This window comes from Martelella mediterranea (assembly GCF_021021415.1).
Lineage (GTDB): Bacteria > Pseudomonadota > Alphaproteobacteria > Rhizobiales > Rhizobiaceae > Martelella > Martelella mediterranea_C.
Genome location: NZ_JAINWJ010000016.1, coordinates 54,865 through 109,051 on the forward strand (window position 1 = coordinate 54,865; position 54,187 = coordinate 109,051).

Here is a 54,187-nt window from a genome sequence, read left to right on the forward strand (position 1 = left end):
CCCGCTATGGCGCCAACACGCTGCTTTCCGACGACGAGTTCATCCCGCAGCTTGAAGAGGCCGAAAAAGAAGGCAAGAAGCCTGAAACCACCGAGTACCTGCTGAAGCGGATCGTCTTCGTGGTGCCGGAAAAGGAGCGCGGCTCGCTGCTGGCCAAGCGCAAGCGCGAAGCCGAAGCCGCGCGCAAGAAGTTCCCCGGCTGCGATCAGGCGATCCCGTTTGCCGCGTCCATGAACGATGTGACCGTGCTCGATCTCGGCCGCTTCCTTGAGCCGCAACTGCCGGCCCAGTGGAAGGATCCGGTGATCAAGTCCAGCGGCGACACCACCTCCGTCATCACCACGCCGGTGGGCGCGGAGTTCCTGGCCGTGTGCGAGCGCAAGACCGCCAGCGACGACTATGCCGCCCGGCTGGTGCTGAGCAACAAGGAGGATTCCGCCGAGATGGACACGGACGCCGAAAGCGAGAAGTATCTCGAGGAATTGCGGGACAAGGCGCAGATCGTCACCCCGGGCAAGTCGTAATCCTTGGCAACGGACACCGTAAAACCGCTGGCGCTGACACAGGGTGATCCTGCCGGCATCGGCCCCGAGATCGCCCTGAAGGCATGGCAGAGACGCGGCGAGAGCGGCCTGCCGCCCTTCATCTATCTCGGCGATCCGCGCATTCTTGCCGCACGCGCGGAAATGCTCGGCCTTGATATTCCGATCGAGATCACCGCGCCGGAGGCAGCGCTTGAGCGGTTCGGCGAGACTCTGCCCGTGTTCGCGATCGACACCGCGCTCACCGCCGCTCCCGGCAAACCCGATCCCGCGACCGGAGAAGGCACCATCGCGGCGATAGAGACGGCAGTGAAGCTCACCATACGCGGCAAGACGAGCGCCGTGGTCACCAATCCGATCGCCAAATCGGTACTCTACAGCGCCGGCTTCAAGCATCCGGGCCATACCGAGTTCCTCGCCGCCCTTGCCGGGCGCGAGACCGGAAAGGCCGTGCGCCCGGTGATGATGCTCGCCTGCCCGGCGTTGCGGGTGGTGCCGGTCACGATCCATATTCCGCTGAAGGACGTGCCGGCCGCGCTTGATGAGGCCATGATCGTCGATACGATCCGCATCACGGCGCAAGAGCTCAAATCCCGCTTCGGCCTTGCCGCGCCGCGCCTCGCCGTCGCCGGCCTCAATCCCCATGCCGGGGAGCAGGGCACGATCGGCCGCGAGGACGAGGAAATCGTGCGGCCCGCGCTTGAGCGCCTGCGCGCCGATGGCATCGATGTCGTCGGCCCCCTGCCCGCCGACACCATGTTCCACGCCGCCGCCCGCGCCCGCTACGATGCGGCAATCTGCATGTATCACGACCAGGCGCTGATACCGGTGAAGACGCTCGGCTTCGAGGCCGGCGTCAACGTGACGCTCGGCCTGCCCTTCGTGCGCACCTCGCCGAACCACGGCACGGCCTTCGATATCGCCGACAGGGGTATTGCCGATCCGACCAGCCTGGAGGAGGCGCTGAAGCTCGCGGCGCGGCTTTCGGTAAACGCCGCATGAGCCAGATCGACGACCTGCCGCCGCTGCGCGAAGTTCTTGCCGCCCATGATCTCGACGCGAAGAAATCCCTAGGCCAGAATTTTCTGCTCGATCTCAACCTCACCCAGAAGATTGCCCGCACCGCCGGCGATCTTGAAGGCGCCCATGTCATCGAGGTCGGCCCCGGCCCCGGCGGGCTGACGCGCGCCATCCTCTCGCTCGGCGCAGAGAAGCTCACCGTCATCGAACGCGACGAGCGCTGCCTGCCGGCGCTGGAGGAAATCGCCTCACACTATCCGGGTCGGCTGGAGATCATCAGCGGCGATGCGCTGAAGACGGATTTCGCGGCGCTTGCCGGTGAACGCCCGGTCAGGATCATCTCCAACCTGCCCTATAATGTCGGCACCCAGCTTCTGGTGAACTGGCTGCTGCCGCGCGCATGGCCGCCCTACTGGCAATCGCTGACGCTGATGTTCCAGAAGGAAGTCGCCCAGCGCATCGTCGCGAAAGCCGGCGACAATCACTATGGCAGGCTCGGCGTTCTGGCCGGATGGCGGACCGAGGCGCGGATCGCCTTCGACGTGCCGCCGCAGGCCTTCACCCCGCCGCCCAAGGTGACCTCCAGCGTGGTGCACCTCACGCCCCGCGCCGAACCGCTTCCTGTGGCAGCCTCGGCCCTTGCAAAGGTGACGCAAGCCGCATTCGGCCAGCGCCGCAAGATGCTGCGCCAGAGCCTCAAGAGCCTCGGCGGCGAAGCGCTGCTCGCCAAGGCCGGCATCGATCCGACGCGCCGCGCCGAGACGCTCAGCATCGCGGAATTCTGCGAGCTTGCCCGAAATCTTTAGCGAATCTGATGTTCGGTAGAGGCAGCGTCGAGCGCCTTAAGCGTGGCCTGGATGAAGCTTTCGCGCGCCGTGTCCGGCTTCAGGCCGCGCGGCTCGTAGACGTGGCGGTTCAGGAAAAATCCGGTCAGCCGGAAGCCGGCTTCCAGATCGGCCCGGTCGGCCGCTTCGTTCATGTCCGGTCGCAGAAACATCGGCAGCGCCAGCATGCGGTCGGCATAGGGTGTTCCGGCTGCGTTTGAGACCGCCCGGCCGGACTTGGGCGACACATAGGCAAGGTCCGTCGTCACCCCGCTCGCCGCGCATTGGGCGAGATCGAGGCCGAAGCCGAGTTCGTTGAGCAGCGCGAGTTCGAAGCGCACGAACAGCTCGCCGGCGGCGCTGGCGTCATCGAGATGGGCGATGATCACCTCCATCGCCGCGCAGAGATGACGGTGAGGATCACGCTCCGGCAACAGCCGCAGCAGTGAAGCCATCGCCTGGACGCCGTGCAGCGCCGGCGCCGAAAGCATCAGCAGCGCCGCCCTCTGCTCGATCGGTTCGACCCGGAATTCGCCGAGATGCTCGGACAGCCGCGCGCGCCAGTGGAGCGAAACCCGGTTGCCCGGCTGCAGCACCGGGCGCATGGTCCGTGACCGACCGCCGCGCACCATGCCGAGATGGCGGCCGTGATCCACTGTCATCACCTCGGCGATCACGCTGGTCTCGCCATGGCGGCGGCTTCCCAGAACAATGCCCTCATCCTGCCATTCCAAGGTGCTGCGTCTCCCGACGGATCAATCCGAGTAATCGAGCCCGATCTCGCGGTAGCGGGCCGGATCGTCGCCCCAGTTCTCCCGCACTTTCACGAACAGGAAAAGATGAACCGGCTGACCAAGAATTTCCGACAACTCCTTGCGCGCGCTCATGGAAATCGCCTTGATCGCCTCGCCGTTCTTGCCGAGCGCGATCTTCTTCTGACTGTCGCGCTCGACATAGATCACCTGCTCGATGCGCACCGAGCCATCCTTGCGTTCTTCCCATTTCTCGGTCTCGACATGGGAGGAATAGGGCAGTTCCTGATGCAGTCGCAGGAACAGTTTCTCGCGGGTGATTTCGGCGGCGAGCTGGCGCATCGGCAGGTCGGAAATCTGGTCCTCGGGATAATACCACGGTCCCTCGGGAAGCCGTTTCGCCAGATAGTCCATCAGGTCGTCGCAGCCTGAACCGTTCGTGGCGGAGATCATGAAGGTCTCCTCGAAATCGATCGCCTCATTGGCGGCCGAGGCGAGCTTCAACAGGTCTTCCGGGCGCACACGGTCGATCTTGTTCAGCACAAGTATCTTGGGATGGCGCACCTCTTTCAGGCCTTCGAGGATGGCCTCCGCATCGCCCTTGAGGCCGCGCTCGCTGTCAACCAGCAGCATGATCACGTCGGCATCGCGCGCGCCGCTCCAGGCGGCCATCACCATGGCGCGGTCCAGCCTGCGGCGCGGCTTGAAGATTCCGGGCGTATCCATGAACACGATCTGCGCATTGTCGTGGATGGCGATCCCGCGCAGCGTGGCGCGGGTGGTCTGCACCTTGTGGCTGACGATCGTCACCTTGGCGCCGACAAGGCGGTTCACCAGCGTGGATTTGCCGGCATTGGTCGGGCCGATCAGGGCGACAAAGCCGGAGCGGGTATCGACGCCCACCGGCATGGTTTCAGTCTCGGTCATGGCAACTCCTGCGGTTTTCCGCGTCTCGGCGGCCGCATTATAACAGGTTCAATAATGGCAGGCTCAGCTTTCGGCCGTCCAGACGCCTTCGCGCTCCAGAAGCCGTGTCGCGGCAACCTGTTCGGCGGCGCGCTTGGAGCGATCGATGCCGGTTTCCGGCGCAACGCCGCTGACGGTGACCGTCACCGTGAAGCGCGGCTCGTGATCGGGGCCGGAACGGTCCTCGACCTTGTAGACCGGGGTCTGGCCGAAGCGGGCATGCGCCCATTCCTGCAATTCGGTCTTGGCATCGCGGCGCAGCGTCACGCCATCGGCAAACAGCGGCTTCCACCAGGTCTCGATGAATTCGCGCGCGGGCTTCAGGCCGCCTTCCAGATAGAGCGCCGCGATCACGCTTTCCACCACATCGGCGCGGATCGAAAGCACGCGCTTGCCGGTGAGCTTCTTGACGTCCTGTCCGGTCTTGATGAACCGGTGGAGGCCGAGATCGTCGGCAACCCGCGCACAGGCTTCCGCGCTGACAAGCTGGTTCAGCCGCACCGAAAGCTCGCCCTCGCTTGCGCCCGGAAACAGCCGGAACAGGTTCTCGGCGATCACCAGCCCCAGCACCCGGTCGCCGAGAAATTCCAGCCGCTCGTAATTGTCGTCCTTGCCGCTGCGCGCGCTGGCATGCGTCAGCGCCAGCGCGAGGCGCTTGCGATCGGCGAAATCGAAGCCGATCAGCTTGGCAAATGCGTCGACATCAGCGCCGTGCCTTTCCGTCATTCAGCCACCGATAACCTTGAACATGCGGTCCCAGCGCATGTTGAACGGCCACTTCCATATCTGCGCGAAGGAGGTGTCGTTGCCGAGCGAGAAGAAGATCAGGCTGGCGCGGCCGATGAGGTTTTCGGCCGGCACGAAACCGACATCGAAACGGCTGTCGAGCGAGTTGTCGCGATTGTCGCCCATCATGAAATAATGGTCCTCGGGCACGATGAACTCACGGGTATTGTCGCCGGGGCCGTTGCGCAATTCGTCGAGCGTGTCGTAGCTGACGCCATCGGGCAGCGTTTCGCGGAAGACCGGAATATCGCGGCCCGGATCGCGGCGATAATCGGAGGTGAAGGTGCCATCGGCGGTGCGCGGCACGGGCTGGTCGTTCAGGTAGAGAATACCGTTCCTGACCTGAACCCGGTCGCCCGGCAGGCCGATCACGCGCTTGATGTAATCGATATCGGGATTGGGCGGATAGCGGAACACGACGACATCGCCGCGATCGGGATCGCTGCCGAAAATGCGGCCAGAAAACAGGTTCGGCGAGAACGGGAGGGAATAGCGCGAATAACCGTAGGAGAACTTGTTCACGAACAGATAGTCGCCCACCAGAAGCGTCGGCATCATCGATCCGGAGGGAATCGTGAACGGCTGAAACAGGAAGGTCTTGATGACCACTGCCAGAAGCAAGGCCTGGACGATGACCTTCACATTGCTCCACAGCGAGCTTTCCTGTTTTTCTTCTTTTTCAGACACGCAGTGCTTCCTTTTGCTCACCGGTTTCGCCATGAGCTTTAGCCCCTTAGCCAAAAACGGGCAATGTTTTTAAGAAGGTTTCGCGCTCTCCTCCACCGCCTCGATGATGACGAAGGCCTGCGCGAGCGGGTAATCATCGGTGATGGTGATGTGGATCCGCGCCTCGTGGCCTTCAGGAATTAGGCGCGCGAGCGCTATGCCGGCGCCGCCGGTAAGCTTCATGGTCGGCTTGCCGCCGGGCAGATTGACCACGCCCATGTCCTTCCAGAACACGCCCTGCGCGATGCCGGTGCCAAGCGCCTTTGAACAGGCCTCCTTGGCGGCGAAGCGCTTGGCGTAGGAGGCGGCGCGGTTTCGCCGCCGGTCGGACTTTGTGCGTTCGATATCGGTGAAGCAGCGCGCGGTGAACCGCTCGCCGAAGCGCTCGATGGTCTTTTCCACGCGCCTGATATCGATCAGGTCGCTGCCGAGGCCGACGATCATGGCATTCCTCCCGGTGGTCTCAATTCTTCGAACCGTTCATAGCCCCGTTCTGGAGCTCAGCCTGACGCGCCGCGATCATCGCCTGACGGCGGGTCTGGAAGGACTGCACCGCGTAATAGGTGGCGATGTAGAACAGACCGCCGCACACGAGCGCAGGAACGATCGAACCGACGATCATCGGTTCGAGCAACGGCTTCCAGAGATCGGACAGCTCGAACTTTTTAACGAGGTCGACAAGGTCGATATGTTCACGCCCTTCGGCGCTGCGTCCCAGCAGGAAGCTGCCCAATTTCCAGGTGGACAGCCATATGAAGGGAAAGGTCAGCGGATTGCCGAAGGCGGTGCCAAGGGCGGAAGCGAACAGATTGCCGCCAAGAACGAAGGCGATCGCAAAGGCGGAGACGAAATGCAGGCCGATGAACGGCGTCCATGAAACGAACACCCCTGCCGCGATGCCCATAGCGATCGCGTGCGGCGTGGCCCGCAGCCGCACGGTGCGGTGATAGATATAGACCGGGACGCGCCAGAAACCCTTTCTGGGCCAGACCGCGCCGCGCAATCGCTGCCAAAAACTTGCCGGAGAACGTCTCTTGAAAAGCATGGTCTAGTTTTGACAGCTGGGAGGATGAATGCAAGCGCGTTTTGGCCAAACTCAGTCCGGCTTCACGCGGCGGCGCACCTCTTCATCGTCGCTCTCCCGCAAATCTTCAGGTTTCGGACGGCCGGGATCGAAATTGTGATCGATGTTGTCCATCACGTGCTTCACGCCCTCGGCCTCGCTCTCGCTGACCTTGGGGTGCGTGAAGCGTTTGAAGAAGTCGCGTAAACCATCCCACATGGCGTTCCTGCCTTTCGTCGGTTGATGACTGTTAGACGCAAACTTGAACCATAATGTTCCATCGCGGCTGTGGACATCGCGTGTCATGGGGCGACGGAGCTGACAACCTTTCAGACGAATTCCCGCTTCACGGTCGCCACGCAATCGAGCGCCTTGAGCTGGTTGATCGTCTGCGTCAACTGACGCAGGTCCCAGACCTCCATGTCCATACCGACTTCAGCAAAATCCTCGGCGATGACGTCCATCCGGATCGAGCGGATATTGACATCGAGCGTGGCGATGGTGGAGGTGATGCGGGCGAGCGTGCCGGGCTCGTTCAGCACGTTGATGCCGATGCGCGCGCGGAACCGCTTGTCATTGGTGGAATCGATATCCCAGCGGATGTCGACCCAGCGGTCCGGCTGATCCTCGTATTGCTGAAGGCCCGGCGACTGGATCGGATAAACCGTGATGCTGCCGTCATCCTCGGTGATGCCGACGATGCGGTCGCCGGGGACTGCGCCCGACGGCGAAAACCGCACGATCGCCGCGCCGTTGAGACCGCGCAGCGGCACGCCCGCCTCGCTCTCGGCATCCGGCAGGCGAAACGCCATGCCCTCGCCCTTCGGCAGGCTCACCCAGCCATCCTCGACGCTGGGCTTGATGGTGACGCGCTCGTCCTTGTGATCCGGGAACACGGCCTTCAGCACATCGACGGAAGAGAGCTCGTTGCGGCCGACGGCGGCGATCACGTCCTCGACATCGCTCTGGCCTAGACGATGCAGAACCGAGGCCAGCACCTCGCGCGAGAAGGTCTTGCCGGAGCGGGCGAAGGTGCGCTCGAGGATCCGGTAGCCGAGGCCGCTATACTGCTTGCGGATCGCAGCGCGCGTGGCCCTGCGAATTGCCGCGCGCGCCTTGCCGGTGACGACGATGCCTTCCCAGGCCGGCGGCGGCACCTGCACGCCCGAGCGGATGATCTCCACCTCGTCGCCATTGTTGAGCCGGGTCACCAGCGGCATCATCCGCCCGTTCACCTTGGCGCCGACACAGGTATCGCCGATATTGGTGTGGACCGCATAGGCGAAATCGATTGGCGTCGCGTCCTTCGGCAGCGCGATGAGCTGGCCCTTGGGCGTGAAGCAGAACACCTGGTCCTGAAACAGTTCCAGCTTGGTGTGCTCGAGAAACTCCTCCGGACTGTCGCCTTCGGCCAGCGCCTCGATGGTCTTGCGGAACCAGGAGAAAACATTTGTTTCGTCGTGCGCCGCGCCGGCAACCTTGCCTTCCTTGTAGAGGGCATGGGCGGCAATGCCGTGTTCGGCGATGTCATGCATTGCGCGGGTGCGGATTTGCAGCTCGATGCGCTGCCTCAGCGGCCCGACGATGGTGGTGTGCAGCGACTGGTAGCCGTTCTGTTTCGGATTGGAGATGTAGTCCTTGAAACGCTCCGGCACCATGCGCCAGCGGGTATGCACGAAGCCGAGCGCCCGGTAGCAGCTTTCAAGCTCGTCGACGATGATCCGGAACCCGTAAAGGTCCGACATCTGCTCGAAGGACAACGATTTCGACTGCATCTTGTTGAAGATCGAAAACGGCTTCTTCAGCCGCCCCTTCACCTTGACATCGACGAGACCGTGCTCGGTCAACAGCGCCTTGAGCTCGTCCTCGATGCTCTTGACCATGGCCTGGTTCTGGCCGGCGAGGTCCTGCAGCTTGTCGCGGATGGTCTGGTAGGCTTCCGGGTTGATATACTGGAAGGACAGATCCTCCAGTTCCTCGCGCATGTCCTGCATGCCCATGCGGCCGGCGAGCGGCGCATAGATTTCCATCGTCTCCTCGGAAATCCGCCGGCGCTTGTCGGCGCGCATGTAATAAAGCGTGCGCATGTTGTGCAGCCGGTCGGCGAGCTTGACCAGCAGCACGCGCACATCATCGGCAACCGCAAGAAACAGCTTGCGCAGGTTTTCGGCCTGCTGCGCCTTGCGGGAGACGAGGTCGAGCCGCTTGATCTTGGTAAGCCCCTCCACCAGCGCGCCGATCTCATCGCCGAAGAACTGATCGATCTCGTCGCGCGTCGCGGTGGTGTCCTCGATCGTGTCGTGCAGCAGCGCGACCGCGATCGTCGACTCGTCCATGTGCAGGTCGGTCAGGATCGCGGCGACTTCAAGCGGATGGGAGATATAGGGGTCGCCGCTGGCGCGCTTCTGCCGCCCATGCTTTTGCATGGCGTAGACATAGGCCTTGTTGAGCAGCGCGATATCGGCGTCAGGCTTATATTTCTGTACCCGCTCAACGAGTTCGTATTGCCGCATCATGGCTCAGTGACCGGGCCCGTTACGGGCGCAATGCGGACCTCAAGTCCGCTGAAATGGTAAGCGGCCGCGGGGTGCGCCCGCAGCCGGCAATATCAGTAGTCGTCGCCTTTTTCCGGCGGAACCAGGCCTTCAATGCCGGAGCGAAGCTCTTCTTCCGACATCTGGTCGAAGGGGATGGCATCCGGCATGTCCGGGCGTTCCGCGGGCTCGGCGGCGTCCTCGTCGGCCGAAGCGCTGGCCGAGCTGTCGGCCTCAGGTTCGTCGACCTCGACATGGCGCTGAAGCGAATGGATCAGGTCTTCCTTCAGATCGTCGGGCGAAAGGGTTTCGTCGGCGATCTCGCGAAGGGCCACGACGGGGTTCTTATCATTGTCGCGGTCGACGGTGATCTGGGCGCCCTGGGAGATGAGACGCGCACGATGTCCTGCGAGCAGAACGAGATCGAACCGGTTGTCGACTTTGTCGATACAGTCTTCAACTGTGACACGAGCCATTGACTGTCCTTTTAGGAGATTTCTGTGGAAAGGCACCTCATAAAGGAGCCGCGCCCGGATTTCAAGGCACAATTCAACGCCTCGGAAGACCGCCAGCTGCCGCCTTGCGTGTTTTGGCTGCCGAGCCTGAAACTTGGTGTTGAATTCCTTTGAACAGATGCTTAAATCTCAAGCGAATTGTAAACTTTCTGGCACAATTTTGATCTCTTGTCGTTTACCCGTATATCGCCGATGCGATCATTTACGACCCGGCGGTAAAGTAAATTATATTTGAGGATATGTTTTATGTTTGATCCGCGCGAGAAAATTGCGCTCTTCATCGATGGCGCGAACCTTTACGCCGCCTCCAAGGGCCTCGGTTTCGATATTGATTATCGCAGACTGCTGAAGGTTTTTCAGGGCAAGGCCTACCTGCTGCGCGCCTATTATTATACGGCGCTCATCGAAGATCAGGAATATTCCTCGATCCGTCCGCTGATCGACTGGCTGGATTACAATGGCTACAAGGTCGTGACCAAGCCCGCCAAGGAATTCACCGATTCCATGGGACGGCGGAAGATCAAGGGCAATATGGACATCGAACTGGCGATCGACGCGATGGAGCAGTCGGCAACGGTCGATCATCTCGTGATCTTTTCCGGCGACGGCGACTTCACCACGCTTGTGGAAGCGCTGCAGCGCAAAGGCCGCAAGGTTTCGGTGGTCTCGACCATGGCAACCCAGCCGCCGATGATCGCCGACGATCTGCGCCGACAGGCCGACCATTTCATCGATCTGGTTTCGCTGAAGCAGGATATCGGACGCGAACCATCGGAACGACCCCAGCGCACGCCCGAAGTGGTGAGCTCCGACTTCGACGACTGAAGCGACGAGCCGCCCGAAGGCGGCAATCGTCGTTTTGGTCAGCCGAGGTTCTTGAGAAGCCTGCTCTTTTCGCGGTTCCAGTCGCGCTTCTTTGCCGTTTCGCGCTTGTCGTGCAGCTTCTTGCCCTTGCCGAGCGCAAGCTCAAGCTTGGCCCGGCCGCGATCGTTGAAATAGAGCTTCAGCGGGATCAGCGTCATGCCATCGCGGTTGACCGCGGAGCGCAGGCGATGAATCTCCCGCTTGCCCAAAAGCAGCTTGCGGCGGCGGCGCGGCTCGTGATTGAAGCGGTTGCCCTGAAGATATTCCGGCAGATAGGAATTGATCAGCCACATTTCGCCATCCTCATCGGAGGCGTAGGATTCGGCGATATTGGCCTTGCCCTCGCGAAGCGACTTGACCTCGGTTCCGGTCAGCACGAGGCCCGCCTCGAGCGTGTCGAGGATTTCATAATTGAACCGTGCCTTGCGGTTTTCGGCGACGATATTGAGCCGACCACCCTTGCTGCCCTTCGGAGCCATGAAAGTCTTCCAGTCTGCTATCTGCCGGACGCGCTCAGTTCAGCAATCCGGCATGTTTCAGCGCCGCGTCGATTTCGGCGGCGGTTCTGTCATCCACCGGCGTCAGCGGCAGACGGACCGCGCCGTCCATACGGCCGATCCTGTTAAGCGCGTATTTAGTGCCGCAAACGCCCGGTTCAAGAAACAGCGCCCGGTGGAGCGGCATCAGCCGATCCTGGTATTCCAGCGCCCCGGCGAAATCGCCGGCAAGCAGAGCGTTCTGGAATTCGGCGCAAAGCTTCGGCGCGACATTGGCGGTGACGGAGATTGCGCCGACGCCGCCCTGCGCGGCAAAGCCGAGCGCCGTGGCATCCTCGCCCGAAAGCTGGATGAAATCCTTGCCGCAGGTCATGCGCTGCTCGGAAACCCGGTCGAGCTTGGCCGTGGCATCCTTGACGCCGACGATATTGGAATGCGCCTTCACCAGTGCGCCCATCGTCTCCGGCAGAAGGTCGATGACCGAGCGCGGCGGAATGTTGTAGATGAAGATCGGCAGCTTTGTGGCCTCGGCGATCGCCGAGAAATGCGCGAACAGACCCTTCTGGGTCGGCTTGTTGTAATAGGGCGTCACGACGAGCAGCGCATCGGCGCCGGCCTTTTCCGCATGGAGCGCCAGTTCGATCGCCTCGCGGGTATTGTTGGAGCCTGCGCCGGCGATCACCGGAACCCGGCCCGCGACCACTTCCACGCAAAGGTCCACCACCCGTTTGTGCTCGGCGTGGCTCAGCGTCGGGCTTTCGCCGGTGGTGCCGACAGGCGACACGCCATGGCTGCCCTCACCGATCTGCCAGTCGACATGCGCGGCGAATGCCTGCTCGTCGACCGCGCCGTCGGCTGTAAAGGGCGTAACAAGGGCGGGTATGGACCCCTTGAACATGCAGATTCTCCTGACGGCCTTCGTTTTAAAGCCGCATTCTTGTTGTTAAATCGCGCGCACCATAATGCCGGACATCAGGTACTGCAAGCATTAGCATTCGAAGCAGCAAACCGCTCGATTGTGTGATAGCTTAAGGCCATATTAACCGCGATAAACGAGACTGACGGAGCCCGACTGAATTCGACCCCTGGATGATCGAATGAAGAAAACACTTTCCATGCTTTCGCTCGCCGCCGTGATGGCGGCAGCGGAGATGACTCCCGTTGCCGCGCAGGATTTCCCCTCGATGGCGCCGATTCCCTATGCCCGGCCGGACCGTTCCGCGCTGCCGCCCTCGCTTGAAGTGACGGGCGCGATCAGCCAGCCGATCGCCAATCCGGCTTCGAGCACGGTGCTGAAACAGGGTCTCGACGCGCTTAAGGACAGCAATGTCCCAGGCGCGATGCAGGCGCGGGCGCGCCTGCCCGACAACAGCCTGGATCATCAGATTCTGAGCTGGGCGATCGCCGTTTCCGGCGAACCCGGCGTCCCCTCCTCCGAAATTGCCGAAGCCCAGCAGGAGCTTCGCGGCTGGCCGGGGCTTTCCTCGCTGCGCGCCAATTCCGAACGGGCCTTCGCGCGCGAAAATCCCTCGCCCAACACCGTGCTGGCCGCCTTCGGCAACACGCTTCCGGAAACCTCGCAAGGCACGATCCTGCTCGCGCGCGCCTATCTGGCGACCGGGCAGAAGCAGAAGGCGCACGATATCATCAACCGCGCCTGGACCGGATGGGCGCTCGACACCAGTTCGGAAAACCAGATCCTCAACGAGTTCGGCTCTATTCTCAGCCAGACCGATCACAAGAACCGGATGATCTACCTGCTTTACCGCGACCGCGCGACCCAGGCCAAGCGGTTCTCCGAACTCGGCAATGCGCAGTCCTTCTACAATGCATGGGCCGCCGTCATTCGCCGGCAGGACAATGCCGGCAGCCTGATCAACGCCGTGCACTCGTCCTGGCGCAGTGATCCGGGCTTCCTCTACATCCAGATCCGCAATGCCCGTCAAACCAACCAGTTTGATACCGCGGCAGCGCTGCTGAAGAAGATGCCGCGCAATCAGGCAGCCCTCGTCAATCCCGACCAGTGGTGGGACGAAAGCCGCATCATCGGCCGCCATTACTACGAAGACGGAAAGCCGCGTCAGGCCTATCAGGTGGTCGCCGCGGCGATGCCGGAGGGTCGTCTCGACCGGCTGGATGCCGCCTTCCACGCCGGCTGGATCGCGCTGCGCGGCCTGAACGATGGCCGGACCGCATCGAAACATTTCGCCGACATCGTCGCGATCTCCTCCACTCCGATCTCGGCATCGCGCTCCTATTACTGGCAGGGCCGCGCTGCTGAAGCCGGCGGGCCGGGCAATGCACGTGACTTCTACCGCAAGGCCGGCGCCTACGAGACCACCTTCTACGGTCAGCTTGCGCTGCAGAAACTCGGACAGACGCGTTTGAACGTGCCCTATCCGAGCCCGACCGCCGCCGACCGCACGAATTACCAGCGTAATCCCGCGGTGCAGGCGATCGCCCGGCTTGAGGCCGTCGGCCATGGCTGGCGCGCCGATTCGCTCTATCGCGCGCTCGCCGAACAGCTCACAAGCCCCGGCGAACTTGCCCTTCTCGCCTATCAGGCGGAAAAGGACCGCAGCCACAGCCTGTCGCTTCAGGTCGGCAAGATCGCCTATGGCCGCGGGCTCGATGTCGCCGCTCTGGCCTTTCCGATCGGCGTGATCCCGACCAACGCCAATATTTCCGGCTCCGGCATGGCGCTCGCCTATGCGATCGCGCGGCAGGAAAGCGCCTTCAATCCGGGCGCGGTGTCGCCGGCCGATGCCCGCGGGCTGCTGCAGCTTCTGCCGACCACCGCGCAGCGCGTCGCAAGCCGCCACGGACTTTCCTATTCGGCAAGCCGGCTGACCGGCGATCCGGCCTATAACGCCACGCTCGGCGCGCATTATCTCGGCGAGCAGATCGACCGGTTCGGCGGCTCCTATATCCTCACCTTCGTCGCCTATAATGCGGGACCGGCGCGGGTGCCGCAGTGGATCGAGCGCTTTGGCGATCCGCGCGGCAAGAACCTCGATTTCGTGATCGACTGGATCGAATCGATTCCCTATCCGGAAACCCGCAACTATGTTCAGCGGATCATGGAGAACTACGAGATCTACAAGGCCCGCCTCAACCAGCCGACCGATATCGCCCGCGACCTGATCTACGGCCGGACCTGACGGCGGAGCGCCGGGCGAAAAGTCCATTGCCCCCCCCATGAGCGTCGGCCGGCCTTGCGCCGTGCCGGCGCTTTCGGCTATCTGACCGACCATCAGCGCCCGCCCGGCTCGGCCGGACGCCAAACTTCTGGAACCGCCCTCCGATGGACATGATTTCCGATTTCGACCTGACCGGCAGCAACACGTTTGGCCTGAAATCTTCCGCGCGCCGGGCCGTGATCGTCGATGATCCGGAAATGCTGCCGGAACTTGCCCGCGAAAGCGCCGCCTCCGGCCTGCCGCTGCGCATTCTCGGCGGCGGCAGCAATGTGGTGCTCAATGAGTGGCTCGAGGCCATCGTCGCGCTGATGCGGATCGGCGGCCGGCAGGTTGTGCGCCGGACGGAGAGCGAAACCATCGTGACCGCCGGGGCCGGCGAAAACTGGCACGATTTCGTGTCCTGGACCGTCGCGGAGGGCGTTCCGGGACTGGAAAACCTCGCGGGCATTCCCGGCACGGTCGGCGCCGCCCCGATCCAGAATATCGGCGCCTATGGCGCGCAACTCTCCGATTTCTTCCTGTCGCTCAACGCCTTCGATCTGCGGGACGGCGTTGTCCGCACCTTCGATGCCGAAGCCTGTCGCTTTGCCTATCGCCAGAGCCATTTCAAGGCCGAACCCGGTCGCCATGTCATCCTGTCGGTCACGCTCGCCCTGCCGACCGCGTGGCAGCCGAAACGCGATTACGCCGGCCTCGACCTGTTGCCCGAGCAGGCCTCGGCGCAAGAGGTACTCGATCACGTCGTCGCTCTCAGGGCCTCGAAGCTTCCGGACTGGCGGACGCTCGGCAATGCCGGCTCATTCTTCCACAATCCGGTGGTCAGCGCCGAAAAGGCCGCCGAAATCGCGGGCGCGCCGCGCTATCCCCAGCCCGACGGCACGGTGAAACTCTCCGCCGGCTGGCTGATCGAACAATGCGGCCTCAAGGGATTCCGCCTCGGCCCCGCCGGCACCTACGCCCGCCACGCCCTCGTCCTCGTCAACCACGGCGGCGCCACAAGCACGGACATCACCGCGCTGGCCAACCATATCCGCGGCAAGGTGCGGGAGCGGTTCGGCGTGGAACTGGTGCAGGAACCGATCGCGTTTTAAAGGGTGGAAGGAGAACGAGCTAGTACGTCGCTCGCGATACCCTATAGACTCACGCTTAATCCGGTCGATCGATAAAGTCATCCAGAAATCGGCGTACGAACCCGCATCTAACGATGTGTAGATGCTCCCTTCCAGCCCGCGTGATTATTCCCGCAAAGAACGCCTGTGCCTCCCCGTTCACGAATTGTAAAACGAAGGCACCACCACCACTTAGTCCGTCTGGATCGAAAGAAAGCGATTCTATAGGTCGAACTCTTAAAAGCGCCGCGTCCGAAGGCTGATCGGGTCCATCTGTATGGCAAATCAAAATTCGTATAGCTTGCTCCAAGCGTCTATCGTCAGCCAAGTCATAGTTTTGATCTGAGTAGGCATATCCTGCCACAATCAAACAAATGATCTGATCGCTAGGAACGTCCAGCGGAAACGCCCTTAGATCGAAAAATCTCTGTTTTAATGCTGGTCGCTCTAAACACGGCTCAGTGAAATCAAAAGCGACAATATCGTGATAGTCGCTTTCATTAAGGCTTGTAAAGTGACGGACGCCAGCCGAAGTAATCGCATATTTCCCGTCCCCTTCGAGCAAACCAAACGCTTCAGGCGTTCGCCCGAGGGCCCGCAACTGATGACGAGTACACAAGACGATATATCTGTCTCGGTAAAAGGCGGCAAAAGCGGAGCCCGCTAGTGAAAGCGGATACTCGTCGCTATCGTTTATTGCGATTAGCGACTGCGTATAACGTGCCACAGCGCTTTCAAGAGTATTAATAGGGAACAGAAGACCGTTAATTCGGACGCTTAGGTCGATTAAATTTTCAAGTGTCGTTCGTCTGCCACGTGCCATGTGCTCTCCGTTCGCGCGGCTACCGCTGGCAGCGTTTCAATCCCGATGAAAGGCCACAGTACCTGTTTTTCTACCTCCCATCGTCTGTCGACATGGCAAAAAGCGGTCATCACTCGCGACAAAAAAACTAAAGTAAGCAGGCCGCAGGGCACGATACTGACCTAGAACTATATGATTTTCCGGAAAATGGTCGGAGTGGAGAGATTCGAACTCGTATACCTCATTGAAAAACAAGGATAATTTCCGACAATTGTAACGGTGTGACGGCCTGCTTTCTGTTCTTAATTCGCGTATATCTACGCCTGCTTTACCCAAAAGAAAAGCCCGCCGAGTTTCTCAGCGGGCTTCTTGTAGTCAGCTATTTATTGCCTTTTTTTTCGTCCTGAGACAAAACCGATGCGGCCAGCTTTTTCACATCAGACGATGTAGCCTTTTTGCTGCCCGACAAAATCTTGCTAGCAAGACTGGAAGTCGAGGAAGACGATTGTTTCTTCGCCATCATACCCTCCTTTCCGGCGCAATATCGCCGAATTTTTTACCAGTCTTGATTTCGCTAACACGCCCCGGATTGATACCGAAACGCGCGGCGATATCGTGCTGCATCATATTTTGTTTCAAGAGCCGCTTGATATCTGCAGCCATTTCCGCCGTAACACGCGGCGAGCGTCGACTAGTTGACATAAATTCTCCTTTATGTCGTTCGCTTCGCCTTGTTCTAGACTCTTAGGTCATATACGTTCCCGACTGTAACGGTGGGAATCAAACCGCTAGAACATCCGCACGGCGAAGCTTGTTTTCGTGTGCGGTCACGCTTGTGCCCGGATCAATGCTGTTTTGGCGAACAGCTTGGCCGGGGTTCGCGAATCGAGAACGTTCCGCGAACACAATTATTACGGCCCAAGGGTGACCTGTGTCTAGTCTCGCGCCGGTTCTTGCTTTGATTTCGCCAGTTACCCCCAATATGCACAGCCTAATAAAAAGACCCGCCGAGTTTCCCCGGCGGGCCTGCTTGATCAGTATTTGACCGATACCGCCTTTACGCGGACGCGGGGCCTGTCCTTTTCCGGCCTGTTCTTATTAGCCGGGCGCGGCTCAAGTTTCGCCTGAGAGCCGCTTACGAGGGCCTTCAAAGCAGGTGACAGCGCCATTATGCGGTTTCCCGCGCCAGCTTCGAGGCGTCATAGTGACCGCTGGCAATCAGGTGAACGCTGCCAAAGTCGATTTCCTTGCGCTTGATGCCCGGCGCGGCATACTTCCAGAAGCGCGCCCGCGTCAGATTATCCATGGGGATACGGTAGCCTGTCATCGGCTTCGAGATTTCCGCCACCTTCGAAAGGTTTGCTTCGGTCGGGGCATTGCAGAAAGTGTTGATCGCCTTCCGCGTGGATTCCACGATGCCGCTTTCCTTGAAGCGACCGACGATAAGGACTTCAATGTTATGCGAAATGCCAAGCGCCATATCGCCCTTCTCTTCGAGCAACGCCAAAGCGTCACCTTCTGAAATGCCTTCATTGAGGAGGCCGTTAAGATAGCTTGCAGCGCCGTGCTGCAGTTCGATCAAATCGGCGACGCCGTCTTCGACACTGGCAGAGACGCCTTCGGCGAGGTCCGTCTTGAGATAATCGGCGAGCGTTGAATCCGGGGCGGATTTCGTGATATCCATGTTGTGTCCTTTGACTTCATTGTTAAGGGGTGTGCCAGAAAGCGGCGCGGTGCGGTCGCCAAACTCAACCGCGCTGCTTTCATTCATTTCATGCTTCGGCATATTCCGTTCTCCTAAATGCCTTTGAGTTGATATTCCGGGAAGGCGTGGCGCGTCTGCTTTTCGAGGCGTTCCAGCATCTTCTGAAGGCGCACAATATCCTTGAGCGCTTGTTTCCGGGTTCCGGGGTCCGTCAGGTCGGACGCTTCAATCTCTTTTATTCGTTCTGTGATCTGCTCCTTTTTGTATCTGTTGATGACACTGGCGAAACAGTGAGCCGCTCCAATGAGATCGTCGACAAGACGCTCAGCGCGACCGATGGAACCCTCATATCCGAGGTATAGATTGTCGGCGGGATTATCCTGCCAACCGCGTTCAAACTCCCCGTCAATAGAATGCGGCCCGCTGTCATCTTCGAATTCCGGCCTCACTAAAGCCGAAAGGTCGAAGTGCTGAAGCCCAGCTTCCCAATCGCCGCCGTCACGCTTTTCCCCGATCCATTCAAAGAACGGCTGCTTCAGGAAGGGATAGGAGCTATCAAGCAGAAGCTTCAATTCCTGCTCTCTGCGCCGACGCATTTCCCGGCTTCTTTCCGTCGCTGTCTTAGCCATAATGAACTCCCGTGTCTGTTGGCGTTGCATCTAATGCCACGGCAACAATCCGCGGTCAAGAGTCCAAAAGAGAAAAATCACGCGGCAAGCGAAATTCCTTCCTCGCGCACGGTGTCGGGCCAGACGTTCAGGGTCTCGCTGACAGCCTCAATAATCATGGACTGAAGGTCGTCGTGCGCGTCCGGCTCATAGTTCCGGGCGATCTTCTTCAGCCGGTCGATGGCCTCAAAATACAGGTGGGCCGGGACATAGGTTTCGGGCTGATTGTCGAGCATGCTTTCCTCATTGCGTTAGTGCTTCGTGACGCACAGAGACATGAATCATTTGGATTCATGGCGCAAGAGAAAATTTCACTAATTATCTGATTTTATTGCATAAAAATCAGTAAGCACTTACTTATCACGTTGCGATCGATGGTAGTCCAGCACGGCGCGCGCCGCTCTAAAACCGCCCTAGATTTGGGTCTTCCTTCTTCCGGGCGCGCTGCTCTTTACGCTTCCGGGCCTTATCGAGCCTGATGCGTTCCTGCTCTTCCGGCGACAGGGCAAGAAAATCGGCGCGCTGGCGTGCCCTGTATGCCCGCTTTGCCTTGAGTTTGGTCTGTGCCCGCTGCTCTTCTGAAATGAAGGTCCGGCGCGTCTGGTAGTCCCGGCCTTCCGCAAGGGCCTCCTGCTGTCGCTTCGTCCGGCGATTGGCGTTGTATAGCGCTTTACCGGAAAGGGTCTTGCGGTGTTCGTCTATCGCGTCGAATGCTTGCGCGGTGTGCCCGTGGGCCTTGTTCTTCGCGATCTCATCCGCCTGTGACTGTCGCCAAGCCTCGATAGCCGGGTTTCGCTTGGCCGGTTCGGGCGCATCTTCATTGACGAAATCGGCAAGCGCCTCATCCAAGGCTTGATTATCCGATGCGCGCCCGGCTTCCTGTTCCGCCTCATATCGCTCCAAATCGGCAAGCTGGTCGTCGGTCAGAACTTCAGCCGCAACTTCGGGCGGGGTCTTGGCAGTGACCGTATAGGCCGCGCGCGCCGCTTCGTCGATGACCGCAAGCACGTCGTCAATTCTGGCGTCCATGCCTGAACCATTTCCTAAAGAAACATCCTCATTTCCTTGACTTTTAGTCATTTTATTCGTATCGTCATCTTCGTTCAAGAAGAGCATACTTTGAACCTCGTCTAGGCCCCGGTGGTTGCTCACCGGGGCTTTTCTTATGCTACGGCCTGTTCGATCTGGTCGGCGATATCGAGCGCCAAATCACCGGACAGGCTGATACCTTCCCCGGGATCGGGCACGAAGAGCTTGAAGCCCCTACCGCGTGGTTCAATCGAGTAGCCGCAAGTCGGCCCTACTATCTTTCGTCCAAGTGCCACGCTGTCGCGAATTGCTTCGACAAGGTTCACCGCGCTCTTGACGCTCATCACCTTCACCGGGCCGTCATCAAGCTGAACGGATACACCCGCATCCGTGCGCTTGATGACGATGCCGGGAATGTTTGCCGGGATCGTGCCTTCAGCGATTTCCTTACGGATCATATGACCGATGGCGTCAGAGACAGAGGTGTTGCGGGCCGCCGCTATGGCCTTCAACTGGTCAATGCGGCGCGGCGAGACGTGAATGGTGTCGGTGGATTTCATGGGTGGTCCTGCGGTTCCAGTTAATACGATACCATTAACATTCTCCGGAATATAAGTCAATTCTTACGTTTATTGAGTCGGTGATTTCGGAAAAGTGTCGCGGGATACTTATGGCAAAATATATGCTAACCGCACATGTCGCGACCGCTTATTGCACGTATATACATATACACTCTAAATCAAATACAGATAATGGTAGGGATTTGCCTTAAGTATTCCGCGACACTTTTCATCAATCACGATGACACTCGGGCCTGCGGCCCTCCCTGCGCGGCCTTCGGCCTTGCCCGGTCGCTAGCGCGCCCGAACCATGAGCTGAACTTTTGGACCGAGGAAGGTCTCTGTCTCCGGCAAGCGAAGAAACGTGCCGGTTCCCTGAAACAATCCTCCGGTAGCGGAAGCGTCCCGTATCGTGACATAGAGGCTGTCCCGGCTCCGGTCGCTTCGCGCCCTACGCGGGACGTATCTAGGGCCGTATCGGGATCGTTCCGGCTTTCCGGCCATACAGACTCACACGCGGGCGTTCAGGGGTGCGGATAGGCAACCCACACCCGAAAACCCTAGAAACGCGTCAGTGAGTCCCTGTGAGTCAAACAGGGCCTATCTGGTCCGGCTATTGAGGTAGTTTCCGGGCCGTGACTGCTTTCGAAGCTCTGAAGCGACAAGCCCGCGAACATTCGTCTCCATCTGTCGGGCCATCTGTGCGGCAAGGTCGCGGTTCTGTTCCGGCGTCCCTGCCGAACCTTCGACCGTGATCGGCGCGTTAATCGTGATGGACTGTGCCGGGGTCTCGTTCTGGTTCGCGGCCATGCGGGCGCTAGGGGGTCGTGGCAGGCTTGACGCCGACACAAAGCCGCCCGACGCGTAGCCGCGCAAGGCATTGGACTGCATCGCTTCGAGATTGCGGACGCCAAGACGGCGCGTGGCCTCTTTGGTCATGACGAATTCGCCACGATGGACGATCCCGGCGGGTTCCAGCTTTCCCCCGTCGCCGGTATAGCCGCCCTTGTCGTAAAGGCCGGTCATCGCGCCTGCTGCGGCGGTTGCATTCGCAATGCCCAACTGCCGGGAACCGCCGAGGAAGCCCAAGAGCCCGCCGCCTGAAGTCCCGCCGAACAACCCGGCAAGCGGTCCCTTCCCTAGCAAAGCCGCCTGTGCGGTCGCCTGTATCAGGCTGTTAATCAGGCTATCGAGCGCCGCATTCCCGGTATTGATCGCCGGGACAAGCGCCATGAATCCGTCATAGGCGGTGTCTCTGAAGAATGCGGCTTGCTCTGCCGCCCGTGCCTGGGCTTCCTCTTCGGTGTGAATGGCGCTGGTCAGCTGCGCAATCTGGTCGCGTTCCCGTGCGGTCGCGGTCTCGCCTGCCCGCCGTAGGTTATGCACGATCCGCTTTTGCTCTTCGGTCATGCCGAGGGCGTCGTATTCGTCCTTCAGCGCCTGAATGAGCCGTTCAACGCCTTCGCGCTCGCGATCGATCGAAGACGAACGCCGACTGCCCCCGCCGCCGCCAGAACCGCCGTCTCCGTTCGTAACAACTTCGAACGACTCCAAATAGGTTGTGTCTGAATCGTCGTCTTTGGGCTTTAGGCGGTCGTTCAGTATCCGCGTGATTTCCTCATCCTGCTTGTTCTTCTCGTTCAGCTGGCGATTGAGGTTGTTCAGGGTGCGACGGCGCTGCTGGTCCGTCATTCTCGGATTGTTTTTCGTCTCAAGAATCTGATCTTCAAGAGAGCTCCGCTCGTGGGCAAGTTCCGCCTGCTTGAATTCAAGGCTTGCGTTGCTGCGGTTCTCGAATTCGCGGAAGGCGTTGATAAACAAGACAAGCGCGTTCGCCGCTTCGACAATCGCCTTTTTCAACGTGGTGCCGACGGTCGTGGCAACAGTTTGAAACTGTTCATCGAGGTCTTCAGCCTTCCGGATGAGGTCTTCGTCCATGACCACGCCAAGGTCATTCGCGGCCTGAATGGTGTCGCGAATGCCCTGTTCCCCCTGCCCGATCAGCCGGACAAACTGCTCGCCGCCCGTGCCGCCGAAAATCTCATCGGCGATACGAATCTGCGCCGCCTTATCCAACTGCTGAAGCCTGCCGATGATCTCGGCAAACAGCGCGGAAGGGTTCTTCAGCTTGATCGCCAGCGTGTCGGCGTCATATCCCAACCGTTTGAAGGCTTCGGCTGCCGATCCGCTCTTGCCCTTGGAGGTGATAAATTCATCCGCGCGAAGGTTCATTTCCTTCAGGCCGTCCGTCAGGGCGTCAACGCCGATACGGTTCTGCTCCGCGACATATTTAAGCTCTTGGAAGTCCTTGACCTTCATCGCTGCGGTTTCGGCCTGATCGCCAACTTCGGCAACGCTGCGGGCGTAGCCCGCAAACGTCCGGGTAATCTGCGCAACGCCCCCGACAGTGAGCGCGCCGATAAGCCCGCCCTTCAGCATAGCGCCGACATTGGAAAGCGCACCGCTCATGGCCTTATCGATCCGGCTGGCAGACGTTTCTGCCTCTTTGCGCATGGCGCGGAAGTTCTTCGAGGTGGCGCGCTTCGTCCGTTCAAGATCCCGCTCGTATTTGGTCATGCGGGCTTCGAAGGTGACAAGCAGGCGCTTTTCGTCTGGCGTCATTAGCTGTTCCCCTTCCCCGTCGCATCAGCCATGGCTTGAAGCCCACGGCGCGCTTTTTCGCCGATGACAAATTCGCCACGGTGAATAACGCCTGCGAGGTCCTGTTTCTTTTCGTTCTGCTTCATTGGTCTTTTCCTTACGCGGCGTTCATCAGCCGGTTAAATTCGTCGTCGTCGAGGTCTAGGATAGAGCGGGCATTGTCGTTGGCCGCTGCCCGGAAGATCGCCAGCGCCGAGGCAATCGCGCCGTCAATGTGGTTGCTGTGCCGGGTGCCCTTGTGCATCGAGGTCAGGCCGCTGGCATTGGTCGCCCGCTTCACCACGACGCTTTCGAAGTGGTTGCGAAGGATCGGGTGACCGCCGTGGCGGATGCGACGGCCATTCACGACACGCTCAAGGTCGCAAATCGGGCCGTGCATGTTCTTCGGGCTTTGCGGGTGCTGAAACACTTCAATGCCGTGGTTCATCAGCTTCTTCATGATCGGCCCGGCAAGCGACGGGTCAAAAACGACTTCCTGAACGTTGTAGGTGCCGCAAAGGTCAATGATCTTGTCGGCAATCGTGTCCGGTTCGATGGTCGGGCCGTCGCAGACGTTCAAAAGCTCTTCGTCCCGGTATCGGGGATAAGGCACCTGCTCAAGACGGGCTTTTTCGTCCAGCCCTTCGGAAGGCAGATAAAACCACGGGTGAACCGAAATGCGCCCGTCGCTGTGCTTCCACGCCCCGACAATCGCGGTCAGGTCGCCGGAACGGGAAAGGTCAACGCCAAGCCAACATGGCAGTTTTTCCAGTTCGCCAAGCTCAAAATGCGGATCAAGGCCAGCGTCATAAACGGCCATATCGAAGAGCGGATCGCGTGACGCGGCCTGCCATACGTTCAAGCCGAGCTGCTGAAACTCGTAGCGGGTCGGCGGGCTGACTTTCGCCTTCCGCGCCCAATCACGCATTCCCTCAAGGTCAGGAAAACCATGAGCTAGGCCGGGGTTTGCCTTCGGCCACGTCGCTTCATCCTCCCAATCATCGCCGGGTTCGGCCTGAAACAAGATTGGCAAAAAAGTCGGGTCGTCATGTTCGCCGGTCGCAACCTTACAAGCATAGTCGTAAAGCTCGAAACCGACGTTATCCTGTCCGCGCCCTGCCGTGGTGCAAATGATCATTAGGGGTTCGCTGGTCTTGACCATGCCGGAAGAGAGAGCTTCCCAAAGGTCGCGGCCCTGCCACTTGTGGATTTCATCGACAAGAATGAAGTTAGGCGTCGTGCCGTGCTGGGCCTTGCCGTCGCTGGAAACTGCTCTCAAGTTCGCCCCGCTGCGAGTGTTCAATATGCGCTTCATCCCGCCAAAGGCATTGTTGATTTTCGAAATGGCTTTGAGTGGCCGGGTCTGCCCCACAATACTTGCCACTTCATCGAAGCCGATATTTGCCTGTTGACGGTCACACGCTGCAAATATTACCTGCCCCGAAGGAGCGGCTTCCGGCCCATAAAGGTGAAGGGCGGACCACGCTGCGGCGTGACTGGTCTTCCGATTTCCACGGCCAAGCATAAGAAAGACGGTCTTGATGATGCGGCGTCCGTCAGGGTGACGCGGGCCATAAATGCGCCGGGTGATCCTTTCGAAAGGGTCATAAAGCTGAAAGGCATTTTTTGGCGCGTTGCTCTTCGGATGCTTCAGCGCCCGGATGAAATCAACGGCGTCCTGCCCATAGCCAAACGGGTCATCGATCGGGCTGTTATCATAAATCCAGTAGGGGAACGCGCTCTTAGCCATTGCGTCGGTTCCTTCCGATGTTCAGAGGGTTCGGGCTGTCGTCGTCATCATCGTTGCCAGTCCCGGCACCGACACGCGCCCGCGACGTTGGCGTAAGGCCATATTCAGCCGAAAGCTGCCGTGCCGTTTGTGCCGCGCGGTTCAGCATGCCGAACAGGACCTTGTCCAAGGGGTCGGCCTGCAACGCGGCTTCGATTTCGCGGACATGGCCGCGCATGATGCAAAGCTCTTCGATCCCGCCAAGATCGCCCTTTATGATGATGCCGCGCTCAATAAGGCCGGGCAGGATGCGCTTCCACTCCGCGCGGGCATAAGCAGAAAGATGCTTCGGCGCGGGCGGCGCTTTCTTCAGGGCGTTGCTGTCACGCTGGGCAGGCGGCTTGATGCCGCGCAAATGGGTCATCGGATCGCAACCCCGCGCAATTCGAGGCCGTCACGCCTTCCAACTTCGTTGATTTCCTTGATGTTGTAAGCCGTCCCGGCATAGGTCACGCGGTCGGCGGTCGTGATGCCAGGGCGATATCTGACACGGAAGACGACACTACCGGCTTCAGCCTCACCGAAGCCGGTCAGGAATTCATTCGCGGACTGCTGAAGCAATTCGGCCCATACCGTGCAAAGCGGTGCCCATGCTTCGGACACGGCGCCGGAAGGCTTCACGGTTTCGGTCTTGCGCTCGATCGTAATGCGCCGGTTCAGCGCGCCAATGTTCAGCATCAGACAAACCACCTAATCAGCGCTTCGACCGAAATCACCGCGTGTCCATGGTCCGGGTCGGGGTCAGTGACGAACCGGCAAGCGGTCGCGCGGAAGTGGTCGCAATAGCCGCCTTCGATCTGAAGCTTGCGCTTGTCGAGCGCCCCCAACACCGCGCCCGCGACTTCTTTCACCGCGTCCTGTTCGGCCTCAAAGGTCCAGACGTGCAAATCCAGATAAGCCCATGCCGTGCGCTGTGCGGTGTAGTCATAGCCGTGCAAGGTAGTCATGCCGTTGCTCATGAGAACGCAAGGTTCGCGCTCGCTGTCGGGCCGCGTGGTGCCGGAACGAATGCGGTCAGCCGGGACAAGCGCCGAAACGGCACTGTTCAGAATGAGGCGTTCGCGGATCGCGGTTTCAAGGGCAAGGGTCGCTTCTATCATCGGTTCTTCCACGCCTTGTCCAGCGCCCGGTTCAGGCGTCGGTGATTCCGGGTCTTTGTGAGATTGAACGCCGCGCCAAAGAACGGGTGCGCTTCCGTTTTGCTGGTTCCGTATTCAACAAGGTGCGCATAGCGAACGTCGGTATTCCCCGCCGTCACGATAACCTCATGCGGGCCAGCAACGCGGGACGCTCCCGGCTGCGAATGGGGCGGCGTCGTTTCGCCGGGGCCGGTCACCACAACGCTATCGGCAAGCGCACCCGTATCCTTTGGTGCGAGGGCTTTAGCTGTGCCCGCGAATTCCTTGGCGGACTTCAGCAAGGCGGAACGCACATACTCACTTCGCGGAATATCTTTGATGCTGTCCATATCGGCCAGAACGTCGGAAAGCCCGCCGTCGTCCTTCTTACTCGCCATCGAAGACCTGCCCTGCCCGATACGTGTCGGCAATCGAGGTCACGCTATAGGGCGCGATCTTCATGGCGATGCCGAAGGATACGGCGTTGCGCTGCTCATAGTAGAAGGAAACGAGCATCAGCACAGCGAGCTTCAGGTCTGCCGGGAATGGGTCAAGTTCGGTCAGCGATTTGCCGATGTAGCCAGCAAGATACTGTTCAGCGCCCGCGATGTAGAGCGCAATAAGCTCATCGTCGTCGTTTCCGTCGATCTTCATGTGTGATTTGACAAGCTCAAGGCTTACGGTCGTCATGCTTCAAATCCAAAAAAGTTATTTAGGGGTCATTTTTGTGCGGTGCTCCCCGCGCCGGTCCCTGTTCACCCTCAAAAGTTCAAACCTACCCCCGGGGTCTGGCTTCGCGGCTTCGGGCCTGTCTTCTTCCCTGCCCTTCGTCCCGTCGTCGTCGCCAGCTCTTCGGGCGTCTTCGCGTCCTTCAGCCGGACCTTGATCGCCTCACGCGCTGCCACAGGGTCAACGCCTGCGAGGTAGCAAACCATGTTGAAATCCTTGTTCGGTCGCGTGACGTAGTCGCGGGCTGCTTGAATGAGCCGCTGGCGTTCGTGCCGGTCACCACGGATAAGTGTGCCATCAACGGCTTCGTTGACTGCCTGCGTCAGAACGGAATGCCAGATATCTTGACAGCGCGCGGCATCTTCGAGGTCCGTGTCATCAATCATGGCTTGGCATCCTTCAGGGTATCGAGGTGCGACACGATGCCGGTGCGCCGCTGCTTCGGTGTCGGCGTGGTGACGGACTGTTCCACGGTCCAGCCTCGCGCTAGGCGTTTGCGGATGGTGGTGGAAGGAACGCCGGTGACTGCTGCCAGTTCAGACAGAAGCCAACGCTGCCCGCTGTAGGTGAAGATGCTGCGGTTCATCGGGCGCGCTCCATCCGCTGCTTGACTGAGTTGTGGCAGGGCTCGCAAAGGGGCTGCCAGTTGGCGCGGTGCCAGAACAAACCCTTGTCGCCACGGTGGGGAATGACATGGTCAACCACGGTCGCCATGCGGGTGACGCCGTGCTTCGTGCACTCCCGGCAATAGGGGTGCGCTATGAGGAATTCGGCACGGGCCTTGCGCCACTCATGGCCGTATCCGCGCCGGGCCGCTGTTTCGCGGTTGGCGTCATGGCGCTGATTGCGTTGCTGCTTGGCGGTGCGCTGGCAAGTGCAAAGCTCACCATGGGCCACCTTCTCATCGCATGGGCAAATACGGGGCGGTTTGATCATTGGCCGCTCGCAATCTTCATCTTGAGGGCGCGCAATCCTTCCCGGTCGAATTCGGGATCAAGGCCAGCGGCTATATTGCGCTCTGCCTGTTCCGGGTCGGGCTGACGCTCATCTTCGTCAGCAACGCCGTTCAGGGTCTTCAGCTTGGCGAAATAGGTGTTCAGCGCGCGGTTGATCTCGTTCGGCGTGGCGCTCCAAGCGGCGTCAGGGGTCCATTCAAGCCAGCCGGTCGCATAGTCGAAAAGCTGCTTGTAGAACGCCTGCAACGTCATGGGCTTGCCGCTGCCGTTCGTCTTCTTGGCCTTCGGGTCTGGTTCCGGGTCAAACATTGCGAGCAATTCGGAAAGCGGGCCGCGCACGGCGTCGAAGAAAGGGGAAAGCGGCTTTCCTACAATGCGCGAAAGGAAAGCCGCCGCATCCTGCCCGGAAGAGGAAGCCGACAGGATGATTTCGGAAATGATGGTGAGGTTCTGCCGATCCAGCGCCTTGAACATGGTCGGGCGGCTATAGCGGGCCTCAAGGGTCGCAGCGGCCCGCAAGGTAGGCCGAAGCGACACGGTGCTTCCACCGTGCGCAATCGTTACCTGTTCGTATGCGGGCCGCTGGTAGGTCATGAGTTACGAGGTCGCCATCTTCAGCTTGCGGAAGACGTCAGGGCGCACGACGCCAGCGCCGACACGGCGGCGAGCATGGAACCGGATCATGCCTTCGGTCGCCAGAAGATAGGGGTTCGGGCGAACCTGAAGCTCGATACGGTCGTAGATGCGATACCCGGCCTTGAAGTCACCGAACATGATCGGGAAAGCGTTCGCGGCCACATCGGGCATATCGGGAAGCTCGACAACCGGACGGCCAAGAATGGTTTCCGGCTGACCTGCCTGATAGGACGGCTGCCACAGATAGTTCCCGTTTCCGTCCTTCAGGGTGCGGATGACGGCAAGTGTGGTGCCGTTCATCACCCATGTGCCCCGGTTGCGATAGACACCCGGCAACGAATACATGAGCTTGATAAGCTGGTCGGCGTTCAGGTTCGTGGCATGACCGTTCAGGCCGCTGGCAACACCTGCTTCAGCCATGAAACCCTTCGGCTCAAGCGCGGCGCTTCCGTTGACAAATGCCAGACCTTCCTTCGCGCCGAAGTCTTCAGCAAGCGCAAGCCGGATTTCGGCTTCGATGTCATGGGCGGCGTCTTCCATCAACCAGTTGCCAACATCGACATGCGTGGTCATTTCCTTGACGGAAAGTTCCATCTGGTCGAAAGTCGGTTCGGACGCTTCAGACGCAACGGCTTCGCCCTTCCATTTCGCGTTGGTCACCGTGAGACGCTTCGGTAGAATGATGGTGTGCGATCCGGTCGAGCGAACGTCCGCAATGCCGCGAACCGGCGAAAACTCGACAAGGTTGCGAATGAATTCGCTGCTGGTTTCTTCCGGGGCGAGAACATAGCCGGGAGCATCGTTCGCAACGGTCAGGGCTTTGCGTTCAACCTCGCCGCCGCGAAGATAGTCGACAAAAGCCTTCACTTCGTTCTGGTTCGCCGGGTCGGGCTGATTGTTGTTGGCGGCGCGCGGACGGTTCATCTTTGCCTTGATCGTGGCAATTTCGTCCTTCAGCGCTTTGACTTCATCCGCCGAAACAACCGGATCAGACTTGGCCGGATCGTTCGACACTTCTTCGTTCTCGAGTTCGTTTTTCATGGGGTCTCCTTCAAGGGCTTTCACTTCGGTTGTCCGCGCGTCCGGGTGAACTGGGCGACGGCAAAGCGAGATTTCGTTGACAACAATATCGGTGAGGATGCGCCCGCCATCCGGGCGGGCCTTGTGTTCGTTGCGGCGGTAGCCAATCGACAAGCCGCCGGTCCTGCCCGCCTTCAGATTGCGGTAGGTTTCGCGGGCAAGCTGCGAACCTTCGATGAAAAGACGGCCTTTGACTTCAAGCCCCTTGTCTGTGACCGCGCATGAATTCCAGACGCCGACAACCTCGCGTTCGCGATGCTCGTTGAACATGGGGACCGACGGCGCGAATTTGAAAGCGGTCGGTTCGATGAGGTCGCCGTAGGTGTCGGGCTTGCCGAAGGGCCACGCGATGCCGGTCACAGTTCCGGCGTCGTCGGCTGTGACTTCGGCCTTGATTTCGAGATTGCCGGTTTCGGTCATGCAGCCTGCTTCTCTTTGGCCGCTTTTTCAGCGATCAGCTTCATCTCATTGAAATCGTCGGCGTCGAAGTTCTCGCCAAGCAGATAGAGGTGACCGATTAAGCCGGTGCATTCGTCATAAAGAAACGGCTTTAGAAGAGAGGTGTGGCCGTCATCAAAAGCGCCAGCGTTGAAATAGAACGCAAAGCCTTCAGTCGCGTTGAAGAACTGCAAAAGCGCTATCCTCTGAGCGTAATCAAGATCAGCCTTGCTTGCCGGAACAGGCAGAGCGCCAGCGGCAACAGCTGCGGCCCGCGCGACTTGATGCCGCTCAAGCAGCCGATCCAGCATCATGAAGTTGCGGAGCTTCGAAATTTCTTCGGCGATCTTGCTCATTTAGACTTCCTCGTATGCAGCCCGCATATCGTCGGCCAATGCGCTGGCGGCTTCTTGCGCCTGTTCCGCGTTCATCCAGACGGCACGGAACGGATGGGGCTCGTCCGCCTGTTCCGGCTCGGACCACATGGCGCGGAACGAATGGGCTTCGTCCTGGGGGAAATCGAAATCATCTTCCGGGGCCGGTTCTTCCTCTTCAGGGCCGGCGTAAAGTTCCGTGATGATCTGCATCGCCAGCATGTAGCTTTCGACAAGTGGGCGGGCCGTGGCGTAGGTGCCGACAAGCCGGGCGGCTTCGGCGGGCGTGGTGCCGCCGCCGATCAGTCCAAGCCGGATAATCTGGTTGGTCTCATCCACGCTGTAGGCATGCTGACGCAACCGGGCGACAAGCTCACCAATGCCGAAGCCGGTCTTGGCTTCGAGTTCCTGAATCAGTTCAAGCGTCGGGAAGGCAAACAGCTTTTCGCCGTCGCCAAAGAATGCCTTGATCGGCTTCATTCGCTGGTTTCCTCCAGAACGAGGGCCATGACATTGAGATAGCCGGACATGACCTTGAGGGCGGTCTTGCGGGTTTCGCTGTCAATGTCGGGTGACGTGGCGATTGACTGTGCCGTCTTGATCAGGCGGGCGGTTGAATCCATCAGGCGCGTGTTTGCCGCGTCGAAGACGGCGGGTTTCTTCGGCATGGTTATTCCTTGTCGTCGCCGTTGTTCGGCGTGGGGCGGGTGCTGGTTGCGTAAGGGTCAAAAGGCTCGTCCCCGCCGGGGCGCGGCGGCTCGTTGAGCTTTTCGAGGGCGCGGTTGGGCGTCAAAAGCCCGTATTTCACCTGTTCGGTCAGGTTTTTGGTGCGAGCTTCGGCGTCGGTTCGCAGAAGGTCATCAACCACGAATTCAAAATAGTGGTTGTCCTGTTCCTCTTCGGTGAGAAGAACGGTTTCGTAGGCGTCCTGCCAGCGGTCCAGCCATGTGCGGAGGCAAAGCTGCAGGAAGGACGCGCCCATCTGTTCCGCGTTGCTCCATGTGGCGCGGTTCAACTGGAAAAGCAGGTGGGGCGGGACGCCGAAGACGCGCGCAACCTCATCAATCTGGAAAGTGCGATTCTCGAGATACTGCGCATCGGTCGAGGTCATGGCGGGCTGTTCGAAGTGCCAACCATTATCAAGCATGAACGGCGTATCCGCCGTTTGCTGCCAATTCTTATACCGGCGGAAGATGCTAGCAAGCTGCCCGTCCCCCGACATGTCGCCCTGCGGTTTCTCGTTCGACAAGATGCCAGCCGGACGCGCGCCGGACTTGAAGAACTGTGCGCCGTGGCGTTCGAGAACAGCAGCAAGGCCGATTGCCTCTTTGCCGAAGTGGATCGGGGATTTGCCGAGGAATGGTGAAATCTGAAGGATTTCAGTGTAGCCATATTCGCGGATGCCATCGGCTTCCGAAACGCGATAGAACGGTGCGCCGGTGTATTCATTTCGAAGAACGGTCACCTTTGATGGCTCAAGGCGCTCAAGCGAAAGCGGACGACCGTCTTCAAGTCGGTCCACACGGGCAAAGCCGCTGCCGTGAATGAGGGCGTCAGCCGTCAGGATTTCGCGAAAGTCACGGGCGCTTGCCCATTCGATCGCACGGCGATGCACGATCTTGTAGGCAGGGTGACTCTTGGCTTCCTGTTTGCCCTTATCGCCGTCATCGCGCCAAAGCTTGCACGGCAACGAACCGCACTGTTCTGAAATAAGACGCACGGCATGAAACACTGCCGGAACAGAAAGCGCCTTTTCGCCGCTAATGTTTTCGCCGGAATAAGTAGGCCGAATGTCGAACAGCGAAAAAGCTTCGGGGCTATTCAGCGCGATGCTTTTCCGTTCTTCGTTCGTGTCGGCGCTTTTCCGTGCAATCTTGTCAGCAAGCATCTATCAGCCTCAGTTCAACTTGAGGCTGATTCTCTCATATCGGCGATTCGTAAGTCAACACTTAAATAGGATATTTATCCTATAATGAGGATTATATTCCTATTCCTTAAAACAGAAAAGGGCGGCAACAAAGTTGCCACCCTATCGCTAAAACAAGGCGTGAATTATTGCAGCAACGCCGAACAGGCACCCCGCAATGTTCACCTTGATTGTGACGACTATGAATAGCTTTTTCATCGAAAAGCCCTCAGAGCCGCACCGGTGCAGCCCACAAAGGGTTGCTAAACTCCGGGCAAATTAACGGATTAACCGCCGTTCATCACATCATCGGTCCGCCTCAGGTGTAAGCTTCCACTTTCAGCGCCTATGTGCCTTCCGAGGTGTTGGCGACCGCTTGGTCGTCGGTCTGAGCGACTGCATGCCAGTCCCGGCATAGGATAAGACATCACTTCTCAGGTGTTTTGCTTTGGCTTTCAAAGTCCAAAAAGAATGTCCAGCTATCTCTATATACCGATTCGTGTTTTACTTCTATATGACGAGGCGAACTTTCTTCATCTGTGCGGCTAGCTCCAACAGCTTCAAGTCGCTGCCGCCGTATCCGTCTGCCGAAGAGCCGGAAGAGCGCCCGGTGATGTAAAGCGCGGCTTTTTGGCTTACGTCGCTGAAAAGCGCATCTTCGAACAGGTGCCGGAACCCGTGGTTCGGCGGCGGCGCATCCGCTTCACCCTTCAGCGGCCCGCTGTGCATCCATTCGCGAAGGCGTTGGTCTTGGAAGGTGCCGGGGAAGAGCAAGCCGTCAGGTCGGCTTTGGACGAAAGCAATAAAGCCCTCATCGACAAGCACTTGATGGACCGGAATCTTCCGGCCTCGCTTCGTCTTTGTCGTGCGTCCCTCACCTACGCGCACGTTGATAAACCAATACCCCTGTAGTTCGAAGATATCCGCCCGCTCCAACTGCAAAGCCTCGCCGACGCGCATGCCGGTGTAGGCCAGCAACCATGGAACCCAACGGAAATTCGTCCTGTCTGTCTCCGCGCGGGCCGCGTCCAGCACGGTGCGGGCCTGTTTAAGCGTGTAGGTTCTCGTTGCGCTATCCTTGACTTCGACGTTGGGCAATTCGAGGAAGTCGAACGGCGTCCCCTTCGGCGTGTCCGGGAACAGCTTACCCCGGTGCTGCTTCTGTCCCCACGTCAGAATTGCCCGGATAGCCGCAAGCTTGTCGCGGATGGACTTCCGGGAAATCTTGCCTTCCGCAAGCATGGCGTTGCGCCAAGCCTCGCCTTCCTCAAGGGTCACGGTCGCAGCCCGCTTGCTTCGGCGATGGTGTTCGAAGTCGTGAATGATGCGCCGGTATTTCTTCAGCGTTGACGCGGACAACTCGTTGCCGCCAAGCCCCATTTTGGTCAGGCGCACTTGTTCGGCAACGATCGCCTCAAAGGTCAGTGCGTTGAATTCTGCGGTCGGCGCACTGTCTTCGGCCTCTTCCTCTTCGACCGCCTTTGCCAGTTCCGGGTGTTCAGGCTTGCCGGTGAAGTCGCCTTCGTCCCGTTCCATCGCGCGGCCAAGGGCTTCAAGTTCGGAGATGCACAAGGCGCGGGCAAGGGTGCGCCATTCAGGTGAACCGAAGACGACCGTGGTGTTGCCAAGGCGGCGGAAGCGTTCAATCCGCTCGCCAACGAGGGTTTGAAGCGTCTGGTTATCGAGGCGTCCGGCAACGCCTTCACGCAATAGCTCAACCATGCGGTCATCAATGCTAACTTGCGCATAGGCATCGGTCGCGTTGCGAAGCTCCAAGTCGAAGGCGATGCGCTCGTTGTAGTTCCGAAGCGCCATTTGATCGGCTGACAGCGGATAGCGCCCCGGCGTGATCGGCGCGCCGCTGGCGATCTGTGCTTTGCGCTCTGCGACGGCAACCCGCCCCTGCAATGCAGAAACAGCCGTGGCGAGGCGAGCTATCGCCGTGCGCCGGTCAGGTCCGAGCGGTTCGCGAAGTTCTGATTTGTTTTCGAGGAAAGGTCGAAGAGGCTTCGGGATCACGATCCGGGCGAAATAGCGCCCGTCGCGATTGAGAAGATAGCGGTGCTTTGAAGACATTCCCAACTTCCATTTTGTTACGTGTTTTGTAACAGAAAGTTGGCCGTAACCCCAATGAAATCAGTATCTCTAGCGATTTCAGGGCGTTTTAATGGTCGGAGTGGAGAGATTCGAACTCCCGACCCTCTGGTCCCAAACCAGATGCGCTACCAGGCTGCGCTACACTCCGCCGATGCGGGTCGGATACACGGTTCGCGGGCCGATCGCAATACTTAAAGCGGCAAGCGGGCGTTATTGCTTGAGCGCGGGGCCGGTGACGGTGTCGCCGGGCTTCAGCCCGTAGGCCTGCGCCTGACCGCCCGCCAACTCGAGCACGTACTTCACCGGCTCGCGCGAGGCGATCACGCGCTTGGAACCGGGCTCGGCCTCCTCGTAGAAGCCTGCCACCGTGCCGTCCGTGCGGATGAAGACCATGTCGAGCGGGATCAGCGTGTTCGCCATCCACATCGACGCGGTGCGGGGCTGGCCGAGGTCGAAGATCATCCCGTGATCGGGGGCAAGCTCGGTGCGGTACATCAGGCCGCGCTGGCGCTGCTGTTCGGTCTCGGCGAGCTCGACGACGATCTCGTGGTCGCCTGTTTCGGTATGCAGCGTCAACCGCGAGGTTTCAAAGGTGATCTCGGTCTGGGCCACGGCAAGCCCGCCAAACAGCAGCAGGAAGGCGGCCGCCAGCATTTTCCAATTGCCGAATGTGCGTTTCATGGGGGTCCTCACCTCGAAGCCTGACGGTCTCGCCGCCGTGGCCGACCTTATGCGGCGTCGGCGCAAAACTCAACGTGAATGCGCCGCGCTGAGGATGCGAATGTTTCGCAATTGTGCCTGCGCTTCGGGATATCTCGCCAGACCGGCTATGTCTGGCTGAGGCCTGTCAGGTCTGGTGAGGCGGCGCAGGATCGCTCGCGGCGTGCGCACAGCAGTCCTCGACGCACCGATCGGACGGTTGAGCAGGCTGTGCTCAAGGTGCGCGATGTGCATCCGGACCTGGGGCGCCCGCAAGATTGCGCGCCGGCTGGAACGCATCTTTCGTCACCATGGGCTGCCAATGGCGATCTATACAGACAATGCCAACCCTTGGGGAATGGGCGTTCCCCAAGGCTGGATACGCTTGCGCGTCTGGCTCCTCAAGCTGGGGGGCCAGCTCATTCACGCCCGCCCCTACCATCCGCAGGGACGCGGCAAGAACGAACGCTTCCACCGCAGTCTCAAGGCTGAGGTTCTCGCTTTTGCACAGATGTCGAACTTCAAACAGGCCCAAAGGACGTTCGATCGCTGGCGCGACCTCTACAACCATCATCGGCCTTATCAGGGCATCGCCATGGCCGTGCCCGCCAGCCGTTACCGCCCATCGTCGCGCAGCTTTCCCGCCACTGCTCCAGAGCCTGTTTACGATCCGGGCAAGATCGTCAGGCGCGTCAGCAGCACAAAGGCCTATGTCGCATTCAACGGCAAGGCATGGCGTATGCCGAAGGCCTTTCAGGGTGAGGCACTCGCCATCAGACCCTTGGAGACCGACGGCCAATACCGCATGTTCTTCGCAGCAAACCAGATCGCCTTCATCAACCTCAGAAATGGCAACTGACTGTCAGCCATGTCTCCGAACATCTGCCAGGCGTATCTCCGGGCTTTACAACAGGACCGAGGATGACGCGGAGAAGGAGGGAGGGCGTCGTCGCAACGCACCCCGTTGCACGGGCGACGTTCGCTAACACACCTACCACAGCCGCACCTCCGGTCAGGAAACTCGAAGGAACCAACCGCTGCAGAACAGACGTCGGAGTCTACGGACATTTATGCCGTAAAACCAGATTCTTAACTGGACTTGTTCACAAACACCGTCACCACCGGCTTCTTGCCCCAGCACTCGTTGGCGGCGGCGCGGACGGAGCGGCGGATGGCTTCCTTGACCATGCCGAGGTCCTTGCGGCGCGAGCGCGGAATGCTTTCGACAGCGCCGAGCACGGCGTCGAACAGCACGTCTTCCATCTTCTCGTCATCATCGTCGAAACCCGGAAGGCCGATCGGCACGACATCGGGATCGCCTGAAAACTCGAATTTCGAATTCAGCACGACATTGACGGAGACGTGGCCGACGAAGGAGAGCTTGCGGCGATCGCCGATACCCATTTCGTCGAAATTGCCGATCAGCTTGCCGTCCTTGAACACGCGGCCCGCTTCGACTTGGCCGATCACCTCGGCGGGACCCGGCGCAAGGCGCAGCATGTCGCCGTTTCGCACACGCGGAACCTGGGGGATGCCGCTCTGCTCGGCCAGTTCCTTCTGCGCGGTCAGGTGCTGGGCCTCGCCGTGGACGGGCACGAGGATCTCGGGCCGGATCCATTCATACATCTGCTTCAGTTCGTTGCGGCGCGGATGGCCGGACACATGCACCAGCGCCTCGCCATCAGTCAGAATATGGACGCCCTGCTCGACAAGACCGTTCTTGATCTCCTGGATCGCCTTCTCGTTGCCGGGAATGGCGCGCGAGGAAAACACCACGAGATCGCCGGCGGCAAGCGCCACATTGCGCATCTCGTCGCGCGAAAGCTTGGCAAGGGCCGCGCGCGGTTCGCCCTGCGAACCGGTCAGGATCGCGACTACCTTGTCGCGCGGGATATAACCGAACTCGTCCTCGTCCACGAAGGGCTTCACGCCCTCCATCAGCCCGAGATCGCGGGCGACGGCGACCGCGCGCTTCAGCGAGGAGCCGAGCAGCAACACCTGGCGGCCGGCCTCGTCCGCGGCCTTCGCGATCGAGCGGATGCGGCCGATATTGGAGGAGAAGGTGGTCAGCGCCACCCGGCCTTCCGCATTCTCGATGACCTTGCGCAGGCTTGCCGAAACCTCTTCCTCGGAGGGCGATACGCCATCGCGCATGGCATTGGTCGAATCGCACATCAGCGCCAGCACGCCCTCGTCGCCGATGGCGCGGAAACGGGCCTCGTCGGTCTTGGGGCCAAGCGTCGGCGCGTGGTCGATCTTCCAGTCGCCGGTGTGGACGATATTGCCGAGCGGCGTGCGGATCGCCAGTGCCATCGGCTCGGGGATGGAGTGGTTGACGGGCACGCCCTCGATCGTGAACGGGCCGACATTGATCGTGTCGCCGCCCTTGAAGATCGTCACCGGGATTTCGCGCATCCAGCTGTCATATTCGCGCTTGGCCTCCAGCAGGCCGGCGGTAAACGGCGAGGCATAGACCGGCACGTTGAGGCCCGGCCACAGCGTCGCGATCGCGCCGAAATGGTCCTCATGCGCATGGGTGATGATCATCGCCTTCAGATTGTCGCGCTGCTCGCGCACGAATTCGATATCGGGCAGAACCAGGTCGACACCGGGCAGATCCGGGCCGGGAAAGGTGACCCCGCAATCCACCATGATCCACTCGCGCTTTTTCGCCGGTCCGTAACCGTAAAGCGCCAGGTTCATGCCGATTTCGCCAAGGCCTCCCAAGGGAAGGAAGACCAGTTCAGCATTATTGTCCGCCATCAAGCGTTATCCAATTCAATTGTCGAAGAACACGTCGCCCGCGGCAAAGCTGCGCAGGCCGTCCTTCGTTTCCAGTTTCAGCATGCCGGCATCATCGATACCGACGAAAATCCCCGGGACCTGCTCATGGGCAAGGTTCACGGTAATACGTTCATTGATGCCGCAGGCCGCGCTGCGCCAGCGCGCCACCGTTTCGGCAAGGCCCCTGCCCCGATCCCAGATCTGAAGTTCCTGCGCCATGGTTTCGAACAGATGCGCAAACAGCGTGACGGGATCGGCGCCGGCGACATAATCGGAAACCCGGGCAACCGGGTAAGGCACGTCATCCGGCCCGGTCGTCACATTGACGCCCATGCCGATCACGACGGCCAGCCTGCCATCGGCAAGGCGCTCGGCTTCAAGCAGGATACCACAGACCTTGCGGCGGTCGATCAGGATATCGTTCGGCCATTTGATCGCGATTTCGTTGTCGTGACCGGCCATGACCCGCGAGATCGCGCCGTGAACGCCAAGCGCCGCCACCAGCGGCAGTGATGCCGTCATCGCCTGGGGCGCGGGGTCGACAAGCAGAAGCGAGGCATAGAGATTGCCCCGCTCCGAAACCCAGTTGCGTCCGCGCCGCCCCCGGCCGGTTTCCTGCCGTTCAGCCGTCAGCCACAACAGGCCGGGATCGCCGGCGCGCGCCCGATCCATCGCCTCGCTATTGGTGGAGCCGACGGTATCGAGCGCTTCATGACGGTAGGCGTCTACGGCAAAATCTGTTGCCGCCATCCTAGAAGAGAGCCGCCGCAGCAGCCTCCGCGGCATCGTTCAGCGCACCGCCGAACAGAAGATAACCGATCGCGAACAAACCACTGATGCCGAAGACGAAGCGAAGCTCGCCGGCGACGCGGGAGAATTCGACGGTCGGCTCATCGAACCACATCACCTTGATCACGCGCAGATAGTAGAAGCAGGCGACCACGGAGGAGACGATGCCGATGATGGCCAGCGTATAGAGCTTGGCATCGATGGCGGCCAGGAACACGAAATACTTGCCGAAGAACCCGGCAAGCGGCGGGACGCCGGCAAGCGAGAACATCAGAGCCGTGAGCACGACGGCCATCACCGGCTTGGTGGTCGAAAGGCCGGCGAGATCGTCGATATTCTCGACATTGCCGCCTTCCTTCAGCCGCATCGCCATGATGATGGCGAAAACGCCGAGCGTGGTGAACAGGTAGATCGCCATATAGAGCGCGACGCCCTTGACGCCCGCCTCGCTGTCGGCGGCGAGGCCGACCAGCGCATAGCCCATATGGGTGATCGAGGAATAGGCCATCAGCCGCTTGATGTTGCGCTGGCCTATCGCGGCGAAAGCGCCGAGCACCATCGAGGCGATCGCGATGAACACCACGACCTGGCGCCACTCATCGGCGGCCGGACCGAAGGCTTCGGTCAGAAGCCGGACGATGATCGCCATCGCCGCAACCTTCGGCGCGGAGGCGAAGAAGGCGGTGACCGGCGTCGGCGCGCCTTCATAGACGTCCGGCGTCCACATGTGGAACGGCACCGCCGAAATCTTGAAGGTGATGCCGGCGAGCACGAACACCATGCCGAAGATGAAGCCGAGACCGGTTTCGCCGGCCGAGATCGCGGCGGCAACCGGGCCGAAACCAATATTGCCGGTAAAGCCGTAGACCAGCGAGATGCCATAAAGCAGCATGCCGGAGGACAGCGAGCCGAGCACGAAATACTTCAGACCCGCCTCGGTGGAACGCAGGCTGTCGCGGTTGATGGCGGCGATCACATAGAGCGGCAGCGACATCAGTTCGAGGCCCATATAGAAGGCGAGCATGTCATTGGCCGAAACCATCAGCAGCATGCCGGTGGTCGACAGCAGCATCAGCACCGGAAACTCGAAACGGTCGAGATATTCTGGTTCCTCATGACCGACCGACAGGATCATCGACAGCGCCGCGCCGATCAACGCCAGGGCCTGCATGAACAGCGTGAAGTCGTTGAACACCAGCGAGCCGCCGAAGGCCGTGCCCTCGCCCGCCCAGAACAGCGCGCCGAAGGCCGCGATCAGCAGGAACACGGCAAGGCCCACGATCGTCTGGCCGCTCTTGCGGCCGGCGAATGCGCCGATCATCAGCAGGACCATCGCGCCGACCGAGAGGATCAGCTCCGGCATGATCAGCTTCAGACTTGAAAGTAGGAGTTCCGATGTCATGTCCAAAAGATCCTGTCTCAGTATACCGGCAGCACGATATTCTTGGTCTGCTCAAGAACGGCGTCATAATGTTGAACGATCTGCGCGACCGGGCCGTGGATCGCTGCGAAGATGGGCTCCGGATAGACGCCGAAGAAGATCGTCAGGAAGATCAGCGGATACAGAACGATCTTTTCACGGGTGCTGAGATCCAGCAATGCCTTCAGGCTGTCCTTCTCCAGTGCGCCGAAGATCACCCGACGGTAGAGCCACAGCGCATAGGCCGCCGAGAGGATAACGCCGGTGGCGGCGAACAGGGCAACCCAGGTGTTGACCTGGAACACGCCGACGACCGTCAGGAACTCACCGATGAAGCCGGACGTGCCGGGCAGGCCGACATTGGCCATGGTGAAGATCATGAAGGCGACCGCGAATTTCGGCATGTTGTTCACAAGCCCGCCATAGGCCGCGATCTCGCGGGTGTGCATCCGATCGTAGACGATGCCGACGCAGAAGAACAAGGCGCCGGAGACGATGCCGTGGGAAAGCATCAGGAAGATCGCGCCCTCGACGCCCTCGGTGGTGGCCGAGAACATGCCCATGGTGACGAAGCCCATATGGGCGACCGACGAATAGGCGATCAGCTTCTTCATGTCGGTCTGCATCAGCGCCACCAGCGAGGCGTAAATGATCGCGATGATCGACAGCGCAAAGATGAACGGCGCGAAGTAATAGGAGGCGTCGGGGAACATCGGCATCGAATAGCGCAGCACGCCGAACCCGCCGAGCTTCAACAGAACGCCCGCCAGCACGCCCGAGGCGGCGGTCGGCGCCTCCACGTGCGCATCCGGCAGCCAGGTATGCACCGGCCACATCGGCATCTTCACCGCGAACGAGGCGAAGAAGCCGAGGAACAGCCAGTATTGCATATTGACCGGGAAATCATACTCCAGCAGCACCGGCACGCTGGTCGTGCCCGTCACCCAGTACATCGCCATGATCGCCAGCAGCATGAACACCGAGCCGGCGAAGGTGTAGAGGAAGAACTTCAGCGATGCATAGACCCGCCGCTCATGCCCCCAGATGCCGATGATCAGATACATCGGGATCAGGCCCGCCTCGAAGAAGATGTAGAACATCACGATATCGAGCGACACGAACACGCCGATGATCAGCGTTTCGAGGATCAGGAAGGCGATCATATAGGCCTTCACCCGATGAGTGATGGCTTCCCACGAGGCCAGGATGCACAGCGGCATCAGCACCGTCGTCAGCAGGATGAACAGCAGCGAAATGCCGTCGATCCCGAGATGATAGGAGATGCCCGTACCGAGCCAGGGATGGTTCTCGATCATCTGGAAGTTCGGGTTCGACGGATCGAATTTCATCCACACGAACAGCGAGACGATGAAGGTGAACAACGTCGTCAGCAGCGCGACGTTGCGGATGTTCCTGAGCCCGGTCTCGTTATCGTCGCGGGTGAACAGGATCAGCACCACGCCGATAAGCGGCAGGAAGGTGACTGTTGAGAGAATTGGCCAGTCGCTCATTACCGAGCCCCTCCGAGCATCATCCAGGTTACAAGCGCGGCCACGCCGATCAGCATTGCAAACGCATAGTGGTAAACATATCCGGACTGCAGCTTGACGACGCGGTTGGTCACGTCGTTGACCCTTGCTGCAATCCCGTTCGGGCCGAAGCGGTCGATCACGCCGATATCGCCCTTCTGCCACAGGAAGTAGCCGATCGCCTTGGTGGGCCTTACGAACAGGAAGTCGTAAAGCTCATCGAAATACCACTTGTTGAGCAGGAAGGCGTAGAGGCGCGGAAATGTCTTTGCCAGAGCCGGCGCGGAGGACGGCTTGATCAGGTACATGTAGATCGCGACCACCGTGCCGAGCACCATGGCGACGAACGGCGACAGCACCACCCACAGCGGCACATGGTGATGCTCGTCGAGCACCTCGTTGTGCGGACCGGTAAACAGCGCGCCCTTCCAGAACTCGGCGTAATGGTGGCCGAAGAAATAGGGCAGGAAGACAACGCCGGCGAACAGCGCGCCGATCGACAGCACCACCAGCGGCAGCAGCATGACCCAGGGGCTTTCATGCACGTGGTGCATGACATCGGAAGACGCGCGCGGCTTGCCGAAGAAGGTCATGAAGATCAGACGCCAGGAGTAGAAGGCGGTGAAGGCGGCCGCGATGACCAGCATCCAGAACGAGAAATTGCCGAGCGGGCTTGCCGAGACATAGGCCGACTCGATGATCGCGTCCTTGGAGAAGAAGCCGGCCGCGCCGATCGGCGTGCCGGGGATGCCGGCGCCGGTGATGGCGAGCGTGCCAATGATCATCGCCCAGAAGGTGACCGGGATGTGCTTTCTCAAGCCCCCCATGTGGCGCATGTCCTGCTCGCCGGAGACGGAGTGGATCACCGAACCGGCGCAGAGGAACAGAAGCGCCTTGAAGAAGGCGTGGGTGAACAGGTGGAACACGCCGGCGCCGAAGGCCCCTGCCCCAAGGGCTGCGAACATGTAGCCGAGCTGCGAGCAGGTGGAATAGGCGATCACGCGCTTGATGTCGTTCTGCACCAGACCGATGGTGGCGGCGAAGAAGGCGGTGATCGAACCGATCAGCGTGACGAAGGTGAGCGCCGTCGGCGACAGTTCGAACAGCGGCGACATGCGGGCGACGAGGAAGACGCCGGCCGTCACCATGGTTGCGGCGTGGATAAGGGCCGAAACCGGCGTCGGACCTTCCATCGCGTCCGGCAGCCAGGTGTGCAGCAGGAACTGCGCGGATTTACCCATCGCGCCCATGAACAAGAGCAGGCAGACCGTGGTGATCGCGGTCGAAACGTCCATGCTCATGCCAAGGAAATGCAGAACGGAAACATTGCCCTCAGCCGTCTGCAGCGTGACCTCGCCATTGGCAAGACGCTCGGCCGCCGAGAAGATCGGGTCGAAATTGATGGTGTGCGCCAGGAAGAACAGGCCGGCAATGCCGAGCAGGAAACCGAAGTCGCCGACGCGGTTGACGATGAAGGCCTTCATCGCGGCAGCGCTCGCCGACGGCTTCTTGTACCAGAAACCGATCAGCAGATAGGAGGCAAGGCCGACGCCTTCCCAGCCGAAGAACATCTGCAACAGATTGTCGGAGGTGACCAGCGCCAGCATGGCGAAGGTGAACAGCGACAGATAGGCGAAGAAGCGCGGACGATGTGGATCGTCATGCATATAGCCCACCGAATAGAGGTGGACGAGACAGGACACCGTGTTGACCACGACCAGCATTACCGCCGTCAGCGTGTCGACGCGAAGCTGCCACAGGACGTCGATATCGCCGGAGGTGATCCAGCGCATGACGGGAACCTGGATGACGAAATCTTCCGCGTGGGTGAGGAAGCCGACGGAAATGAACACATACCAGGACAGCACGGCCGCGACCGCCATCAGGGCGATCGTCACCCATTCGGTGGCCTTGGCGCCGATGCGGTTTCCGAAGAGGCCGGCGATGAGGAAGCCTACGAGCGGCAGGAAGACGATGAGTTTGTAGATCATCTGGAAATCAGCCCTTCATCACGTTGACGTCTTCGACTGCGATCGAGCCGCGGTTGCGATAGAACACCACCAGGATCGCCAGACCGATGGCGGCTTCGGCCGCCGCGACGGTCAGAATGAACAGCGCGAAGACCTGGCCGACCATATCGTTCAGGAACGAGGAGAACGCGACCATGTTGAGGTTGACCGAAAGCAGGATCAGCTCGATGGACATGAGAATGATGATGACGTTCTTCCGGTTCAGGAAGATGCCGAAAACGCCAATCGTGAAGAGTATGGCACTGACCGTCAGGTAGTGGGAAAGTCCGATTTCCATTGCGTTGTCCTTAGATCCCGTATCCCTGCAAATTCTCGTTCTTATATGCCCTGGCCAGGCTTGACCTTGACGGTCTCGTGCGCGCTTTCAGGCGTGCGCGCAACCTGCTTGGCAATGTTCTGGCGCTTGACGTCCGGGCGATGCTTCAGCGTCAGCACGATCGCGCCGATCATGGCGACGAGCAGGATGAGGCCGGCCACCTGGAAGAAATAGGCGTAATGCGTGTAGATCACGTCGCCGATCGCCTTCACGCTCGACGTATCCGCCGGCATCGGCATCGCGGTATTGGCAGCGATATCAGCCGGAATGAAGGTGCCGCCGACGACCACGATCAGCTCCGCCAGAAGCACAATCCCGATCAGCGCGCCCACCGGCGCATAGTGCAGAATGCCGGACCTGAGCTCGGCGAAATCGATGTCGAGCATCATCACCACGAACAGGAACAGCACCGCCACCGCGCCGACATAGACCACCAGCAGAAGAAGGCCGAGATATTCCGCGCCCGCCAGAATGAACAGCGCCGCCGCATTCACGAACACGACGATCAGGAACAGCACCGAATGAACGGGGTTCTTAGCCCAAATCACCATGAACGCCGACGCCACGGCGACGAACGCGAAAATATAGAAAAAAAGAGCATGGAGACCCATGATGGTGCCTTCTCTTCGTGGTCGCAGCGGCTCCCGCCACTATCACATTTGCAAAAGCCCCGCCGCCGGATGCGGCAGGCCCTTGATTTCAGGTTTATCGAACCGCCGGGCGAAATCCCCCGCCCGGCCTCTCCTTACCGGTAGGGCGCATCCATCGCGATATTCTTCGCGATCTCGCGTTCCCACCGGTCGCCATTGGCGAGCAGTCGTTCCTTGTCATAGTACAGTTCCTCGCGCGTCTCGGTGGCGAACTCGAAATTCGGCCCCTCGACGATCGCCTCCACCGGACATGCCTCCTGGCAGAAGCCGCAATAGATGCACTTCACCATATCAATATCGTAGCGCACCGTGCGGCGCGTGCCGTCATTGCGGCGCGGGCCGGCCTCGATGGTGATCGCCTGCGCGGGACAGATCGCCTCGCACAATTTGCAGGCGATGCAGCGTTCCTCGCCGTTCGGATAACGGCGCAGCGCATGCTCGCCGCGAAAGCGCGGGCTCACCGGCCCCTTTTCGAAGGGGTAGTTCACCGTCGACTTCGGGCTGAAGAAGTAGCGCATCGTCAGAAAGAACGCACCGACGAACTCCTTCAGAAAGAGCGCGTTGAATGCCTGAGCGACAGAACCCATTTCACAATCTCCATTGCGGTGTTGCGAAAAACACCTGCATCAGCCGACCCAGCCGGTCAGTTTGACGACGAAAGCGACGATCACGACCATGGCGAGCGACAGCGGAAGGAAGACCTTCCAGCCGAGACGCATCAGCTGGTCGTAGCGGTAGCGCGGCACGAAGGCCTTGACCAAGGCGAACATGAAGAAGCACAGGCACACCTTGATCAGGAACCAGATCACGCCGGGGATCCAGTTCAGAACCGCGACATCCAGGATCGGCAGCCAGCCGCCGAGGAACAGCGTGGTCGTCAGCGCGCACATCAGCACGATCGCGGCATATTCGCCGAGCATGAACATCATGTACGGGGTCGAGCCATATTCGACCATGAAGCCGGCGACCAGTTCCGATTCCGCTTCCGGAAGGTCGAAGGGCGGACGGTTGGTCTCGGCCAGCGCCGAAATGAAGAACACGATGAACATCGGGAACAGCGCCAGCCAGTTCCAGTCGAGGAATGACGGCGGCAGGCCGAGCATGGTGCCGAGGCCGGTTTCCTGCGCGAATACGATATCCGAAAGGTTCAGCGAGCCGACCGTCAGCAGCACGGTGACGATCACGAGGCCGATCGAGACTTCGTAGGACACCATCTGCGCCGCGGAGCGCAGCGAGCCGAGGAAGGCATATTTCGAATTCGAGGCCCAGCCGCCCATGATCACGCCGTAAACCTCAAGCGAGGAAATGGCGAAGATATAGAGAATGCCGATATTGATATTGGCGATCACCCAGCCCTCGGCAACCGGCATCACCGCCCAGGTTGCGAGCGCCAGCGTCACCGAGATCAGCGGCGCCAGCAGGAACACGACCTTGTCCGAGCTTGCCGGAATGACCGGTTCCTTGAACACGAATTTCAAAAGGTCGGCGAAGGACTGCATCAGGCCGAAGGGACCGACGACGTTCGGGCCGCGGCGCATCTGCACCGCCGCCCAGATCTTGCGGTCGGCAAGCAGGATGAAGGCGATGCCGACGAGCAGCAGAACCAGGAGCAGCAGCGACTGGCCGATCATGATCAGCGCGGGCCAGAGATACGTCGAGAAAAAAGAATCCATTGCTCCGTCCTTACTCCGCCGCCGCCTGGAAATTATTGCGCGCCAGCGCCGAGCATTCGGCCATGACGGCAGACGCCCGGGCAATCGGGTTGGTCAGGTAGAAATCGGTGACCGGCGATACGAAACCGGAATCACCAAGGTCCCCACCTCTGCCGGCCAGCGTTTCGACGGCGTTGATATCAGCGTCAGCGATCTCGTCAAGCGCGGCGAGGTGCGGAAATTCGCCATAAAGGGCTGCGCGCAGCGCGCCAAGCGAGTCGTAGGGCAGCGCCTTGCCGAAAACGCCCGACAGCGCGCGGATGATCGCCCAGTCCTCGCGGGCGTCGCCCGGGGCGAAGCCTGCGCGGTTGGTCATCTGCACCCGGCCCTCGAGATTGACGTAGGTGCCGGATTTTTCCGTATACGTCGCGGCCGGCAGCACGACATCGGCGTTCATTGCGCCGGCATCGCCATGGCTGCCGATATAGACGGTGAAGCCCGCCTTCTTGGCCGAGAAATCCAGTTCGTCAGCGCCGAGCAGGAACAGCACGTCCATGTCGGAAAGCATCGAAGCGGCGTTGGCAGCGCCCTCGCCCGGCACGAAGCCGATATCGAGACCGCCGACGCGCGAGGCCGCCGTGTGCAGCACCGCAAAGCCGTTCCACTCAGCCGTGACCGCGCCGATCTCCTTAGCGATCGCCGCCGCCTTGGAGAGAACCGCCGCGCCATCTTCACGCGCCAGCGCGCCGGGGCCGACCAGCACGATCGGACGCTCGGCCTTCTTGAGCACGTCCATGAAATCACTGGAGGCCAGATCGGCAAGCGAGGACGGGCCCGCGCCGAGATAGCTCACGGGATAACGCAGATCGGCATTCTCGCCGATCACGCCGATCGGGAAATTGCCCTTGCGAGACCGCTTGCGGATACGGGCGTTCAGAACCGAAGCCTCGAAGCGCGGATTTGAGCCGATGATCAGCAGCGCATCTGCGTTCTCGATGCCCTCGATGGTCGGATTGAAGACATAGCCCGCGCGGCCAGCGGTCGGGTCCAGGGCGGCGCCATCCTGGCGACAATCGATATTGGACGAGCCGAGCGAGGCCATCAGGCCCTTCAGCGCATACATTTCCTCAACGGTGGCCAGATCACCGGCAATCGCGCCGATCTTCTCGCCCTTGACGCCATCGACCTTGGCCTTGATCGCGGCGAAGGCCTCGGCCCAGCTTGCGGGCTGAAGTCGGCCGCCCTGGCGGATATAGGGTTTGTCGATGCGCTGGGTGCGCAGACCGTCCCAGATGAACCGGGTCTTGTCGGAAATCCACTCCTCGTTCACCTGCTCATTGATGCGCGGCATGATGCGCATCACTTCGCGGCCACGGGTATCGACGCGGATCGCCGAGCCGACAGCATCCATCACGTCGATCGATTCGGTCTTGTTCAGCTCCCACGGACGCGCCGTGAAGGCAAACGGCTTGGAGGTCAGCGCGCCAACCGGGCAGAGGTCGACGACATTGCCCTGAAGCTCGGACGTCATCGCGCGCTCGAGATAGGTGGTGATCTCGGCATCCTCGCCGCGGCCGATCAGGCCGAGTTCGGAAATGCCGGCAACCTCGGTGGTGAAACGAACGCAGCGCGTGCAGTGAATGCAGCGGTTCATCACGGTCTTGACCAGCGGGCCGATATACTTGTCCTCGACCGCGCGCTTGTCCTCACGGTAGCGCGAACTATCGATGCCGAAGGCCATGGCCTGGTCCTGCAGATCGCATTCGCCGCCCTGGTCGCAGATCGGGCAATCGAGCGGATGGTTGATGAGCAGGAACTCCATCACCCCTTCGCGCGCCTTCTTGACCATCGGCGTCTTGGTGAAGATTTCCGGCAGGGAGCCATCCGGCCCGCCGCGAATATCCTTCACGCCCATGGCGCAGGAAGCGGCCGGCTTCGGCGGTCCGCCCTTTACCTGAATGAGGCACATGCGGCAGTTGCCGGCAATCGACAGCCGCTCGTGAAAGCAGAAGCGCGGGATTTCGGCGCCTGCCTCCTCCGCCGCCTGCAGCAGCGTGTAGTGGTCGGGAACCTCGATTTCCTTGCCGTCTACAATCAGATTTACCATATCCGTTTTTCCCGCTTCGCCGATGGTCAGAAAGAGACCGCCGGCATTTTATTCTCGATTGCGTCCGCCCGCTGCGGGCTCCGCCTCAAGCCTTGTGTTCTTTCCACAGCGCCAGCATCGCGCCGACATCGATGCCGTCGATCGTCATGCCGTGCAACCGGCATTCACTGATCGAAACACCCGAGAGATTGGCATCCGTCACCGTCATGCCGGAAAGGTTTGCGTCCGTGACCACCATGCCGGAAAAATTGGCATTGCTCACCTTCCAGCCCGACATGTTCACGTTGTGAAACTTCGAACCGGACAGATCGACATCATCAAAGACCGAGCCCGCCAGGCAGCTCTTGGTGGCATCGATCTGGTCGACCTGGTCGTGGAATTTCATCGGTCTACTCCGCCGCTTCCATCACCGCGCCTTCAGACGTGGCGTTGGCCGTGTACTGGTCAATCCGCTTTTCGATTTCCGGACGGAAATTGCGGATCAGGCCCTGGATCGGCCATGCGGCCGCATCGCCGAGCGCGCAGATCGTGTGGCCTTCCACCTGCTTGGTGACCTCAAACAGCATGTCGATCTCGCGCTTCTGGGCGTTGCCCGTCACCATGCGCTCCATCACCCGCCACATCCAGCCGGTGCCCTCGCGGCACGGCGTGCACTGGCCGCAGCTTTCATGCTTGAAAAAGGCCGAGAGACGCGCGATCGCTGCAATAATGTCGGTTGACTTGTCCATCACGATCGCGCCGCCGGTCCCGAAGGACGACTTGACCTCGCGCAGACCGTCAAAGTCGAGCTGGACGTCGATCATGTCCTCGGCCTTGACCACCGGGCAGGACGCTCCGCCGGGGATCACCGCCAGCAGATTGTCCCAGCCGCCGCGAATGCCGCCGCAATGCTTTTCGATCAGCTCGCGGAAGGTGATGCCCATCGATTCCTCGACAACGCAGGGCCGCTCCACATGGCCGGAAACCATGAACAGCTTGGTGCCGACATTGTTCGGGCGACCGAAGGACGAGAACCAACTTGCGCCGCGGCGCAGAATAGTCGGCGCAACGGCGATCGACTCAACGTTGTTGACCGTTGTCGGCAGGCCGTAAAGACCCATATTTGCCGGGAATGGCGGCTTAAGGCGCGGCTGGCCCTTCTTGCCTTCCAGGCTCTCCAGAAGTGCCGTTTCCTCGCCGCAGATATAAGCGCCGGCGCCGTGATGGACGATGATGTCCATGTCCCAGCCGCACTTATTGTCCTTGCCGAGAAGGCCGGCGTCGTAACATTCGTCGATCGCCGCCTGCAGCGCTTCGCGCTCGCGGATGAACTCGCCGCGCACATAGATATAAGCGGTATGCGCGCCCATGGCACAGCCGGCAATCAGGCAGCCCTCGATCAGATGATGCGGGTCGTTGCGCAGAATTTCGCGGTCCTTGCAGGTGCCGGGCTCGGATTCGTCAGCATTCACAACGAGATAATGCGGGCGGTCATCCTTCGGCATGAACGACCACTTGAGGCCGGTCGGAAAGCCAGCGCCGCCGCGGCCGCGCAGACCCGAATCCTTCATCTCCTGAACGATCCAGTCGCGGCCCTTGTCGATGATGCCCCGGGTGTTATCCCACAGCCCACGCGACATAGCGCCCTTCAGGGACTTGTCCCTGTGGCCGTAAAGATTGGTGAAGATGCGATCTTTATCTTTTAACATGCTTCACTCCTACCGCGCTGTCCTGCCGAATACTTTTTCGTATTCCTCAATACCGCCCTTGGCCAGAACGCCGGCCTGACGCACCCACTCGTCGCGTTCGATGCGACCGCCGAGCTTCAGCGAGTCGTTTACCCAGGCGCATTCGCCGGGCGTCCACGCCGCGATCTGCTCGAACTTGTAAATGCCGATGTCGTTCAGCAGACCGGAAATCTTTGGACCAACGCCGGCCATCAGCGTCAGGTCGTCGGCGTCATCGGGCTTCTGGTCGACGGCCGGCGGGCGGTCGCCCTTGGCCCCACTGATCGCCTCCTCGGAGCCGGCGCCCTCATCGGTCGCGTCAGTGTCGTCGGATTCGAGCGCGCCCTCGCCTTCCTCGGTCAGCGCGGTGAAGCCGCCTTCGGGCGCCGACAGCCAGCGATCGATCTGCGGACCGGGCTTGATCTCGGAACCGCGACCGGCCTCGAATGCGTCGATGATCTCTTCCATCCGCTCCGGTGTCAGATCTTCGTAGACGTCCTTGAAAATCATCACCATCGGCGCGTTGGCGCAGGCGCCGAGGCATTCCACCTCTTCCCACGACATCGTGCCGTCGCCATTGGTCTCATGGGCCTTGGCGTTGATCTTCTTCTTGCAGACATTGATCAGGTCGCCAGCGCCGCGCAGCATGCAGGGCGTGGTGCCGCAGACCTGGATATGGGCGTTGGTGCCGACCGGCTTCAGCTGGAACTGGGTATAGAACGTCGCCACTTCGAGCACGCGGATCAGCGGCATGGCCAGCATGTCGGCGACCTTCTCGATCGCGGCGCGGGTGACCCAGCCCTCCTGGTCCTGCGCCCGCATCAGAAGCGGGATCACGGCGGACTGCTGGCGGCCTTCCGGGTATTTCCGGATCGTGGCTTCGGCCCAGGCCGCGTTCTCGTCTGAAAACGCAAAGGCTGCGGGCTGGACATTCTCATCGGCTAATCGACGAACGGACATGCTTTCTTACACCTCTTCGGAGGTTGTCATCACGGCTTCCGCATATCCCACGTTCTGCCGCCGGTCTGCAACCGGCGCGGGACAGTCGGAAACGAATACTGCATTCTTTACGGCCGTAAAGTTCACCGGTCCACCTCGCCGAACACGATGTCGAGCGTACCGATAATGGCGGTGACGTCGGCGAGCTGGTGGCCCTTGGACATGAAGTCCATGGCCGACAGATGGGCAAAGCCCGGCGCGCGGATCTTGCAGCGATAGGGCCTGTTGGTGCCATCGGAGACGAGATAAACGCCGAATTCGCCCTTGGGCGCTTCAACTGCCGCGTAAACCTCGCCCTCGGGCACGTGATAGCCCTCGGTATAAAGCTTGAAGTGGTGGATCAGCGCTTCCATCGAGCGCTTCATCTGCGCGCGCTTGGGCGGCACGACCTTGCCGTCCATCGAGTTGAACGGTCCGGTCTTGGCATCGCCCAGCAACCGCTCGACGCACTGCTTCATGATCTTGACCGATTCGCGCATCTCGTTGATGCGGACGACCCAGCGGTCGTAGCAATCGCCATTCTTGCCGATCACGACATCGAAATCCATGTCGTTGTAGCACTCATAGGGCTGCGCGCGCCTGAGATCCCAGGCCGCGCCCGAGCCGCGCACCATCGGGCCGGAAAAGCCCCAGGCAAACGCGTCTTCCAGCGTGACATTGCCGATATCGACGTTGCGCTGCTTGAAGATGCGGTTGCCGGCCAGCAGCGCCTCGATATCGTTGAGCTTTGCCGGGAACTGCTCGCACCACTTGCCGATATCCTCGACCAGTTCGGGCGGCAGGTCCTGGTGCACGCCGCCAGGCCTGAAATAGGCCGCATGCATGCGCGCGCCGCAGGCCCGCTCATAAAACACCATCAGCTTTTCGCGCTCCTCGAAGCCCCAGAGCGGCGGCGTCAGCGCGCCGACGTCCATGGCGGCGGTGGTGGTGTTCAGGAGATGGTTGAGAACGCGGCCGATTTCGGAAAACAGCACGCGGATAAGCTGGCCGCGAATCGGGATCTCGACCTCAAGCAGCTTTTCCACGGCAAGCGCGAAGGCATGCTCCTGGTTCATCGGCGCGACGTAATCGAGCCGGTCGAAATAGGGCACGGCCTGAAGATAGGTCTTGGTCTCGATCAGCTTTTCGGTACCGCGGTGAAGCAGGCCGATATGCGGGTCGACGCGCTCCACGATTTCGCCGTCAAGCTCCAGCACCAGTCGCAACACGCCGTGCGCCGAGGGGTGCTCGGGCCCGAAGTTGATCGTGAAGTTGCGGACATTATGTTCAGTCATGCCGATCAATCCTGTTGCGACGCAATCGCCGCGAAAAACTCCGCGGACGTCATCTTCTTGGTATCGTTGGCGAAGGCGTAGTTATCCGGCTTCTCGTCGATGAATATCTCGCTTGCGAAGCGGAAGCTGCCCGGCTCATCGAAAGCCTGGGACGAGACGACGGTATCCGAGCCATCCTGCATGCGCCAGAACAGCGTCGAGCCGCAGGTGCTGCAGAAAACCCGCTCGCCATACTCCGAGGATTTATAGACCCCGAGGGCGGGCTCGCCTTCCACCTCGACGCTCACGCCGCACTCGACGCCAAGGAAACCGGCCCCGCCGGTCCAGCGACGGCAAAGCCCGCAATGGCATGCACCCATCTCGTGATCCTTCGGAACGGCCGAAAACCGAACCGCGCCACAGATACAGCCGCCCTTCATACGATCAGCCATCACTCGCTCCTCAGTTCGCCTTTTCGTCGCCGGGCAGAACGTATTCGGGCCCTTCCCATGGCGACAGGAAATCGAAGCTGCGGTATTCCTGGCGGAGTTCGACGGGTTCGTAGATCACGCGCTTGGCTTCCTCGTCATAGCGCAGCTCGACGAAACCGGTGGTCGGGAAATCCTTGCGCAGCGGATGCCCCTCGAAACCGTAATCGGTGAGGATCCGGCGCAAGTCCGGATGGCCACTGAAAGGGATGCCGTACATGTCCCAGGTTTCGCGCTCGAACCAGTCGGCGCCGGGAAAGATCGGCGTGATCGAAGGCACGACCTCATCCTCGCCGACTTCCAGCTTGATGCGGATGCGGGCGTTCTGGGTCGGCGACAGCAGGTGATAGACCACATCGAAGCGCTTCTCGCGCGTCGGCCAGTCCACGCCGCAGACATCGACGATGCAGACAAAGGCGCACTGGCCGTCATCGCGCAGGAACTTGGCGACATCGACAATGCCCTCAGGCGTGGTGATCACCGTCAGTTCGCCATGCGCGAACACGATATCCGAAACGCCCTCGCAGGCTTCGCGGATATGGGCGCCGAGATCGTTCAAAGCTTCGCTCATAATAGCCTCCCGCCGCTATCGCTCGATCGTTCCGGTACGCCGGATCTTCTTCTGCAGAAGAAGCACGCCGTAAAGCAGCGCCTCGGCGGTGGGCGGACAGCCCGGCACGTAGATATCGACCGGGACGACGCGATCGCAACCGCGCACGACGGAATAGGAATAGTGATAATAGCCGCCGCCATTGGCGCACGAGCCCATCGAGATGACGTAGCGCGGCTCGGGCATCTGGTCGTAGACCTTGCGCAGAGCGGGCGCCATCTTGTTGGTCAGCGTGCCGGCGACGATCATGACGTCGGACTGGCGCGGCGAGGCGCGCGGGGCGAAGCCGAAGCGTTCGCAGTCATAGCGCGGCATCGACATCTGCATCATCTCGACGGCGCAGCAGGCGAGGCCGAACTGCATCCACATCAGCGAGCCGGTGCGCGCCCAGGTGATAAGCTGGGCCGAGGAAGTGACCAGAAAGCCCTTGTCGGCAAGCTCGTTGTTGATCTCGCCGAAGAAGCGATCATCGGCGCCGACCGGCTTGTTGGTCATCGGATCGACGACGCCCCGGGGCACGGGGGCGACGAGTGTCTCGTTGCTCACTCCCATTCCAGCGCTCCTTTCTTCCATTCATAGATGAAGCCGATGGTCAGCACGGCCAGGAACACCATCATCGACCAGAAACCGAACCAGCCGATATCGCCGAAGGATGCCGCCCACGGAAACAGGAAGGCGACCTCGAGATCGAAGATGATGAACAGGATTGCCACGAGATAGAAGCGGATGTCGAACTTCATGCGCGCATCGTCGAAAGCATTGAAGCCGCACTCGTATGCGGACAGCTTTTCCGCATCGGGCGCCTTGAAGGCCAGCGCGAAGGGCGCGACCATCAGGGCCAGCCCGATGATGAGACAGATGGCGATAAAGATGACGATCGGAATATAGGAACTGAGGACTTCAGCCATATAAAACACCCTTGCCGTTTTGAGGCGCCCGGGTCAGCGCACCCGCAGGATAAACCGCGAGACCGAAAATTGATAGATGTCGGGGTCGTGACTAGCGCAGCCGGCGCGCTCGCGCAAGACATTCAAATCCTTTTCGTCGCGCTGCAACAAAGTTTCAACCGTCCGCCATGATGAGCGGCGGGCCCGGCAGGCAAAGGCTGCGGCAAATTGTTGCGGTTGTCATCCATTATGGAAAGAAGCGCGAAACGCGCAACGCGGTCCGAAAGGAAGAATCGCGCGATAGCGAGGCTATGAGGACAAGCCACGCTGTAAGCGCAGATTT

Annotated in this window: 62 protein-coding genes, 1 tRNA gene and 1 pseudogene (1 of these 64 cut by a window edge); 7 read left to right on the forward strand and 57 right to left on the reverse strand. The window is 60.4% G+C overall.

The window, feature by feature from the left end; all coding sequences use genetic code 11:
- The 3 genes in view from K7H91_RS12135 to rsmA are tightly spaced (at most 3 nt apart) and all read left to right on the forward strand, a layout consistent with a single transcriptional unit that may run on beyond the window.
- Positions 1 to 524, forward strand: the 3' portion of a protein-coding gene (locus tag K7H91_RS12135) for a peptidylprolyl isomerase (protein WP_230720546.1). The gene continues 430 nt to the left of window position 1, outside the view; 524 of the gene's 954 nt are visible here — the last part of the coding sequence; its start codon lies beyond the left edge, outside the window; the stop codon is at positions 522 to 524.
- A gap of 3 nt (positions 525 to 527) precedes the next feature.
- Positions 528 to 1,544, forward strand: a complete 1,017-nt coding sequence (gene pdxA, locus K7H91_RS12140; RefSeq protein ID WP_230720547.1) for a 4-hydroxythreonine-4-phosphate dehydrogenase PdxA — start codon at positions 528 to 530, stop codon at positions 1,542 to 1,544.
- Positions 1,541 to 2,368, forward strand: coding sequence for a 16S rRNA (adenine(1518)-N(6)/adenine(1519)-N(6))-dimethyltransferase RsmA (gene rsmA, locus K7H91_RS12145; RefSeq protein ID WP_230720548.1), 828 nt, complete (start codon positions 1,541 to 1,543; stop codon positions 2,366 to 2,368). Before pdxA ends, rsmA begins: the two co-directional genes overlap by 4 nt.
- Here rsmA and recO read toward each other — a convergent pair.
- The 9 genes from recO to rpoZ form a co-directional block, all read right to left on the reverse strand.
- Positions 2,365 to 3,120, reverse strand: a complete 756-nt coding sequence (gene recO, locus K7H91_RS12150; RefSeq protein ID WP_230720549.1) for a DNA repair protein RecO — start codon at positions 3,118 to 3,120, stop codon at positions 2,365 to 2,367. The two genes, rsmA and recO, sit on opposite strands and share 4 nt — an antisense overlap.
- 21 nt (positions 3,121 to 3,141) lie before the next feature.
- A complete protein-coding gene (gene era / locus K7H91_RS12155) occupies positions 3,142 to 4,065 on the reverse strand; it encodes a GTPase Era (RefSeq protein ID WP_230720550.1) in 924 nt (307 codons plus the stop codon).
- Between the two features lie 63 nt (positions 4,066 to 4,128).
- The gene (gene rnc, locus K7H91_RS12160; protein ID WP_230720551.1) at positions 4,129 to 4,830 is read right to left on the reverse strand and encodes a ribonuclease III; all 702 of its coding nucleotides are present in this window, start codon (positions 4,828 to 4,830) and stop codon (positions 4,129 to 4,131) included.
- Positions 4,831 to 5,577, reverse strand: a complete 747-nt coding sequence (gene lepB / locus K7H91_RS12165; RefSeq protein ID WP_230720552.1) for a signal peptidase I — start codon at positions 5,575 to 5,577, stop codon at positions 4,831 to 4,833.
- 69 nt (positions 5,578 to 5,646) lie between these two features.
- Positions 5,647 to 6,060 carry a holo-ACP synthase gene (gene acpS / locus K7H91_RS12170; protein ID WP_230720553.1) on the reverse strand — a complete coding sequence of 138 codons (414 nt, stop codon included), beginning with the start codon at positions 6,058 to 6,060 and terminating at the stop codon, positions 5,647 to 5,649.
- Positions 6,061 to 6,079: 19 nt separating this feature from the next.
- Positions 6,080 to 6,661, reverse strand: a complete 582-nt coding sequence (locus K7H91_RS12175; RefSeq protein WP_230720554.1) for a DUF2062 domain-containing protein — start codon at positions 6,659 to 6,661, stop codon at positions 6,080 to 6,082.
- A gap of 51 nt (positions 6,662 to 6,712) precedes the next feature.
- The gene (locus K7H91_RS12180) at positions 6,713 to 6,985 is read right to left on the reverse strand and encodes a hypothetical protein (RefSeq protein WP_230720555.1); all 273 of its coding nucleotides are present in this window, start codon (positions 6,983 to 6,985) and stop codon (positions 6,713 to 6,715) included.
- Between the two features lie 23 nt (positions 6,986 to 7,008).
- Positions 7,009 to 9,195 carry a RelA/SpoT family protein gene (locus tag K7H91_RS12185; protein ID WP_230720556.1) on the reverse strand — a complete coding sequence of 729 codons (2,187 nt, stop codon included), beginning with the start codon at positions 9,193 to 9,195 and terminating at the stop codon, positions 7,009 to 7,011.
- Positions 9,196 to 9,287: 92 nt separating this feature from the next.
- Positions 9,288 to 9,689, reverse strand: coding sequence for a DNA-directed RNA polymerase subunit omega (gene rpoZ / locus K7H91_RS12190; RefSeq protein WP_230720557.1), 402 nt, complete (start codon positions 9,687 to 9,689; stop codon positions 9,288 to 9,290).
- Positions 9,690 to 9,974: 285 nt separating this feature from the next.
- On the opposite strand from rpoZ, the gene K7H91_RS12195 reads away from it, so the two are divergent.
- Positions 9,975 to 10,553, forward strand: a complete 579-nt coding sequence (locus K7H91_RS12195; RefSeq protein ID WP_230720558.1) for an NYN domain-containing protein — start codon at positions 9,975 to 9,977, stop codon at positions 10,551 to 10,553.
- 38 nt (positions 10,554 to 10,591) lie between these two features.
- On the opposite strand, the gene smpB is transcribed toward K7H91_RS12195, so the two are convergent.
- Both smpB and dapA read right to left on the reverse strand, forming a co-directional pair.
- Positions 10,592 to 11,071 carry an SsrA-binding protein SmpB gene (gene smpB / locus K7H91_RS12200; RefSeq protein ID WP_230720559.1) on the reverse strand — a complete coding sequence of 160 codons (480 nt, stop codon included), beginning with the start codon at positions 11,069 to 11,071 and terminating at the stop codon, positions 10,592 to 10,594.
- Between the two features lie 34 nt (positions 11,072 to 11,105).
- A complete protein-coding gene (gene dapA / locus K7H91_RS12205) occupies positions 11,106 to 11,987 on the reverse strand; it encodes a 4-hydroxy-tetrahydrodipicolinate synthase (protein WP_230720560.1) in 882 nt (293 codons plus the stop codon).
- 199 nt (positions 11,988 to 12,186) lie between these two features.
- Between dapA and K7H91_RS12210 the strand changes: the two genes are divergently transcribed.
- Both K7H91_RS12210 and murB read left to right on the forward strand, forming a co-directional pair.
- On the forward strand, positions 12,187 to 14,250 hold the full coding sequence (locus tag K7H91_RS12210) for a lytic transglycosylase domain-containing protein (RefSeq protein ID WP_230720561.1): 2,064 nt from the start codon (positions 12,187 to 12,189) through the stop codon (positions 14,248 to 14,250).
- Between the two features lie 143 nt (positions 14,251 to 14,393).
- Complete coding sequence (gene murB / locus K7H91_RS12215) at positions 14,394 to 15,380, forward strand: UDP-N-acetylmuramate dehydrogenase (protein ID WP_230720562.1); 987 nt, start codon at positions 14,394 to 14,396, stop codon at positions 15,378 to 15,380.
- 55 nt (positions 15,381 to 15,435) lie between these two features.
- Here the strand turns inward: murB and K7H91_RS12220 are convergent, their stop codons facing one another.
- The 28 genes from K7H91_RS12220 to K7H91_RS12350 form a co-directional block, all read right to left on the reverse strand.
- On the reverse strand, positions 15,436 to 16,221 hold the full coding sequence (locus K7H91_RS12220) for a hypothetical protein (RefSeq protein ID WP_230720563.1): 786 nt from the start codon (positions 16,219 to 16,221) through the stop codon (positions 15,436 to 15,438).
- Positions 16,222 to 16,579: 358 nt separating this feature from the next.
- Positions 16,580 to 16,720 carry a hypothetical protein gene (locus tag K7H91_RS12225; RefSeq protein ID WP_230720564.1) on the reverse strand — a complete coding sequence of 47 codons (141 nt, stop codon included), beginning with the start codon at positions 16,718 to 16,720 and terminating at the stop codon, positions 16,580 to 16,582.
- Positions 16,720 to 16,902: a hypothetical protein gene (locus K7H91_RS12230; protein WP_230720565.1), complete on the reverse strand. Its 183-nt coding sequence runs from the start codon at positions 16,900 to 16,902 to the stop codon at positions 16,720 to 16,722. The genes K7H91_RS12225 and K7H91_RS12230 overlap by 1 nt, the downstream gene beginning before the upstream one ends.
- A gap of 466 nt (positions 16,903 to 17,368) precedes the next feature.
- The gene (locus K7H91_RS12235; protein WP_230720566.1) at positions 17,369 to 17,986 is read right to left on the reverse strand and encodes a hypothetical protein; all 618 of its coding nucleotides are present in this window, start codon (positions 17,984 to 17,986) and stop codon (positions 17,369 to 17,371) included.
- Between the two features lie 11 nt (positions 17,987 to 17,997).
- Positions 17,998 to 18,534 carry a hypothetical protein gene (locus K7H91_RS12240; RefSeq protein ID WP_230720567.1) on the reverse strand — a complete coding sequence of 179 codons (537 nt, stop codon included), beginning with the start codon at positions 18,532 to 18,534 and terminating at the stop codon, positions 17,998 to 18,000.
- Between the two features lie 77 nt (positions 18,535 to 18,611).
- Positions 18,612 to 18,809, reverse strand: a complete 198-nt coding sequence (locus K7H91_RS12245; protein ID WP_230720568.1) for a hypothetical protein — start codon at positions 18,807 to 18,809, stop codon at positions 18,612 to 18,614.
- 166 nt (positions 18,810 to 18,975) lie between these two features.
- Entirely contained in the window at positions 18,976 to 19,689 is a 714-nt protein-coding gene (locus K7H91_RS12250; protein WP_230720569.1) for a hypothetical protein, read from the reverse strand.
- A gap of 47 nt (positions 19,690 to 19,736) precedes the next feature.
- A complete protein-coding gene (locus K7H91_RS12255) occupies positions 19,737 to 20,162 on the reverse strand; it encodes a hypothetical protein (protein ID WP_230720570.1) in 426 nt (141 codons plus the stop codon).
- Positions 20,163 to 20,762: 600 nt separating this feature from the next.
- The gene (locus K7H91_RS12260) at positions 20,763 to 22,784 is read right to left on the reverse strand and encodes a hypothetical protein (RefSeq protein WP_230720571.1); all 2,022 of its coding nucleotides are present in this window, start codon (positions 22,782 to 22,784) and stop codon (positions 20,763 to 20,765) included.
- Positions 22,784 to 22,909, reverse strand: a complete 126-nt coding sequence (locus K7H91_RS25550) for a hypothetical protein (protein WP_269066193.1) — start codon at positions 22,907 to 22,909, stop codon at positions 22,784 to 22,786. Before K7H91_RS25550 ends, K7H91_RS12260 begins: the two co-directional genes overlap by 1 nt.
- Positions 22,910 to 22,920: 11 nt before the next feature.
- Positions 22,921 to 24,552 carry a terminase large subunit gene (locus K7H91_RS12265; protein ID WP_230720572.1) on the reverse strand — a complete coding sequence of 544 codons (1,632 nt, stop codon included), beginning with the start codon at positions 24,550 to 24,552 and terminating at the stop codon, positions 22,921 to 22,923.
- Positions 24,545 to 24,955, reverse strand: a complete 411-nt coding sequence (locus K7H91_RS12270) for a P27 family phage terminase small subunit (protein WP_230720573.1) — start codon at positions 24,953 to 24,955, stop codon at positions 24,545 to 24,547. Before K7H91_RS12270 ends, K7H91_RS12265 begins: the two co-directional genes overlap by 8 nt.
- Positions 24,952 to 25,269, reverse strand: a complete 318-nt coding sequence (locus K7H91_RS12275) for a phage head closure protein (protein WP_230720574.1) — start codon at positions 25,267 to 25,269, stop codon at positions 24,952 to 24,954. Before K7H91_RS12275 ends, K7H91_RS12270 begins: the two co-directional genes overlap by 4 nt.
- Positions 25,269 to 25,691 carry a DUF3168 domain-containing protein gene (locus K7H91_RS12280; protein ID WP_230720575.1) on the reverse strand — a complete coding sequence of 141 codons (423 nt, stop codon included), beginning with the start codon at positions 25,689 to 25,691 and terminating at the stop codon, positions 25,269 to 25,271. Before K7H91_RS12280 ends, K7H91_RS12275 begins: the two co-directional genes overlap by 1 nt.
- Positions 25,688 to 26,107 (reverse strand): HK97-gp10 family putative phage morphogenesis protein, encoded by a 420-nt coding sequence (locus K7H91_RS12285; protein ID WP_230720576.1) that lies wholly within the window; start codon positions 26,105 to 26,107, stop codon positions 25,688 to 25,690. Before K7H91_RS12285 ends, K7H91_RS12280 begins: the two co-directional genes overlap by 4 nt.
- Positions 26,097 to 26,399: a head-tail connector protein gene (locus K7H91_RS12290; RefSeq protein ID WP_230720577.1), complete on the reverse strand. Its 303-nt coding sequence runs from the start codon at positions 26,397 to 26,399 to the stop codon at positions 26,097 to 26,099. The genes K7H91_RS12285 and K7H91_RS12290 overlap by 11 nt, the downstream gene beginning before the upstream one ends.
- Before the next feature lie 71 nt (positions 26,400 to 26,470).
- Positions 26,471 to 26,824 (reverse strand): hypothetical protein, encoded by a 354-nt coding sequence (locus K7H91_RS12295; RefSeq protein WP_230720578.1) that lies wholly within the window; start codon positions 26,822 to 26,824, stop codon positions 26,471 to 26,473.
- Entirely contained in the window at positions 26,821 to 27,024 is a 204-nt protein-coding gene (locus tag K7H91_RS12300) for a hypothetical protein (RefSeq protein WP_230720579.1), read from the reverse strand. Before K7H91_RS12300 ends, K7H91_RS12295 begins: the two co-directional genes overlap by 4 nt.
- A complete protein-coding gene (locus K7H91_RS12305; protein WP_230720580.1) occupies positions 27,021 to 27,374 on the reverse strand; it encodes an HNH endonuclease in 354 nt (117 codons plus the stop codon). The genes K7H91_RS12300 and K7H91_RS12305 overlap by 4 nt, the downstream gene beginning before the upstream one ends.
- On the reverse strand, positions 27,371 to 27,931 hold the full coding sequence (locus K7H91_RS12310) for a hypothetical protein (RefSeq protein ID WP_230720581.1): 561 nt from the start codon (positions 27,929 to 27,931) through the stop codon (positions 27,371 to 27,373). Before K7H91_RS12310 ends, K7H91_RS12305 begins: the two co-directional genes overlap by 4 nt.
- Positions 27,932 to 27,991: 60 nt before the next feature.
- Positions 27,992 to 29,530, reverse strand: a complete 1,539-nt coding sequence (locus K7H91_RS12315) for a phage major capsid protein (protein WP_230720582.1) — start codon at positions 29,528 to 29,530, stop codon at positions 27,992 to 27,994.
- The gene (locus K7H91_RS12320; RefSeq protein ID WP_230720583.1) at positions 29,527 to 29,904 is read right to left on the reverse strand and encodes a hypothetical protein; all 378 of its coding nucleotides are present in this window, start codon (positions 29,902 to 29,904) and stop codon (positions 29,527 to 29,529) included. The genes K7H91_RS12315 and K7H91_RS12320 overlap by 4 nt, the downstream gene beginning before the upstream one ends.
- Complete coding sequence (locus K7H91_RS12325; protein WP_230720584.1) at positions 29,905 to 30,402, reverse strand: gene transfer agent family protein; 498 nt, start codon at positions 30,400 to 30,402, stop codon at positions 29,905 to 29,907.
- Positions 30,399 to 30,590, reverse strand: a complete 192-nt coding sequence (locus K7H91_RS12330; RefSeq protein ID WP_230720585.1) for a hypothetical protein — start codon at positions 30,588 to 30,590, stop codon at positions 30,399 to 30,401. Before K7H91_RS12330 ends, K7H91_RS12325 begins: the two co-directional genes overlap by 4 nt.
- Before the next feature lie 2 nt (positions 30,591 to 30,592).
- On the reverse strand, positions 30,593 to 31,810 hold the full coding sequence (locus K7H91_RS12335; RefSeq protein WP_230720586.1) for a phage portal protein: 1,218 nt from the start codon (positions 31,808 to 31,810) through the stop codon (positions 30,593 to 30,595).
- Between the two features lie 528 nt (positions 31,811 to 32,338).
- Entirely contained in the window at positions 32,339 to 33,904 is a 1,566-nt protein-coding gene (locus tag K7H91_RS12340) for a site-specific integrase (RefSeq protein ID WP_230720587.1), read from the reverse strand.
- 92 nt (positions 33,905 to 33,996) lie between these two features.
- Positions 33,997 to 34,073 (reverse strand) — tRNA-Pro (locus K7H91_RS12345).
- Positions 34,074 to 34,135: 62 nt separating this feature from the next.
- Positions 34,136 to 34,606 carry a DUF192 domain-containing protein gene (locus tag K7H91_RS12350; RefSeq protein WP_230720588.1) on the reverse strand — a complete coding sequence of 157 codons (471 nt, stop codon included), beginning with the start codon at positions 34,604 to 34,606 and terminating at the stop codon, positions 34,136 to 34,138.
- A gap of 78 nt (positions 34,607 to 34,684) precedes the next feature.
- On the opposite strand from K7H91_RS12350, the pseudogene K7H91_RS12355 reads away from it, so the two are divergent.
- A pseudogene (locus tag K7H91_RS12355) lies at positions 34,685 to 35,483 on the forward strand (integrase core domain-containing protein).
- A 230-nt stretch (positions 35,484 to 35,713) separates the two neighbouring features.
- Here K7H91_RS12355 and K7H91_RS12360 read toward each other — a convergent pair.
- From K7H91_RS12360 to K7H91_RS12445, 18 genes are all read right to left on the reverse strand, one after another.
- Positions 35,714 to 37,387 carry a ribonuclease J gene (locus K7H91_RS12360; RefSeq protein WP_230720589.1) on the reverse strand — a complete coding sequence of 558 codons (1,674 nt, stop codon included), beginning with the start codon at positions 37,385 to 37,387 and terminating at the stop codon, positions 35,714 to 35,716.
- A 15-nt stretch (positions 37,388 to 37,402) separates the two neighbouring features.
- Positions 37,403 to 38,158, reverse strand: coding sequence for a biotin--[acetyl-CoA-carboxylase] ligase (locus K7H91_RS12365; protein ID WP_230720590.1), 756 nt, complete (start codon positions 38,156 to 38,158; stop codon positions 37,403 to 37,405).
- Position 38,159: 1 nt separating this feature from the next.
- On the reverse strand, positions 38,160 to 39,599 hold the full coding sequence (nuoN, locus tag K7H91_RS12370; protein ID WP_230720591.1) for an NADH-quinone oxidoreductase subunit NuoN: 1,440 nt from the start codon (positions 39,597 to 39,599) through the stop codon (positions 38,160 to 38,162).
- Positions 39,600 to 39,616: 17 nt separating this feature from the next.
- A complete protein-coding gene (locus K7H91_RS12375) occupies positions 39,617 to 41,128 on the reverse strand; it encodes an NADH-quinone oxidoreductase subunit M (RefSeq protein WP_230720592.1) in 1,512 nt (503 codons plus the stop codon).
- Positions 41,128 to 43,137, reverse strand: a complete 2,010-nt coding sequence (gene nuoL / locus K7H91_RS12380) for an NADH-quinone oxidoreductase subunit L (RefSeq protein WP_230720593.1) — start codon at positions 43,135 to 43,137, stop codon at positions 41,128 to 41,130. Before nuoL ends, K7H91_RS12375 begins: the two co-directional genes overlap by 1 nt.
- A 7-nt stretch (positions 43,138 to 43,144) precedes the next feature.
- The gene (gene nuoK / locus K7H91_RS12385) at positions 43,145 to 43,453 is read right to left on the reverse strand and encodes an NADH-quinone oxidoreductase subunit NuoK (RefSeq protein WP_018064310.1); all 309 of its coding nucleotides are present in this window, start codon (positions 43,451 to 43,453) and stop codon (positions 43,145 to 43,147) included.
- Positions 43,454 to 43,494: 41 nt separating this feature from the next.
- Positions 43,495 to 44,103, reverse strand: a complete 609-nt coding sequence (locus K7H91_RS12390) for an NADH-quinone oxidoreductase subunit J (RefSeq protein WP_018064311.1) — start codon at positions 44,101 to 44,103, stop codon at positions 43,495 to 43,497.
- A gap of 134 nt (positions 44,104 to 44,237) precedes the next feature.
- Positions 44,238 to 44,729, reverse strand: coding sequence for an NADH-quinone oxidoreductase subunit NuoI (gene nuoI, locus K7H91_RS12395; protein WP_018064312.1), 492 nt, complete (start codon positions 44,727 to 44,729; stop codon positions 44,238 to 44,240).
- Positions 44,730 to 44,768: 39 nt separating this feature from the next.
- Positions 44,769 to 45,815: an NADH-quinone oxidoreductase subunit NuoH gene (gene nuoH, locus K7H91_RS12400; protein ID WP_230720594.1), complete on the reverse strand. Its 1,047-nt coding sequence runs from the start codon at positions 45,813 to 45,815 to the stop codon at positions 44,769 to 44,771.
- A gap of 10 nt (positions 45,816 to 45,825) precedes the next feature.
- The gene (nuoG, locus tag K7H91_RS12405) at positions 45,826 to 47,901 is read right to left on the reverse strand and encodes an NADH-quinone oxidoreductase subunit NuoG (protein ID WP_230720595.1); all 2,076 of its coding nucleotides are present in this window, start codon (positions 47,899 to 47,901) and stop codon (positions 45,826 to 45,828) included.
- Between the two features lie 85 nt (positions 47,902 to 47,986).
- The gene (locus tag K7H91_RS12410; RefSeq protein WP_230720596.1) at positions 47,987 to 48,286 is read right to left on the reverse strand and encodes a pentapeptide repeat-containing protein; all 300 of its coding nucleotides are present in this window, start codon (positions 48,284 to 48,286) and stop codon (positions 47,987 to 47,989) included.
- A 4-nt stretch (positions 48,287 to 48,290) separates the two neighbouring features.
- Entirely contained in the window at positions 48,291 to 49,589 is a 1,299-nt protein-coding gene (gene nuoF / locus K7H91_RS12415) for an NADH-quinone oxidoreductase subunit NuoF (protein WP_230720597.1), read from the reverse strand.
- A gap of 9 nt (positions 49,590 to 49,598) precedes the next feature.
- Positions 49,599 to 50,567, reverse strand: coding sequence for an NADH-quinone oxidoreductase subunit NuoE (nuoE, locus tag K7H91_RS12420; protein WP_230720598.1), 969 nt, complete (start codon positions 50,565 to 50,567; stop codon positions 49,599 to 49,601).
- 122 nt (positions 50,568 to 50,689) lie between these two features.
- Entirely contained in the window at positions 50,690 to 51,880 is a 1,191-nt protein-coding gene (locus tag K7H91_RS12425; RefSeq protein ID WP_230720599.1) for an NADH-quinone oxidoreductase subunit D, read from the reverse strand.
- Between the two features lie 5 nt (positions 51,881 to 51,885).
- A complete protein-coding gene (locus tag K7H91_RS12430; RefSeq protein WP_230720600.1) occupies positions 51,886 to 52,311 on the reverse strand; it encodes a GFA family protein in 426 nt (141 codons plus the stop codon).
- Between the two features lie 10 nt (positions 52,312 to 52,321).
- Positions 52,322 to 52,918: an NADH-quinone oxidoreductase subunit C gene (locus tag K7H91_RS12435; protein ID WP_230720601.1), complete on the reverse strand. Its 597-nt coding sequence runs from the start codon at positions 52,916 to 52,918 to the stop codon at positions 52,322 to 52,324.
- A gap of 15 nt (positions 52,919 to 52,933) precedes the next feature.
- Positions 52,934 to 53,509 carry a NuoB/complex I 20 kDa subunit family protein gene (locus K7H91_RS12440; RefSeq protein WP_230720602.1) on the reverse strand — a complete coding sequence of 192 codons (576 nt, stop codon included), beginning with the start codon at positions 53,507 to 53,509 and terminating at the stop codon, positions 52,934 to 52,936.
- A complete protein-coding gene (locus K7H91_RS12445; RefSeq protein WP_230720603.1) occupies positions 53,500 to 53,865 on the reverse strand; it encodes an NADH-quinone oxidoreductase subunit A in 366 nt (121 codons plus the stop codon). Before K7H91_RS12445 ends, K7H91_RS12440 begins: the two co-directional genes overlap by 10 nt.
- Positions 53,866 to 54,187: the final 322 nt, after the last annotated feature.

What these genes read in the sequence shown, in the direction of transcription:
- rsmA (WP_230720548.1), top strand. Translation starts at nt 1,541, where the DNA reads ATGAGCCAGATCGACGACCTGCCGCCGCTGCGCGAAGTTCTTGCCGCC.
- era (WP_230720550.1), bottom strand. Translation starts at nt 4,065, where the DNA reads ATGACCGAGACTGAAACCATGCCGGTGGGCGTCGATACCCGCTCCGGC.
- rnc (WP_230720551.1), bottom strand. Translation starts at nt 4,830, where the DNA reads ATGACGGAAAGGCACGGCGCTGATGTCGACGCATTTGCCAAGCTGATC.
- acpS (WP_230720553.1), bottom strand. Translation starts at nt 6,060, where the DNA reads ATGATCGTCGGCCTCGGCAGCGACCTGATCGATATCAGGCGCGTGGAA.
- K7H91_RS12175 (WP_230720554.1), bottom strand. Translation starts at nt 6,661, where the DNA reads ATGCTTTTCAAGAGACGTTCTCCGGCAAGTTTTTGGCAGCGATTGCGC.
- K7H91_RS12180 (WP_230720555.1), bottom strand. Translation starts at nt 6,985, where the DNA reads ATGACACGCGATGTCCACAGCCGCGATGGAACATTATGGTTCAAGTTT.
- K7H91_RS12185 (WP_230720556.1), bottom strand. Translation starts at nt 9,195, where the DNA reads ATGATGCGGCAATACGAACTCGTTGAGCGGGTACAGAAATATAAGCCT.
- rpoZ (WP_230720557.1), bottom strand. Translation starts at nt 9,689, where the DNA reads ATGGCTCGTGTCACAGTTGAAGACTGTATCGACAAAGTCGACAACCGG.
- K7H91_RS12195 (WP_230720558.1), top strand. Translation starts at nt 9,975, where the DNA reads ATGTTTGATCCGCGCGAGAAAATTGCGCTCTTCATCGATGGCGCGAAC.
- smpB (WP_230720559.1), bottom strand. Translation starts at nt 11,071, where the DNA reads ATGGCTCCGAAGGGCAGCAAGGGTGGTCGGCTCAATATCGTCGCCGAA.
- dapA (WP_230720560.1), bottom strand. Translation starts at nt 11,987, where the DNA reads ATGTTCAAGGGGTCCATACCCGCCCTTGTTACGCCCTTTACAGCCGAC.
- K7H91_RS12210 (WP_230720561.1), top strand. Translation starts at nt 12,187, where the DNA reads ATGAAGAAAACACTTTCCATGCTTTCGCTCGCCGCCGTGATGGCGGCA.
- murB (WP_230720562.1), top strand. Translation starts at nt 14,394, where the DNA reads ATGGACATGATTTCCGATTTCGACCTGACCGGCAGCAACACGTTTGGC.
- K7H91_RS12220 (WP_230720563.1), bottom strand. Translation starts at nt 16,221, where the DNA reads ATGGCACGTGGCAGACGAACGACACTTGAAAATTTAATCGACCTAAGC.
- K7H91_RS12225 (WP_230720564.1), bottom strand. Translation starts at nt 16,720, where the DNA reads ATGGCGAAGAAACAATCGTCTTCCTCGACTTCCAGTCTTGCTAGCAAG.
- K7H91_RS12230 (WP_230720565.1), bottom strand. Translation starts at nt 16,902, where the DNA reads ATGTCAACTAGTCGACGCTCGCCGCGTGTTACGGCGGAAATGGCTGCA.
- K7H91_RS12235 (WP_230720566.1), bottom strand. Translation starts at nt 17,986, where the DNA reads ATGCCGAAGCATGAAATGAATGAAAGCAGCGCGGTTGAGTTTGGCGAC.
- K7H91_RS12240 (WP_230720567.1), bottom strand. Translation starts at nt 18,534, where the DNA reads ATGGCTAAGACAGCGACGGAAAGAAGCCGGGAAATGCGTCGGCGCAGA.
- K7H91_RS12245 (WP_230720568.1), bottom strand. Translation starts at nt 18,809, where the DNA reads ATGCTCGACAATCAGCCCGAAACCTATGTCCCGGCCCACCTGTATTTT.
- K7H91_RS12250 (WP_230720569.1), bottom strand. Translation starts at nt 19,689, where the DNA reads ATGCTCTTCTTGAACGAAGATGACGATACGAATAAAATGACTAAAAGT.
- K7H91_RS12255 (WP_230720570.1), bottom strand. Translation starts at nt 20,162, where the DNA reads ATGAAATCCACCGACACCATTCACGTCTCGCCGCGCCGCATTGACCAG.
- K7H91_RS12260 (WP_230720571.1), bottom strand. Translation starts at nt 22,784, where the DNA reads ATGACGCCAGACGAAAAGCGCCTGCTTGTCACCTTCGAAGCCCGCATG.
- K7H91_RS25550 (WP_269066193.1), bottom strand. Translation starts at nt 22,909, where the DNA reads ATGAAGCAGAACGAAAAGAAACAGGACCTCGCAGGCGTTATTCACCGT.
- K7H91_RS12265 (WP_230720572.1), bottom strand. Translation starts at nt 24,552, where the DNA reads ATGGCTAAGAGCGCGTTCCCCTACTGGATTTATGATAACAGCCCGATC.
- K7H91_RS12270 (WP_230720573.1), bottom strand. Translation starts at nt 24,955, where the DNA reads ATGACCCATTTGCGCGGCATCAAGCCGCCTGCCCAGCGTGACAGCAAC.
- K7H91_RS12275 (WP_230720574.1), bottom strand. Translation starts at nt 25,269, where the DNA reads ATGCTGAACATTGGCGCGCTGAACCGGCGCATTACGATCGAGCGCAAG.
- K7H91_RS12280 (WP_230720575.1), bottom strand. Translation starts at nt 25,691, where the DNA reads ATGATAGAAGCGACCCTTGCCCTTGAAACCGCGATCCGCGAACGCCTC.
- K7H91_RS12285 (WP_230720576.1), bottom strand. Translation starts at nt 26,107, where the DNA reads ATGGCGAGTAAGAAGGACGACGGCGGGCTTTCCGACGTTCTGGCCGAT.
- K7H91_RS12290 (WP_230720577.1), bottom strand. Translation starts at nt 26,399, where the DNA reads ATGACGACCGTAAGCCTTGAGCTTGTCAAATCACACATGAAGATCGAC.
- K7H91_RS12295 (WP_230720578.1), bottom strand. Translation starts at nt 26,824, where the DNA reads ATGATTGATGACACGGACCTCGAAGATGCCGCGCGCTGTCAAGATATC.
- K7H91_RS12300 (WP_230720579.1), bottom strand. Translation starts at nt 27,024, where the DNA reads ATGAACCGCAGCATCTTCACCTACAGCGGGCAGCGTTGGCTTCTGTCT.
- K7H91_RS12305 (WP_230720580.1), bottom strand. Translation starts at nt 27,374, where the DNA reads ATGATCAAACCGCCCCGTATTTGCCCATGCGATGAGAAGGTGGCCCAT.
- K7H91_RS12315 (WP_230720582.1), bottom strand. Translation starts at nt 29,530, where the DNA reads ATGACCGAAACCGGCAATCTCGAAATCAAGGCCGAAGTCACAGCCGAC.
- K7H91_RS12320 (WP_230720583.1), bottom strand. Translation starts at nt 29,904, where the DNA reads ATGAGCAAGATCGCCGAAGAAATTTCGAAGCTCCGCAACTTCATGATG.
- K7H91_RS12325 (WP_230720584.1), bottom strand. Translation starts at nt 30,402, where the DNA reads ATGAAGCCGATCAAGGCATTCTTTGGCGACGGCGAAAAGCTGTTTGCC.
- K7H91_RS12330 (WP_230720585.1), bottom strand. Translation starts at nt 30,590, where the DNA reads ATGCCGAAGAAACCCGCCGTCTTCGACGCGGCAAACACGCGCCTGATG.
- K7H91_RS12335 (WP_230720586.1), bottom strand. Translation starts at nt 31,810, where the DNA reads ATGCTTGCTGACAAGATTGCACGGAAAAGCGCCGACACGAACGAAGAA.
- K7H91_RS12340 (WP_230720587.1), bottom strand. Translation starts at nt 33,904, where the DNA reads ATGTCTTCAAAGCACCGCTATCTTCTCAATCGCGACGGGCGCTATTTC.
- K7H91_RS12350 (WP_230720588.1), bottom strand. Translation starts at nt 34,606, where the DNA reads ATGAAACGCACATTCGGCAATTGGAAAATGCTGGCGGCCGCCTTCCTG.
- K7H91_RS12360 (WP_230720589.1), bottom strand. Translation starts at nt 37,387, where the DNA reads ATGGCGGACAATAATGCTGAACTGGTCTTCCTTCCCTTGGGAGGCCTT.
- K7H91_RS12365 (WP_230720590.1), bottom strand. Translation starts at nt 38,158, where the DNA reads ATGGCGGCAACAGATTTTGCCGTAGACGCCTACCGTCATGAAGCGCTC.
- nuoN (WP_230720591.1), bottom strand. Translation starts at nt 39,599, where the DNA reads ATGACATCGGAACTCCTACTTTCAAGTCTGAAGCTGATCATGCCGGAG.
- K7H91_RS12375 (WP_230720592.1), bottom strand. Translation starts at nt 41,128, where the DNA reads ATGAGCGACTGGCCAATTCTCTCAACAGTCACCTTCCTGCCGCTTATC.
- nuoL (WP_230720593.1), bottom strand. Translation starts at nt 43,137, where the DNA reads ATGATCTACAAACTCATCGTCTTCCTGCCGCTCGTAGGCTTCCTCATC.
- nuoK (WP_018064310.1), bottom strand. Translation starts at nt 43,453, where the DNA reads ATGGAAATCGGACTTTCCCACTACCTGACGGTCAGTGCCATACTCTTC.
- K7H91_RS12390 (WP_018064311.1), bottom strand. Translation starts at nt 44,103, where the DNA reads ATGGGTCTCCATGCTCTTTTTTTCTATATTTTCGCGTTCGTCGCCGTG.
- nuoI (WP_018064312.1), bottom strand. Translation starts at nt 44,729, where the DNA reads ATGGGTTCTGTCGCTCAGGCATTCAACGCGCTCTTTCTGAAGGAGTTC.
- nuoH (WP_230720594.1), bottom strand. Translation starts at nt 45,815, where the DNA reads ATGGATTCTTTTTTCTCGACGTATCTCTGGCCCGCGCTGATCATGATC.
- nuoG (WP_230720595.1), bottom strand. Translation starts at nt 47,901, where the DNA reads ATGGTAAATCTGATTGTAGACGGCAAGGAAATCGAGGTTCCCGACCAC.
- K7H91_RS12410 (WP_230720596.1), bottom strand. Translation starts at nt 48,286, where the DNA reads ATGAAATTCCACGACCAGGTCGACCAGATCGATGCCACCAAGAGCTGC.
- nuoF (WP_230720597.1), bottom strand. Translation starts at nt 49,589, where the DNA reads ATGTTAAAAGATAAAGATCGCATCTTCACCAATCTTTACGGCCACAGG.
- nuoE (WP_230720598.1), bottom strand. Translation starts at nt 50,567, where the DNA reads ATGTCCGTTCGTCGATTAGCCGATGAGAATGTCCAGCCCGCAGCCTTT.
- K7H91_RS12425 (WP_230720599.1), bottom strand. Translation starts at nt 51,880, where the DNA reads ATGACTGAACATAATGTCCGCAACTTCACGATCAACTTCGGGCCCGAG.
- K7H91_RS12430 (WP_230720600.1), bottom strand. Translation starts at nt 52,311, where the DNA reads ATGGCTGATCGTATGAAGGGCGGCTGTATCTGTGGCGCGGTTCGGTTT.
- K7H91_RS12435 (WP_230720601.1), bottom strand. Translation starts at nt 52,918, where the DNA reads ATGAGCGAAGCTTTGAACGATCTCGGCGCCCATATCCGCGAAGCCTGC.
- K7H91_RS12440 (WP_230720602.1), bottom strand. Translation starts at nt 53,509, where the DNA reads ATGGGAGTGAGCAACGAGACACTCGTCGCCCCCGTGCCCCGGGGCGTC.
- K7H91_RS12445 (WP_230720603.1), bottom strand. Translation starts at nt 53,865, where the DNA reads ATGGCTGAAGTCCTCAGTTCCTATATTCCGATCGTCATCTTTATCGCC.